The organism is Roseomonas haemaphysalidis (genome assembly GCF_017355405.1).
Taxonomy (GTDB): domain Bacteria; phylum Pseudomonadota; class Alphaproteobacteria; order Acetobacterales; family Acetobacteraceae; genus Pseudoroseomonas; species Pseudoroseomonas haemaphysalidis.
Window position 1 is genome coordinate 1 of record NZ_CP061177.1, and the last position, 56,658, is coordinate 56,658.

Consider the following 56,658-nt stretch of genomic DNA (forward strand, 5'->3'; position numbering starts at 1 on the left):
GAAGAATCGCGGATCGCGGAACTGTGCCCGGACGACGGATCACGCTCGGTGATTCGCATTTCATGTCGTGCCACCCGGTTTGTGCCCTTCACGGGGTCGGGCCGTGGAGGCCCCGTGCAATCTGCCCGGCGTGCCGGGCGGTGCCGGTTACGTGTCAAAGGATGGCAGGTGCTTCGCATGGAGAATGAGCTGGGCATGCCGTCCCACCCCGCGCAGCACGGCCTGGAAGCCCTGTCCGACCCGGCGGCCGAGGCCTGGGCCCGCATCCGCGCCCGGCTGCGCGAGGATGTCGGCGAGGTCGAGTACCGCTCCTGGTTGCGCCAGATGACCCTGTCCGCCATCGAGGGCGAGGAGGTCGTCATCCTCCTGCCCACGCGCTTTCTGCGCGACTGGGTGCGCACCCATTACGGCGACCGCCTGCGCACCCTGTGGCAGGCCGAGCACCCCGGCATCCGCCGCGTGGACGTGCGCGTGGCCGCCGAGCCGCGCCCCGACGCGCTGCCCGATGCCCCCGCCGCGCGCGCCGGCGGCCTGGCCGAGTCGTTGTCCGCCCCGCCCCTGGCCCCCGCCGCCCTGACCCCTGCCACCCTGGCCCCGCCACCCGCCGCCCTGCGCGCCGAGCCCGCCAAGGCCGCGGATGCCCGCAGCAACGACTGGTCGGCCAAGCTGGACGCCCGCTTCACCTTCGACAGCTTCGTGGTGGGCAAGCCCAACGAGTTCGCCCATGCCTGCGCCCGGCGCGTGGCCGAGAAGCCGGCCTCGCCCGGCTTCAACCCGCTGTTCCTGTATGGCGGCGTGGGCCTGGGCAAGACGCACCTGATGCACGCCATCGCCTGGGCCATCCAGAACGGCGAGGGCGGCGTGGAGCGGCACGTCACCTACATGTCGGCCGAGACCTTCATGTACCGCTTCATCAACGCGCTGCGGAACCAGTCCACCATGCAGTTCAAGGAGAGCCTGCGCTCCGTGGACGTGCTGATGATCGACGACCTGCAGTTCCTGATCGGCAAGGACAACACGCAGGAAGAATTCTTCCACACCTTCAATGCGCTGGTGGATGCCGGCAAGCAGATCGTGGTGTCCGCCGACAAGTCGCCCTCCGACCTGTCGGGGCTGGAGGACCGCCTGCGCACGCGCCTCGGCTGCGGCATGGTGGCCGACATCCACGCCACCACCTACGAATTGCGCATTTCTATTCTTCAGGCCAAGGCGCAAACGGCGGAGGTCGAGGTTCCGTCCAGGGTTCTGGAATTCCTCGCCCACAAGATTACGTCGAACATCCGCGAGCTGGAAGGCGCGCTGAACCGGCTGATCGCCCACGCCAACCTGTTTGGCCGCCCCGTGACGCTGGAGTCGGCGCAGGAGGTGCTACACGACATCCTGCGCGCCCACGACCGCCGCGTGACGATCGAGGAGATCCAGCGCAAGGTCGCCGAGCACTACAACATCCGCCTGACCGACATGAGCTCCGCCCGCCGCGCCCGCAACGTGGCGCGGCCGCGGCAGGTGGCCATGTACCTGGCCAAGCAGCTCACCTCCCGCTCCCTGCCCGAGATCGGCCGCCGCTTCGGCAACCGCGACCACACCACCGTGATGCACGCCGTGTCCCGCGTGGCGGAGCTGATGCAGGCGGACGTGTCCTTCGCGGAAGACGTCGAGCTGCTGCGGCGGATGCTGGAAACCTGACAGGCTAGGCCAGGGGGCGCCGCCCCCTGGACCCCCGCCGGGGTGGCTGAGCCACCCCGGACCCCGGCACCAGCCGCGATTGGAACGGCCGCCGCCCGAGCCTGACGGATCATCCCGCGTGGCTTGCCTCAAAGATCCTGCGCTCCCGCCCCGTCTGGCACTCGTTCCCCGGACCGCCCCGGACGCTTTCTGATGCCGGGGTCCGGGGTGGCTCAGCCACCCCCCCCGGCGGGTGTGTCCGGAAAGGGCGGAGCCCTCTTTGGCCCCCCTCCCCCCATGCTATAACGCCACAGTCCAGGCCCACCCCCGGGGGCCCGCCACGTCCAGCATCGGGCCGATCCATGCCGCCGTTCCGGGGTTTCCTTGCCATCCTCGCCCTCTTGTTGCTGGCCGCCTGCGGTGGCGGCGGGCGCGGCGTCAGCAGCGGCTTCATGTGGTGCGTGCCCTATGCGCGGGCGGAATCCGGCATCCAGCTCAGCGGCGACGCCTGGCAGTGGTGGGACGCCGCCGCCGGGCGCTACGAGCGCGGGCCAACGCCGCGCGATGGCGCCGTGCTGGTGTTGCGGCGTACGTCCCGGTTGAATGACGGGCACCTGTCCGTGGTCAGCCGCGTGGTGTCGGCGCGGGAAATCCGGGTGGACCACGCCAACTGGGCCAATGGCAGCGCCAAGGGGCGGGTGACGCTGGACCAGCCGGTGGTGGATGTGTCGCCGCGCAACGACTGGTCGCTGGTGCGGGTGTGGTATCCGCCGGCGAACGGGCTGGGCAACACCAGCTATCCGGCGGCGGGCTTCATCTACAACCGCCGCGCCCTGGCCGCCAACTAGCGGCGCTGGACGGGGCGGCGCGCTCATGCTCAATCGCCGGCAAAGCCAGCGCAACGAGCGTCGCAGGACGCCGCCACGGAGTTCCCCCATGCTGTCACGCCGCACCCTCCTGGCGCTCGGCGCCACCCTGCCGGCCGTGCCCGCCCTCGCGCAGCCGCATTGGCCGGACCGGCCGGTGCGGCTGGTGGTGCCGTTCCCGGCCGGCTCCACGCCCGACATCATTTCCCGCGTGGTGGCGCAGCACCTGGCCGGCGTGCTGGGGCAGCCGGTGGTGGCGGACAACCGCGTGGGCGCCGGCGGCAACCTCGGCACGGACATGGTGGCCAAGGCGACGGACGGCCACACCTTCGGCGTGTCCATCAACGGCCCGCTGACCACGGCCCCCGCGCTGTACCCCAACCTGCCCTACCAGCCGGAACGCGACCTCGTGCCCATCTCGCTGCTGGCCCGCGCCGGGCAGGTGCTGGTGGTGCACCCTTCCCTGCCCTGCCGCACGCTGGAGGAATTCGTGGCCTATGGCCGCGCCAACCCCACGGCGCTGACCTACGGCTCCGTCGGCGCCGGCTCCGGCGGCCACCTGGCGATGGAGGAGATCAAGGCGCGTGGCGGCTTCCAGGCCGAGCACGTGCCGTATCGCGGCTTTCCGCAGGCGGTGCTGGACCTGGTGGCCGGGCGCATCAACGCCATGGTGCTGACGGTGGCCGGCATCCTGCCGCAGCTGCGCGAGAACCAGGCCCGCGCCCTGGCCGTCACCTCCGACGCCCGGCTGCCGCAGTTGGCCGAGATCCCGACGCTGGCGGAATCCGGCATGGCGAATGCCACCTCCTATGGCTGGAACGGCTTTGTCGGCCCCGCCGCCACGCCGCCCGAGCGCGTGGCGCTGCTGGCGCGCGAGGCCCGGGCGGCGCTGCTGGCCCCGCAGGCGCGGCAAACCCTGACCACCCTGGGCTTCGAGGTGGTGGCCAGCTCGCCCGAGGAATTCGCCGCCTTCATGCGGCAGGAAACCAGCCGCTGGGGGGCGCTGATCCGGACGCTGGGCATCACGGCGGAATGACCCGGCGGCCCCGCCGCGCCGCCATCGGGTTTCCCCCGGACAAAAAAGAACCTTCCGCGAAGGTTGTTTCCGCCCCCCCGTCTCGCCATGTGCCTGTTTGCACGGGGGCCACCGGGACAGTAGTGTGGACCACGTAGAACGAATGCGCGGGCGGGACGCCGGGGGACAAGCCCCCCACCCCGCCTTGCCCAACAGGATCGAGGCTTGGCATGGGTTCCTTCAGCATCTGGCACTGGATGATCGTGCTGGTCGTCGTTCTTCTGCTGTTCGGCAGCGGCAAGATCAGCGGCCTGATGGGTGACTTCGCGAAGGGCATCAAGTCCTTCAAGAAGAACATGGCCGACGACGACACCGCGGACGCCTCGATGGCCGACCCGGTCGTGCCGCCGGCCGGCAACCTGCAGGGCCCCGCCACGGTGCAGCCGACCCAGGCCGCGCCGCAGCACACCACCAACCGCCCCGCCGCCTGATCCAGGTGGCGCCGGCCGCCCTCGGGCGGCCGTGCCGGCCAGCGATGGCCCTTCCGCCCACCGCCCCCTCGCCGGGGCGCGTGGGCGTTTGCTTGTGTTCCGCCCCTGGCCGCGGGAGCTTCGCGCATGACCACCCCCATCCCCGAACCCGCATCCGCCGCCATCGTCGCCGCCGGGCGGCGCCTGGACGAGCGTGGCTGGGTGCCCGCCACCGCCGGCAACCTGTCCGTGCGGCTGGATGGCGGCCGCGTCGCCATCACCCGCTCCGGCTTCCACAAGGCCCGGCTGGACGCGGCCGCGCTGATGGTGGTGGACGCGGACGGGCGGCCGGAGCGGCCGGAGCTGAAGCCCTCGGCCGAGACGCTGCTGCATTGCGGCATCTACCGCCGCTTTCCCGGGGCGGGGGCGGTGCTGCACGGGCATTCGGTCGCCAACACCGTGCTGTCCCGCGCCGCCGGGCAGCGCATCATCCTGGCGGGCTACGAGCTGCTGAAGGCCTTTCCCGGCCTCGCCACCCATGACGGCTCCGTGGAGGTGCCGGTGTTCGACAACGACCAGGACATCGCCCGGCTGCAGGGCGTGGTGGAAGCCCGCTGGGGCAACATGGATGTCATACCGCCCGGCTATGTGCTGCGCGGCCACGGCGCCTATGTATGGGGCCCCGACATGGACACGGCGCTGAACCGCATGGAAGCGCTGGAGTTCATGCTCGATTGTCATCTGCAGGAAAGCCAGGCCTGACGGCCTGAGGAGGATCCGATGAGCCTTCTGACCGTTCGCGACGCCGCCACCGGCGAGGAACTGCTGCGCGCCACCGAGGAGGCGGATATCGCCGCCGCCCTGGCACCCATCAACGTGCGCTTCGAGCGCTGGCCGGTGGCCGGACTGCCCGAGGGCGCGGAGGCCGAGGCGGTGCTGGCCGCCTACCGCCCGCAGCTTGACGCCTTCATGGGCGACACCGGCGCCGGCACCGCCGACGTCATCAAGCTGGACGGCACGCACCCGCAAAAGGACGCGCTGCGCGCCAAGTTCCTGTCCGAGCACATCCACACGGAAGACGAGGTCCGCTTCTTTCACGAAGGCAGCGGCAACTTCATCATGCATGTGGACGGCAGGGTGTATGACGCCCATTGCACGCAGGGCGACCTGATCTCCGTGCCCGCCAACACCCAGCACTGGTTCGACGCGGGCGTGGAGCCGCGCGTCACGGCGCTGCGCATCTTCACCGAGACCACCGGCTGGACGCCGCATTACAGCGGCTCCGACATCAGCGAGCGCTTTCCGGCGGTGGTGGGCTGATGGCGCCGGTCAGCGCCGTCCTGACCGATATCGAAGGCACCACCAGCGCCATCGCCTTCGTGAAGGACACGCTGTTCCCCTTCGCGCGCCGGGCGCTGGAGGGCTTTCTGGCCGACCACGGCGACACGCCCGAGGTGGCGGCCATCCTGGCCGACGCCCGCCGCCTCGCCGAGCCGGGCGAGGACGCCCCCGCCGCGCTGCGCCGCTGGATGGACGAGGACGCCAAGGTCACGCCGCTCAAGGCCCTGCAGGGGCTGATCTGGCGACAGGGCTACCTGGACGGCCGGCTGCGCGGCCACCTGTGGCCGGACGTGGCGCCCAGCCTGCGCGCCTGGTCGCGCGCCGGCATCGGGCTGCACGTGTATTCCTCCGGCTCCGTGGACGCGCAGAAGCTCCTGTTCGGCCATTCCGAGGCGGGCGACCTGTCGCCGCTGTTCGGCGGCTTCTTTGACACCCGCGTCGGCGGCAAGCGCGAGGCCGCCAGCTACAGCGCCATCGCGCGCGGCCTGCACCTGTCGCCGTCCGAGATCCTGTTCCTGTCCGACGTGGCGGAGGAGCTGGACGCCGCCGCGACCGCCGGCCTCGCCACCTGCCAGCTGGTGCGCGGGGCGGATGGCACCCGGCCCTGCGACCGCCACCGGCAGGCGGCGGACTTTCCCGGCGTCGCCACGCTGTTCGGCCTGCCGCAGCCGAGGCCGGCGGCCGCGTGAAGCCGGGCCGGGGGAACGGATTTCCCCCGGAACCCTGGCTTTTTCCGACCCGCTTTCAGCGCGGGCGGCGACGGGTCCCGCCGGCCACGCGGCTTTCACAACAGAAGCAAAAGAAGGGCCTCGGGGAATTCTTTCCCCGGCCTTCGGCTTCCGCCCCCCAAGGCCCGGCGTTACAACACCGCCCTCCGCGAACCTCCTGCCGGAACCCGCCACCCATGATGACCACCTACACCGTGGCCGATGGCCGGCTGGACCTCGGCGACGGCATCCAGCCCGCCTCCATCCTGCGTGCCGCCACCTGGATCGACCTGCTGAACGCCTCGCGCGAGGAGGTGCAGGCCGTGGAGCAGGCCCTGGCGCTGGAGCTGCCGACCCGCGAGGAGATGCAGGAGATCGAAAGCTCGTCCCGCCTGTACCGCGAGGGTGAGGCGCTGTTCCTCACCGCCAACTTCCTGTACGGCGCCGACCAGGGCGAATACGGCTCCACCCCCATCACCTTCGTGCTGGCCGGCCACACGCTGCTGACCGTGCGCCACGCGACGCCCAAGGCCTTCGCCGCCTTCGGCAACCGCGCGCGCCGCACGCCGTCCCTGCTCAGCTCGGCCGATGCCGTGATGCTGCACCTGTTCGAGCAGGTGGTGGACCGCCTGGCCGACATCCTGGAGCGCATCGGCGCCGACATGGACCGCGCCAGCCAGTCCGCCTTCCGCACCGCGCGCGGCACCACCCACAAAAAGGCCAATGCCCGCGACGCCGACCTGAAGTCCGTGCTGATCGCGCTGGGCGAGGTGGGCGAGGTCACGTCCCGCGCGCGGGAGACGCTGCTGGGCCTGACCCGCATCCTGACCTTCATCAATGCCGAGAAGGGCCAGGCGCTGCGCAAGGAGAACAAGGCCACCATCAAGGTGCTGGAACGCGACGTCCGCTCCCTGGTGGAGCACGCCTCGTTCCTGTCCAACAAGGCCAACTTCCTGCTGGACGCGGTGCTGGGCATCATCAACATCGACCAGAACGGCATCATCAAGACCTTCACCGTCGCCAGCGTGGCGCTGATGCCGCCGACGCTGGTGGCCAGCATCTACGGCATGAACTTCTCCTCCATGCCGGAGCTGAGCTGGCGGTTCGGCTACCCCGCCGCGCTGCTGCTGATGATCTGCAGCGCCGTGCTGCCGATCCTGTACTTCAAGCGCAAGGGCTGGCTGTGACGCCCGCCCCCTTCAGGCCACCGTTCCAGGATCGCCGCATGCCCGCTGAAACGCTGTCCCCCGCCCGCGTCGTCCGGCTGGCCGCGGAGATGGTCCGCCGCGACGCCGAGGTGTTCCTTCTGCTGGGGCTGCTGCTGGCCGGGCTGCCGAGCTGGATGGCCGGGCTGGTGGCCCCGGTGCCCGCCGACCCCGATGCGATGCTGACCGATGGCGAGCTGCTGCGCGTCATGCTGGCCAACCTGGTGGTGGTGGTGCTCAGCGGCGTGCTGCAAGTGATCCTGGTCCACCGGGCCTGGACCCAGGCGGAAGGCCAGCCGCTGCCGCTGCGCGCCGGCATCGACCGCGCCCTGCGCCTGTTGCCCGCGCTGGTGGGGCTGATGCTGCTGGAAGGGCTGGCGGTGGGGCTGGGGCTGGTGTTCCTGGTGGTGCCGGGCATCATCCTGCTGTGCTGCTGGGCGGTGTCGCTGCCCGTGCTGGCGCTGCAGCCCCCCGCCGGCCCGGTGGAGGCGCTGCGCCGCAGCACGGAGATGACGCGCGGCCACCGCTGGGCGGTGCTGACGCTGGGCGTGATATTCGTGGGCCTCAACGCGGCGGTGCTGATCGTGGCGTGGTTCGCCGCCGCGCTGCTGCTGATGGCCGGCCCGCTGTCGGTCTTCGCGGGGCTGGCGGGGGTGGTGGCCAACGCGGCCGTGTCGGTGGCCACCGCCGCCGGCATGGCGGCGCTGTACCGCGAGCTGCTGCGGATCGGCCCCGCCACCGCCTGAGCCCGATGCTATTCGCGTGAAGGTGGCTGGCGCGGCTTGACGCCGGGCCGCCAGGGGTTCCCCCTGGCCGCATGCCCTTGCCGTTCGAGACCCTCGTCGATCCCGTCGCCCCCGTCGGGCAGCCGGCCAGCCGCCGGCTGGGCGTTCCGGTGCCGGCGCAGCCGCCGCCCGCCAGCCTGCCCGGCTTCTACTGGTACTTCATCCGCCAGGCGCGGCTGCTGTTCCTGCTGCTCTTTGTCATCGGGCTGGTGGTGGCGCTGCTGGACGCGCTGATCCCGGTGTTCATCGGCCGCGTCGTCGGCCTGCTGCAGCAATACGCCCCCGGCACGCTGTTCACCGAGGCCGGCGGCGCGCTGGCCACCATGGCCTTCGTGCTGCTGGTGTGCCGCCCGCTGGCGATCCTGACGCAGAACGTGGTGGGCCAGCAGGCCATCAACGCCACCGTCACCAGCATGATCCGCTGGCAAAGCCACTACCATGTGGTGCGCCAGGGCTGGGCCTTCTTCCAGGAGGACTTCGCGGGGCGCATCGCCAACCGCGTCATGCAGGCAGGCCCTGCGCTGCGCGAAAGCGTGGTGCAGTCGGTCAACGCCGTCTGGTACATCCTGGTCTATGGCTCGGGCGCCGTGCTGTTCCTGGCCAGCGCCGACCTGTGGCTGGCCCTGCCCATCCTCGGCTGGTTCGCCGTCTACGGCCTGCTGCTGCGCTTCATCGTGCCCCGGCTGCGCGACCGGTCGCGCGCCGCGTCCGAGGCGCGCTCGCTGCTCACCGGCCGCATCGTCGACAGCTACACCAACATCCTCACCCTCAAGCTCTTTGCCCGCGCCGAGCAGGAAGACCAGTTCGTGCGGGAAGGCATCCTCGGCCTCACTGCCGCCTTTCAGCGCCAGATGCGGATGATCACGCTGAACGGCCTGCTGCTGTCCTGCCTGAACGCCATCATGCTCACCGGCATGGCGGCGCTGTCGCTCTCGCTGTGGAACCAGGGGCGCATCCCGCTGGCCACCGTCGCCGCGGCGCTGCCCATGGCCTGGCAGATCGCCAACATCTCCGGCTGGGTGGCCTTCAACGTCGCCGCCATCTTCGAGAACATCGGCGTGGTGCAGGAAGCCACCGGCTCCATCGCCGTGCCCCCCACCGCCCCGGACCCGGAGGGCGCGGCGGTGCTGGCCGTCCCGCGCGGAGAAATCCGCTTCGAGCATGTCCGCTTCGGCTACGGCTCCGCGCGCGGCGTGCTCAACGACTTCGACCTGCGCATCGCACCGGGCGAGCGCGTCGGCCTGGTCGGGCATTCCGGCGCCGGCAAGACCACGGCGGTCAACCTGCTGCTGCGCTTCTTCCACCCCGAGCAGGGGCGCATCCTGATCGATGGCCAGGATATCGCGGCCGTGACGCAGGAAAGCCTGCGCGCCGCCATCGGCATGGTGACGCAGGACACCGCCCTCTTGCACCGCTCCATCCGCGACAACATCCGCTACGGCCGCCAGGACGCCACCGCCGCGGAAATCGCGGACGCAGCGCGCGATGCCGAGGCCGAAAGCTTCATCCACGACCTGTCCGACTGGCGCGGCCGCACCGGCTACGACGCCCATGTGGGCGAGCGCGGCGTGAAGCTCTCCGGCGGCCAGCGCCAGCGCGTCGCCATCGCCCGCGTGCTGCTGAAGAACGCCCCCATCCTGGTGCTGGACGAAGCCACCTCCGCCCTCGACTCGGAAGTCGAAGCCGCCATCCAGCAATCGCTCGACCGGCTGATGGCGGGCAAGACCGTGATCGCCATCGCCCACCGGCTGTCGACCCTGGCCACCATGGACCGCGTTGTGGTGCTGGAACACGGGCGCATCGTGGAACAAGGGACCCACGCGGAACTGCTGGAACACGACGGGCCCTATGCGCGGCTTTGGGCGCGGCAGTCGGGCGGGTTTATCGGGGTTTAAGCAAGCAAGGCCGGGGAAAGAATTCCCCGGGCCCCTTCTTTTGTTTTTATCCGGAAGCAGGCCGTGCCTTCGGAACCCGCAGTCGCCGGAGGTCATAGACCTCCAGCGCACTCCGCCCGCCCCCCGTGCTGCAAACAGACAGAAAAAAGATGGGGGCCTGGGGGAATTCTTTCCCCCAGCCTTTACTTCCCGAACAGCGCGAGCAGCGGCACCAGTGCCGCGATCGCCACCGGGATCGACCAGTACTGCATCGGGATCCAGAACAGCTTGTGCCGCCGATAGAGCAGCACGCGCTCGTTGGTGCGCGGGTCCAGCAGTTCGCGCGGGGGTGCGCTGTTCAGGCGCCGGCCGATGAACCAATTGGCCGCCGCCGCCGCCATGCCGCCCGCGAAGAACGCCAGGAAGGCCAGGTCCGGCCGCCCGGCGGCGGTCAGCGCCGCCTGCAGCAGGCCGCCCACCACCACGGAGGTCACGAGCACGATGGGCACCACCAGGATGCCCCATCCCGACCAGATCAGAAACATGCCGCGGCAATCCTTGATGACCGGCGCAGTGTGGCCGGGCCGCCGCGGGCTGTCGATGCCCCGCCGGGTTGACCCGCGTGCCGCCACGCCCGAACCTTGCCGCCCCCGCTGAGGATCGCCCGCATGAGCCAGACCCACACGCTGCACGCCAGCCCAGAGACGGTGCGCTTCGGCGCCTTCGACGCCTCCTTCCCGCCGGTGCTGACGGTGCGGTCGGGCGACGTGGTGGAGATGCAGTGCGTGTCCGGCCCGGCGGAGATCATGCCCCCCGCCGGCTCCGGCATGGCGGTGCCGCCGGCGCTGGCCGCGATCCACGCCGCCGGCATCCCGCGCCTTGGCCCGCACCTGGTCACCGGCCCCGTGGCCATCAGCGGCGCCGAGCCGGGCGACGCGCTGGAAGTGGCGGTGGAAGCCATCGAGCTGGGCGCCGACTGGGGCTACAACCATTTCCGCCCGCTGGTCGGCACCTTGCCGGAAGACTTTCCGTATCGCCGGCTGCTGCACATCCCGGTGGACCGCGCCGCCAACACCTGCCGCCTGCCCTTCGGGCCGCGGGGGCATCTGGACCTGCCGCTGTCGCCGTTCTTCGGCGTGATGGGCGTGGCGCCGCCCATGGAATGGGGGCAGATCTCCACCAAGGAGCCGCGCGCGCATGGCGGCAACCTGGACAACAAGGAGCTGGTGGCCGGCACCACGCTGTTTCTGCCGGTGCACGCGCCGGGCGCGCTGTTCTCGGCCGGCGACGGCCACGGCGTGCAGGGCGACGGCGAGGTCTGCGTCACGGCGCTGGAGATGTGCCTGACCGGGCGCTTCCGCTTCACGCTGCACAAGGGCGGCGGCGCCAAGGCGCCGAAGCTGCGCTTTCCGCGTGCCGAAACGCCGACGCACTATATCTCCATGGGAATCCACGAGGATCTCGACCTCGCCATGAAGCAGGCGCTGCGCGAGATGATCGCCTTTATCGTCGAGCGCGCGGGCGTGTCCGCCGCGGATGCCTACCAGTTCTGCTCCATGGCCGTGGATTTCCGTGTGACGCAGACCGTGAACGGCGAGAAGGGCGTGCACGGCATGCTGCGCAAGGGCCTGATGTTCTGACCCGCCGCGCCGGGGTTATCCCCCGGCATGAGTGGTTTTCCACAGCTTTCAGCAATCGCGGGTTGCAGCGCATCTTGTGTTCGGCCCGCGGCTGCAACTACCGTATTTGGTAGAAGCGACAGCGGGAGCGGGCCATGGACTGGACACCGGAGGCGATCGAGGCCCTGCGGGGCTACTGGGCCGAGGGCCATTCCACGGCGGAGATCGGCCGCCGCATGGGCATCTCCAAGAACGCCGTGGTGGGCAAGGCCCACCGCCTGGTGCTGCCGCCCCGCCCCAGCCCGATCCGCCGCGAGCCCGCGTCCGGCACCGCGCCGGCCGCCGCCGCCGTGGCCCCGGTGGCGCAGCCCGCGCCGCAACCGGCATCGCCCGCCACCGCCACCCCGCCGGCCCCGCGCCCGCAGCCTGCCCCGGCGCCGCAGCCCGTGGCCGCGCAGCCGCCGCCCGCCCCGCGCCCGGCACCGGCCCCCGTGGCGCCCCGCCCGGCGCCGCCACCGGTGGCCGCCGCCCCCGCCCGCAAGCCCGCGCCGCCGCCGCCCGCGCGCGCCATGCCCGCCGTGGTGCGCCCGTTTCCGCGCAGCACCAGCCGGTCCTGCTGCTGGCCGATCGGCGAGCCGGGCACGCCGGGCTTTCGCTTCTGCACGGCGGAAGCCATGGGCACCAAGCCGTATTGCGCCGAGCACGCCGCCATCGCCTACGTGAAGGTGCGCGACCGGCGCGAGGACGCGGCCTGAACCTTTCAGGATTTTCCTGAAGGCTTCGGAACCGGGAAAGAAGGCATTCTTTCCCGCCCCCCCACGTTTCTGGTTTTTGCCTGGAAGCGTTCGCCCGCTGACAGTGGCCGCACGTCGAAAACAAACAGAAGAAAGATGAGGCCGGGGGGCGTTCATTCCCCCTGGCCTTCCCTCACCCCATCGGCGTTTCGCGAACCCCGATCAGCCGCCGCCGCACCCGCGCCGAGATGAAGTCGATCACGCCCACCGTCACCACCATCAGGATGATGATGAAGGCGACCTCATCCCAGTGGCGCACCTTGATGCGCTCGGCGATCTGCAGCCCGATGCCGCCGGCGCCGACCACGCCCAGGATGGCGGCGGAGCGCGTGTTGCTTTCAAAGAAATACAGTGCCTGCGCCAGCATGATCGGCAGCACCTGCGGCAGCACGCCGAAGCGCAGCGCCTGCAGCGTGTTGCCGCCGGCGGCGACCACGCCCTCGCTTTGCTTCTTCTCGGCGTTCTCGATGGCCTCGGCATACAACTTGGCCAGCACGGCGAGGTCGCTGGTGAAGATCGCCAGCACGCCGGCCAGCGGGCCGAGGCCCACCGCGCGCACATAGGCCAGCGCCCAGATCAGCTGGTCCACGCCGCGGATGCCATCGAAGAAGCGGCGCACGGAAAAGCGCAGCAGCGTCACGGTCACCACGTTGCGCGCGCCCAGAAAGCCCAGCGGCACCGCCACCACGGCCGCCATGACGGTGCCGAGAAAGGCCATCGCCACGCTTTCCGCCATGCCGCGCAGGATATCCATCCACAGCTCGCCGGGGCTCGGCGGCACCATCAGCTTCAGGATCACGAACAGGCCGGACAGGCCGTTCCACAGCCGCGCGGGGGTGATGTCGAACCACCACAGCAGCGTGGCCAGCCAGACCACGAAGGCCGCGCCACCCGCCCAGCGCAGCGCGCGGGTGGCGGGGGTGGCGCCGAAGGCGCGCGGCAGGCGCTGCTGCCACAGGGCGATGTCGGCGTCGGTCATCAATGGGCCTCCGCGCCGATGACGCGGTGGCGCAGCCGCTCCGACACCATGTCGATGACAAACACCGTCAGGATGATCAGCACGATGATGGCGCTGATCTCCTCGTAGTAGTTGGACGAGATCACCAGGTTCAGCTCCTGCCCGATGCCGCCGGCCCCCACGAAGCCGATGACGCTGGCGCCGCGCACGTTGATCTCGAAACGCAGCAGCGCGTAGCTGATGAGATTGGGCGCGACCTGCGGCAGGATGGCGTAGCGGCACGCCTGCACCCAGTTGGCGCCGGACGCGCGCAGCCCTTCCCAGGCGCGCAGCTCGGTGTTCTCGATCACCTCGGAAAACAGCTTCCCCAGCGCGCCCACGGTGTGAAAGAAGATCGCCAGGATGCCGGCCAGCGGGCCGATGCCGAAGGCCCACACGAAGATCAGCGCGTAGACGATCTCGGGCACTGTGCGCATCGCCTCCAGCCCGCGGCGCGTCAGCAGGTTCAGCCCGCGCGTGGGGGCGATGTTGCGCGCGGCGGGAAAGGCTAGCAGCAGCGCCACGACGGCGCCCCCCAGCGTCGCCAGCGCCGCCATCTGCGAGGTCTGCAACAGCAGCCAGGCCCAGTCGTCCAGCCGGTAGAACCAGAAGGCGATGCTGCCTTCCGTCCCCGGCCCGCTCAGCAGCGCGTCCCAGCGCAGCGCGGGCACCAGCTTGTGGAAATACTCGCCCACGCGCGGCAGCCCGGCCGCCAGCGTGGAAGGATAGAATTCGCTGACCCGGGCCGCGGCCCAAAGGCAGATGGCCAGCAGCGCCAGGCTGACCAGCGTGGCTAGCCGCCGTTGCCGGCGGGCGGCCCGGAAGGCGGCCTCGCCGCGCGCCAGCAGCGCGCTGTCGGCGGTGGTGGCGCTCATCGCAACACTCTCATGGGCTATTCACGGCGGCGTCGCGCCGCCGCCTCCTCGCGTCGCATCTCGATGAAGATCTCGAAGTCCTGTTGCCGGCCCTCGCGGTATCCGGTGCCCGGCCCGCGCGTGATCTGCTGGTAGATGTCGGCATGCGCCTTGGGCAGGCCGAGGTAGAACTGCTTCAGGTCCTCCTTGGCCGCCGCCGGCAGGTCCGCCCGCACCGTGATGGGCCCGGTGACGATCGGCTCGCTGGTCCAGACGATGCGGATGTCGCGCATGTCCAGCATGCCCTTCTGCACCATCGCGCGCAGGTTGCCGCGGGAAAAGCCTTCCGCCGGGTCGCCGAGCCCGGAGGCCCAGGTCATGCAGGCGTCGTACTGCTTCTGCAGCACCGCCACCACGCCCTGCTCGTGCCCGCCCGCGAAGCCGGTGCGGCTGAAATAGGTGGCGACATCCACCCCCTGCCGCCGCAGCGCCACGCGCGGCACCAGATAGCCGGACGAGGAATTGACGTCCGCCCAGGCGAGCGAGCGCCCCTTCATGCCCGCGAAGTCCATGATGCCGCTGTCGGCGCGCACCACCATCACGGCACGGTAGTCGATGGAGCCGTCGGCCTCCTCCGGGATCACCAGCGGCTCCACGCCACCATTGGTGTCCATCCAGGCCGCCGCATAAGCAGTGGAGCCGAGCGAGGCCACCTCCACCTGCCGCGCCCCGAAGGCCTGCACCGCGCCCGCGTAGTCGCTGGCCGGCATCACCCGCACCGGCACGCCAAAGGTCGCCTCCAGCAGGGCGCGATAGTTCTCGAACCGCACCAGCCGGTCCGCCTCGTTCTCGCCGCCCAGCAGCGCGATGCGGATCTGCGGCACCTCGGCCGCCCAGTCCCGGCGCCCCGCCTGCGGAAAGGCGACGTCGGCATCCGCCGTCCGCCGCACGCGCGGCGCCTGCGCGCGCGCAACGGCCGGGGCCAGCGCGGCAGCGGCGGCAAGGGACAGGAACGGACGGCGGGCGATCAGCGGCATGACACTCGGCACTTCCTCAGGCGCGCCCCATGCGCGCGAGGGATCAGGTTAGGCACGCCCCCGGGCCGCAACCAGCAGGGGCTGCGGGCGGCTGGGTTGCGCTGGTCGCGACAAGGGACAGGCCAGGGGGCGCCGCCCCCTGGACCCCCGCCGGGGTGGTTGAAGCACCCCGGACCCCGACAGCTGTTTTGTATCCTGCCCCGGGGGTCGGTGACCCCCGGGGACTGCCTGCTCGGCGCGGGTGGCCTTTATTCTTGAAAAAGTCAGCAAGCGCCGCTGTTCATCCTGAAAGCCCGAAACTGCTTCCAGAAGCCGAGGTCCGGGGTGGCTCGGCCACCCCGGCGGGGCTTCAGGGGCAGCGCCCCTGGCCCACCCCCCAGGCCTCAGGTCCGCCGGCGGCGCTCGGCGGCTTCCTCGCGGCGCAGCTGCACGATCGGCTCGAACTGCGCGTGGGTGACGCGGGCGTAGCCCAGCCCGCCGCCGCGCTCGATCGCCTCGTAGATCGCCGGGTGGGCGGAGGGCAGCGCCAGGTGGAAGTCGGTGAAGTCGGTCTTGAACGCCGCCGGCAGGTCGGTGCGCACCACCAGCGGGCCGTTCAGGATGGGGCGCGACGTCCAGATGATGCGCATGTCGTTCATGTTCAGCATGCCCTTCTCCACCATCGCGCGCAGGTTGCCGCGGGTGAAGCCCTGGGCCTCGTCGCCCTGGCCCGAGGCCCAGGTGACGGCGGCGTCGTACTGCTTCTGCTGCACCGCCACCACCGCCTGCTCGTGCCCGCCGGCGAAGCCGGTGCGGGAGAAGAAGCTGTTGATGTCGATGCCGTTGCCGCGCAGCTCGGAGCGCGGCACCAGGTAGCCGGAGGTGGAGTTGGGGTCGGCCCAGGCCAGGGAATGGCCCTTCATCTGGTCCAGGCTGGCGATGCCGCTGTCCTTGCGGGTGATCATCACCGAGACGTAGGAGATCGAGCCGTCCTTTTCGCGCGGCACCACCAGCGGCTCCACGCCGCCGTTGGTGTCGAGCCAGGTGCCGGCATAGCCCGAGGCGCCCATGGAGGAGGCCTCGATCTGCTTGGCCGCGAAGGCCTGCATCACGCCGGAATAATCGGCCGCCGGATACAGGCGGGTGGGCACCTGAAAGGTGTCCTCGATCAGCTTGCGGTAGGCGTCGAAGCGCCCCAGCCGGTCGCCCTCGTTCTCGCCGCCCAGCAGGCCGAGGCGGATCTGCGGCACCTGCTCGGCCCAGGCGCGCTTGCCGGCGGCGGGCATGGCGGTCGTGTTCTGGGGAGCGGCGCCCTGGGCGCGCAGGGCGGCGGGCAGCATCAGGGAGCCGGCCGCGAGCGCGGCCAGGGAACGGCGGGTGATCATGGGGTCTGTCTCCAGCGAAAGCGTGGGTTCAGGCGGGCAATGGCGCGGCGAGCGGTGCCGTCGGGGTGAGGCGCGCGCCCATCTCGGGCGAGGCTTCGAACTCGTCCTCGGACACGCCGTAGATGTCGCGCACCCGCGCCGCCGTCAGGCCGGCGGGCGGGCCGTCGAACATCACGCGCCCGGCCTGCATCGCGACAATGCGGTCGCAGTAATGCCGGGCGGTGTCCAGGTGGTGCAGGTTGCACAGCACGGTGATGCCGTCGCGCTGGTTCACGTCGCGCAGCGCCTCCATCACCACCTGCGCGTTGCGCGGGTCCAGGCTGGCGATCGGCTCGTCGGCCAGGATGATCTTGGGCTGCTGCAACAGCGCGCGGGCGATGGCCACGCGCTGCTGCTGGCCGCCGGACAGCGTGTCCGCCCGCTGCAGCGCCTGCCCGTCCAGGTCAAAGCGCGCCAGCGCGGACAGCGCCATGGCCCGCTCGGCGGCCGAGAAATGCTTGAACAGCGTGGCCAGCGTGCCGCCCCAGCCGCGCCGGTGGTTCAGCCGGCCCACCAGCACGTTGGTCAGCACGTCCAGCCGCTGCACCAGGTTGAACTGCTGGAAGATCATGGCGCAGTCGGTGCGCCAGTCGCGCAGCGCCTGCCCGCTCAGCGCCGAGACCTCGGTGCCGTCGTGCAGGATGCGGCCCTCGCTCGGCTCCGCCAGCCGGTTGACCATGCGCAGCAGGGTGGACTTGCCGGCACCCGAGCGACCGATGACACCGACCATCTGGCCGGCCGGAACGGACAGGCTGACCCCGTCCACCGCCACCTTGTCGCCGAACCGGCGCGTGAGACCCTCAAGCTGCAGCATCGACCGCCCTTCGTGTTGGCCCGGCATATAGAGGCCCCCCGTGACAGACGGATGACCGGCGCATGACATCCTGATGTGCGGCACCGGCCAGGGAAACCAAATCCCGCCACGCCCCGGCCCCAGCCTGCCGCGGCCGTGGCTCGCGGCGGCGGCCGGCGCCACAGGCCACCCGCCGGAATCCGGCGGCGCCGGAGCAGGCAGTGCCGGGCCGGGCCGCTAGCGCACCGTGCCCAGCAGCAGCAGCACCACACCGCCGACGATCGCCAGCGCGCCCGCCACCTCCTGCCGCTTCAGCGTTTCCTTCAGGTAGAAGCGGCTGAACAACAGCGTGAACACGATCTCCACCTGCCCCAGCGCGCGCACCATGGCGACCGGCGCCAGCGCGAAGCCGGAAAACCAACAGGCCGAGCCGCAGGCGGACAGCGCCCCCACCGGCAGGCTGCTGCGCCAGCTGCGGAACACGGCGCGGAACTGCTCGGGCTCGCGCCACGCCAGCCAGGCACCTTGCATCACGGTCTGCATGGCATTGGCCACGCACAGCGTCACCAGCGCCCGCAGCACCGGGTCGGGGTGGTCCAGCGCCAGGTTGGCGGACTTGATGAAGATGGAAGTGAGCGCGAAGCCCGTGCCGGCGCCGAAGCCGCACAGCGCCGCCGGCTGCACCGTGGCGCGCAGCAGCGCCATGCCGCTGAGGTTGCGCCCGGCGAGCGAGAGATACAGCACGCCCCCCACCCCCACCGCGATGCCGAGCGCCGACAGCCACGACACCCGCTCCCCCAGCAGGATCAGCGCCAGCACCGCGCCCTGCACCGCCTCCGTCTTGGAATAGGCGGTGCCGACCGCGAAGCCGCGCGGCCCGAAGGACATGATCAGCAGGTTGGTGCCGATGATCTGCCCCAGCCCGCCCAGCGCCGCCCAGCCCAGAAACGCCCCGCCGCCGATGGCCGGCAGCCCCTGCCCCGTGCCCAGCGCGTAGCCGCCCAGCAGCAGCAGCCCGAAGGGCACGCCGTAGAGATAGCGCACCACCCCCGCGCCATTGACCGACAGCGTGCCCCGCAGCCGCTGCTGCAAGGCGGTGCGCCAGCACTGGAACAGGGCGGCGGACAGGGTGGCGGCAATCCAAAGCGGCATGGGCGGGTCCGGGCAAACGCGTGCGCAGGCTGGCCGCTGCGCCGGCCGGTGTCGAGGGGGGTTCCCTTGGCACGCGGCGGCGTGCAGCCTGTGCGGGCTTCGCCCCGACAGGACCCCTTTCCATGCTGCTGCTCATTCCCGGCCCCGTGCAAACCCGCCCCGACGTGCGGGCCGCCATGGCCGTGGACATCGCCCCCTGGGACAACGACTTCAAAGCCCGCTACGCCGCCATCCGCGACACGGTGCGCGACATCGCCGGCGGCGTCGCGGGGGAGCACGCCTGCCTGCCGCTGCAGGGCGCCGGCCACTTCATCACGGAAGCCGCCATCCGCACCTTCGTGCCGGCGGGGCGCAAGCTGCTGGTGGTGATGAACGGCTCCTACGCCGAGCGCATGGCCCGCCTGGCGCGCGAGGCGGGGCGCGAGGTGGTGGCGCTCGCCGTGCCCGACTTCCGCAGCGTCACGCCGGGGGAAGTCGCCGACGCCCTGGCCGCCGACCCGGCCATCGGCCATGTGGGCGTGGTGTATTCGGAAACCGGCAGCGGCATCGTCAACGACGTGGTGGCGCTGGGTGCTGCGGTGCGCGCGGCCGGCCGGCGCATGATCGTGGACGCCGTTTCCGCCTTCGGCGCCCTGCCCTTCGACCTCAAGGCGCAGCCGGAGGTGGACGCGGTGGTCTTCACCTCCAACAAATGCATCGAGGGCCTGCCCGGCATCGCCTTCGCGGTGTCGCCCATCGCGCGCGTGCTGGAATGCGCCGGCAATGCCGGCTCCTGGTCCTTTGACCTGTCGGACGTCTATGCCACGGCCATGAAGGCGGGCTGGGGCTCCTTCCGCTTCACGCCGCCGGTGCAGGCGCTGCACGCCTTCGGCGTGGCGCTGGACATCTTTCAAAAGGAAGGCGGCCAGCCCGCGCGCCTGGCCCGCTACCGCGAAAACGCCCGGCTGCTGCATGAGGGCGTGCAGGCGCTGGGCATGCGCCCCTACCTCGACTGGGCGCACCAGGGGCCCATCATCGTCACGGTGCACCAGCCCGCCGACCCCGCCTTCACGCTGCTCGACTTCGTCGAGCGGCTGAAGAAGCATGGCGTGCTGATCAGCAACTTCCACAACACCCCCGTGCCCAGCCTGCGCATCGGCTGCATCGGCGACGTGCATGCCGACGACATCCGCTTCGCGCTCTGCGCCATCGGCACGGTGCTGGACGAGATGGGCGTGGCGCGGCGGCAAGCGGCGTAAGGCAGGGCCGGGGCGCGAATTCCCCGGCCCCCCCCCCGACCTTCTCCTCCGCCCACACGACACCGTGAACGGTCCCGGTCCCGCGCTGCCACGTTAGGGTTTCTGGACGCCGCCGTGCCTGCCCCCGCGCCGCGTCCCAGAGCCGAGGAACGACGCAGCATGGCTGACCAGCGCCCCCCCATCCGCTACAGCGACAGCATCGAAACCCGGCCGGAAGGCGAGGACAGGGCGATCGAGGGCATCATCGCCTCCATGACGCAGGAAACGCGCACGGTGGCGGAGCGCGAAAAGCACGCCGTGCGCGCCTCGCACGCCAAGGCCAGCGCCGTGCTGAAGGGGACGCTGACCGTGCTGGACGGCCTGCCGCCGGAGCTGCGCCAGGGCCTGTTCGCCAACCCCGGCCGCCACGACGTCGCGGTGCGGCTGGCGCAGGGGCCGGGCGAGGACCTGGACGACAGCGTTTCCACCCACCGCGGCATGGCCATCAAGGTCTTCGGCGTCGAGGGCGAGAAGCTGCCCGGCCATGAGAACGGCCAAACGCAGGACTTCGTGCTGGCCACCGGCCCGGTGTTCCCCAATGCCGACGCCGCCGGCTTTCTGACCGCCATCAAGGGGCTGGAAAAGGGCGCCGGCATGCCGCAGGGCGTCAAGGCCGCCGTTTCCACGGTGGCTGGCGCCGTCAACAAGGTCGTCAAGGCGGTGACGGGCGGCGACAGCCCGCTGCTGGACTTCTTCGGCCATTCGCCGCGCCACCCGCTGGTGGACAGCTACTACAGCCAGGCGGCGCTGCGCTACGGCGACCACGTCGCCAAGATCGCCGCCGTGCCGGTGTCCGCCGGGCAAGCGGCGCTGGGCGACGATCCGCTCGACACCTCCAAGAATCCCAACACCTTCCGCGACGCGACGGTCGACTACTTCACGCGCGAGGATGCGGAATTCGAGATCCGCGTGCAGCTCTGCACCGACCTGGACAGCATGCCGGTGGAGGACGCCTCGGTGGAATGGCCCGAGGAGCAGAGCCCCTACCGCGCCGTCGCGCGGCTACGGCTGCCGCGCCAGCCGGCGATGAGCCCGGCCCGGCACGCCTACATGAACGAGCGCATGTCCTTCCGCCCCGCGCACAGCCTGGCCGCGCACCGGCCGCTCGGCTCGCTGATGCGGGCCCGGCTGCGCACCTATGCCGCGCTGGCCGCGACGCGCCAGCGGATGAACGGCACGCAGCCGGCCGAGCCGCGCGACATCAGCCAGATCCCGGACTAAGGGCCCCAGGGCAGCGGCGCGCGGTCGGGCGCCACCCAGGCCCGCCGCGCCGCCACGCTCCACAACAGCGCGTCCGACCAATGCGCCGCCATCCAGCCGCGCCGCCCCACCGCCGAAGCCAGCAGCGCGTTGCAGGCCTCGGGCAGCGGCACCGCCGGCCGCGCCGCCAGAAACCACGCGGTGGCGCGCAGGGCGGCCAGGGTGATGGTGGCGTGGTAGCCACCCGAGTCGCTGTTCGCCACGCCGGTCGCGGTGTTGAAGGCGCGGATGAAGCCGGGCATGTCGCGTTCCGGCACCACGCCCGGGCAGCGGGCGGTGATCCAGACGGCGGCGGCGACATGCGCCGCGTGCGTCCAGGCCGGCTTCGGCAGCGTGCGGCGCATCAGCCCCTCGGCCACCAGGCGCAACTCATCCTCGGTCGCGAACATCATGTCTCGGGCTCCTGAACGTGGCAGGCGGGAGGCCGGGACTTGCGCAGCACTTCCGCCGGGAAAGGGCGGGCTGCGAAACGCGCGGCGGCGGGGCTAGCGGTGCCCCATCCCCCACGCGCGCGCCGTCGCGCCCGCGGTGCGGGGGCGTTGCTGCGGGCTGCGATGGCGGGCGGCTGCGGTCATGACGGCCCCATCAATCCCGGCCGCGCGCCCCGCGTCAAGCGCCGTCTGGACAGGCCGCGCCACCGGGCGCGACACTGCCCGCCAAACGGAGGACCCGCCGCATGGCCCGCAGCATCGACTACTATTTCTCCATGGCCTCGCCCTGGGCCTATCTCGGCCACGCGCGCTTCATGGAGATGGCCGCCGCGCACGGCGCGACCGTGGACCCGCGGCCCGTGCCGCTGCGCGAGCTGTTTCCGCAAACCGGCGGGCTGATGCTGCCGCAGCGCCACCCGGTGCGCCAGCGCTACCGTTTGGTGGAACTGCAGCGCTGGAGCGCGCGGCGCGGCCTGCCGCTGGTGCCGCAGCCCCGCCCCACGCGCTTCGACCCGACGCTGCTGGACCACGCCGTCACCCGCCTGATCCTGGATGGCCAGGACCCCGACGCGTTCATGCGCCGCGCCTTTCACGCCATCTGGGCCGACTGCCTGGACCTCGCCGACCCGGCGGCAATCGACCGCCTGGCCGATGCGCCGGGCCTGTCCGAACGCGCCTCGGCGCCCGAGGTCGCCGCGCGCTACGACGCCATGCTGCCCCTTGCCCTGGAAGCCGACGTCTTCGGCTCGCCCTCCTACGTGCTGGATGGCGAGGTGTTCTGGGGCCAGGACCGGCTCGACCTGCTGGAGGAGGCGCTGGCCAGCGGCCGCGCGCCCTACCGGCCCTGATCCGGCCTCAGTTCGGCAGCAGCACCGTGTCGATCACCTGGATGACGCCGTTGGACTGCATGACGTCGTAGGTGGTGATGCGCGCGGTGTGGCCGCTGGCGTCCGACACCAGCAGGTTGCGCGCGCCGTTCATCGTCACGGTCAGCGGCTGGCCGTTCACGGTGGTCAGCGTGGCGCGGCCGCCACCCTGCATTACCATGCGGTGCAGCGCGTCGAAGTCCAGCCGGCCGGGCACCACGTGGTAGGTCAGCACCGCGGTCAGCTGCGTCTTGTTGGCCGGGCGCAGCAGGGTCTGCACCGTGCCGCGCGGCAGCGCGTCGAAGGCCGCGTTGGTGGGCGCGAAGACGGTGAACGGCCCCGGGCCCTTCAGCGTTTCCACCAGCCCCGCCGCCTTCACCGCCGCCACCAGCGTGGTGTGGTCGGCCGAGTTCACCGCGTTGTCGACGATGTCGCGCGACGGCAGCATCGCCTGGCCGCCCACGGTCACCGGCATCATCATCATCGGCGTGGCCGCCGGCATCGCGCCCGGGTTGGTCATGCCGCCCGAGCCGATGCCGCCCATCATCGCGGGCTGCTGGCCCATCGTGTCGCAGGCGCCGAGGGCGAGCAGGACGGCAGCCGCGCCGATCCCGCGCAGTCGATTGGTCATCATGGTCGTGGTCCTTGAGGTTCCGGTCGGCCGACGCCGGCGTCCCATGATGGCGTTACCGCCCGGCCGGGCCGCCGGACGCGACCCCGACATGACAATCGCTCCATGCGCCGCCACGCCTGTCCTTCCTGCCGATGCCGGGCCGGCGCGCATGGCATCGCCCGGCCACGCATCCGCGCAGCATCAAGCCCCGCCGCGCCCCTTCCACGGCAGCGTCGTTCTTTCAAAAGCGGGCCGGCCAGCAACCGTCCCGCCGCAGCGACGGCTCGCGAACGTCCAGCATATGGCCTGGAAACACCGGCAGCCGCCACGCGCGGAAACAGGCGGAAAAAGATGGCGGCCCGGGGGAATTCCTTCCCCCGGCCTCGCCTCACCGCGGCGCCGCCGCGCGCGCCAGCCGGTCGTTGATCGCCACCCCCAGCCCCGCCGCCGGCACCGGCATGGCGGCGATGCCGCGCAGGCCCAGCCGCGCGCCTTCCGCATCCAGCCAGCGCAGACCTGCGAACAGGCGGGACGCGGCTTCCACCACGTCGCCGCCCTCGCTGAGCTGCCACACCGCGCCGGCGCCCGGCAGCGGCGCGCCGAAGGCCAGCAGCGCCTCGTCCGCCGCCACGGCGGCGGCGTCCAGCCGCAGCGGCAGCCCGGGCGCGTAGTGCGACAGCAGCATGCCGGGCGAGGGCCGCGCCGCCTCGCCCGCATGGGCGCCGGCCACCGCCACGGGGCCGAGCAGCGCCTCGACCGCTTCCCGCGGCACGCCGCCGGGGCGCAGCAGCGTGGCCACCGGGCCGGACAGGTCCAGCACCGTGCTTTCCAGCCCCACCGCGCAGGGGCCGCCGTCCAGCACCGCCGCCAGCCGCCCGTCCAGCCCCGCCAGCACATGCGCCGCCGTGGTGGGGGACACCCCGCCCGAGCGGTTGGCCGAGGGCGCCGCCACCGGCACGCCCGCCTGCCGCAACAGGGCCTGTGCCAGCGGGTGGGCGGGCACGCGCACCGCCAGCGTGTCCAGCCCCGCCGCCACCAGGGGGTCGATGCGGCTGCCGGCCGCGCGCGGCAGCACCAGGGTCAGCGGCCCGGGCCAGAAGCGCGCGGCCAGCGCGCGCGCCCGGTCGTCGGCCCGCGCCTCGGCGAAGGCCGCCACGGCATCGGGAAAATGGCTGATCAGCGGGTTGAAGGAGGGCCGCCCCTTGGCGGCGAAGACCGCGGCCACCGCGCCCGCGTCGCGCGCGTCGGCGCCCAGGCCGTAGACCGTCTCGGTCGGAAAGGCGACCAGCCCGCCGCCGCGCAGCAGCGCCGCCGCGCGGCCGATGTCGGCCGGCGCCAGCCGTTCCGTCACGCGCGGCCCCGGCACAGGAAGGGTGGGTTTTCCCAGCCCGGCTTGCCGTATTGCAGCGGCGTTTCGCCGTCCATCTGCGTCACCCGGCCGCCGGCGCCGCGCAGCACGGCCTCGGGCGCCACCGTGTCCCATTCCATGGTGCGGCCGAAGCGCGGGTAGATGTCGCCCAGCCCCTCGGCCAGCCGCACGAACTTCACGGCCGAGCCGATCTCGTGCTTGGCCGCCACGCGGCGCCCGGCCAGCAGCCGGTCCAGCCGCTCGTCGCCCGCGTAGTGGCGGCTGGCGAAGACCGTCAGCCCTTCCTCCGGCTCCCGCCGCGCGCCGATCGGCCGCTCGCCCGCCGCGTCGCGCTTCCAGGCGCCGAGGCCGACGATGCCGGTGAACACCTCCGCGAAGGCCGGCAGCGCCACGGCGCCGAGATAAGCGCGGCCGTCCACCACCAGCCCGATGTTGACGGTGTAGTGGTCGCGCCCGGCGGCGAATTCCCGCGTGCCGTCCAGCGGGTCCACGGACCAGAAGCGGCGGCCCACGGCGGTGACCACGCCTTCCGAGCATTCCTCCTCCGCCACCACGGGAATGTCCGGCGTGGCGGCGCGCAGGCCCTCCAGGATGATGCCCTCGGCCAGCCGGTCGGCGGCGGTGACGGGGCTCTGGTCGTCCTTGCGCTCCACCGCGAAGCCGGCGTCGCGCACGGTCAGGATGGCGTCGGCGGCGGTTTGCGCCAGGCGGGCAGCGAGGGCGAGCAGGTCTTGGTCTGTCATGATGCCTGCAGCTTTACGCCAGATGCGGCGGGGGCAGAAGCAGCCCCGGGGGAATCAATCGCGCCCGCTGCGGCGCCCGGCACCGCGGCCCGGGCGCGGGCGGCGTGCACATGAGGTTGCCCCGCCCCGGCGCGGGTCTATGCTCCCGCGACCACCGAGGGGGAACACCACATCATGCGCGCACGCACCACATCCAGGCTGAAGGCCTGTCTCGGAGCCGCCCTGATGACCGCCTGCGCCCAGGCGGGCCTGAGCCCGCCCGCCAACGCCCAGCCCGCCAATGCCGAGCCGGCGCCCGCCGCGGCACCCCGCCCGGCCCAGGCGCAGCCGCCCCGGCGCGACGACTTCTTCTGGCTGGGCGAGATCAACAAGGCCACCGCCGTGATCAACACGGAGCAGGGGCTGCTGGACCGCGCCCTGGCGCCCCGCATCGCGGCCGGGCTCGACCGCATGCTCAAGGCGGCCGAGCAGCCCGGCGCCCGCCGCCCCACCCTGGTGATCACCTTCGAGCCCATCCTGATCGAGGCCGCCGGCGTGGAAGCCACGCTGCTGCACGCCGGCCGCTCCAGCCAGGACATGCTGTCCACCGTGCGCGCCGCCATGCTGCGCGACGAGCTGCTGAACACCGCCGCCCAGCTCAACCGCACCACCGCCACCCTGGTGAAGCTGGCCACCGAGCATGCGGCGACGCCGGTGCCCAACTACACCAACGGCGTCGCGGCCCAGCCCAACAGCTACGGCCATTACCTGCTCGGCCACGTCGCCGGGCTGCTGCGGGATGCCGAGCGGCTGCGCCAGGCCTATGCGCGGCTGGACCGCTCGCCCATGGGCACCACGGTGCTGAACGGCACCAGCTGGCCGCTGAACCGCGACCGCATGGCATCCTACCTCGGCTTCGCGGCCACGGTGGACAACGCCTACGACGCCGCGCAGATCTCGGCGGTGGAAATGCCGGTGGAGATCGGCGGCATCGCCACCGGCATCGCGCTGCACACCGGGGCGTTCATCGAGGACGTGATGCAGCAATACAGCCAGTCCCGCCCCTGGATCCTGCTGCGCGAAGGCGACGGCAACACCTACGTCTCCTCCGCCATGCCGCAGAAGCGCAACCCGGGGCTGCTGAACAGCACCCGCGCGCAGGCCTCCATGGTCATCACGCTGGGCATGGGCCGCACCATCCAGGCGCACAACCTGCCGCCCGGCATGTCCGACGCCAAGGGCGTGGCAGACAACGCCGCCGTGCTCTCCGGCACCACCCGCATCCTGCGCGACTGGGACCGCATCCTGGGCGCCCTGGTGATCGACCCGGCCCGCGCGATGGAGGAGCTGAACAGCGACTGGACCGCGTCGCAGGAGCTGGCGGACGTGCTGATGCGCCAATACGCCCTGCCCTTCCGCGTCGGCCACCACTTCGCCTCCGAGGTGGTGGACTTCGCCAAGCTGCACGACATCCGCCCCAGCGACTTCCCCTACGCCGAGGCGCAGCGCATCTACGCCCAGACCCTGGCCGAGATGAAGGTGGACGGCGGCGCCCTGCCGATGAGCGAGGCGGAGTTCCGCGCGACGCTCGATCCCGTCGCCATCATCCGCGACCGCGCCACCGCCGGCGGCCCGCAGCCGGCCGAGATGACGCGGATGCTGGAGGAAGCCCGCACCGCCGTGGCGGGGCAGGAGAGCTGGGTGAAGGAACGTCGCGACACCATCAATACCGCACTGGCCCGGCTGGACACCGATTTCAACAGGATGCTGCCGGCGGAGCAGCCCCCCGCCGCCCGCTGACAGCGGGGCGGCACCCGGCTAAGCTTGCGCTTCACCGCCGGATGACCGCCATGCCCCGCCGCGCCCCCTTCCCGATGCTTCTTGGCTTGGTGGCTCTGCTCGGGGCCTGCGCGGCGCCCGGGGAGGCGCCGGCGCCGCGCCAGGCGGTCCAGGACTGCGTGTTCGGCGACGAAGGGCTGCTGCCGCTGCAGGACGAGACCGGGGCGATCCTGGCGGCGGCGCTGAACGGCCAGCCGCTGCTGATGGAACTCGACACCGGTCTCGGCCTGTCCAGCCTGCAACCGGAGGTGGCGCAGCGCCTGAAGCTGCCGGAGGACCCGCGCGCCCAGTCCGGCTACGCGGCCGCCGGCGGCGTCTCGATCACCCGCCCGAACGTGCTGGTCGAGAGCCTGCGGACCGGCAACCAGGACTGGCCGCTGCGCAGCATCGCGGTGCGGCCCTTCTACGGGCGGGGCGGCAGCCGCCCGCCGTTCGACGGCGTGATCGGCGCGCAGCTGCTGCGCGACGCGGAGCTGGATCTCGACCTGGGCCGCCGCCGCATCGCGCTCCACCGCGCGCGCGGCTGCCGCGCCGCCATGCCGCCCTGGCCCGGCGCCGTGGCGGTGCCGCTCGAAGCCGACCCCAGCGGCGTGCCCTACGTGCAGGCGCGGGTGAACGGCCAGATGGTCCGGGCGCGCATCCACACCGGCAACAACGTCACCACCCTGACCACCCGGCTGGCCGCCCGGCTGAACCTGAACACGCCCACCGGCCGCCGCGGCACCAGCTACGGCTCCAACGCCACCGCCCGGGCGGGCCAGGAATACCGCCTGGCGGAACTCGCCGTGGGCGGCGAGGTGCTGCGCGACCAGAACATCGTGGTCAGCGCCAACGAGCCGGGCGAGCCCGACGAGCTGACGCTGGGCCGCGACTGGCTGGAACAGCGCCGGGTGTGGCTGTCCTTTCCCACCCGCCGCCTTTACCTGGGCCGCTGAGCAGCGCTTTTCCCCGGATCCCCCAGGCGACAGCCGTGTCACTTGCTGTAAGCTCCTCTCACCGCGCCACCGCCGCCGTGAGAGGCCCCGCCCCATGAACGTCATCGCCAAGCCCAACGACATCGCCGGCCTGATCGAGGCCGATCGCGCGCATGTCTGGCACCACCTCTCGCAGCACAAGCCCTACGAGACCATCGACCCGCGCATCATGATCGAGGGCCGCGGCATGCGGCTGTGGGACGCGACGGGCAAGGAATACCTGGACGCGGTTTCCGGTGGCGTCTGGACCGTGAATGTCGGCTACGGGCGGGAAAGCATCGCCAACGCGGTGCGCGACCAGCTGGTCAAGCTGAACTACTTCGCGGGCTCCGCCGGCAGCGAGCCGGGCGCGCGCTTCGCCCAGAAGCTGATCGAGAAGATGCCGGGCCTGACCCGCGTCTATTATTCGAACTCCGGCTCGGAAGCGAACGAGAAGGTCTTCAAGATGGTGCGCCAGCTTTCGGCGCAGGTGCATGGCGGCAAGAAGAGCAAGATCCTGTACCGCGAGCGCGACTACCACGGCACCACGCTGGGCGTGCTCGCCGCCTGCGGCCAGCCGCAGCGCGCCAGCCACTACGGCCCCTTCCCCGAAGGCTTCGTGGAAGTCCCGCACTGCCTGGAATATCGCAACCAGTACCCCGACGCGCCGCACTACGGCATTGCCGCCGCCAACGCGATCGAGGAGGTGATCCTGCGCGAAGGCCCGGACACCATCGGCCTCTTGTGCCTGGAGCCGGTGACCGCCGGCGGCGGCGTGATCGCCCCGCCCGAGGGCTACTGGCCCCGCGTGCAGGAGATCTGCGCCAAGTACGACATCCTGCTGCACATCGACGAGGTGGTCTGCGGCCTGGGCCGCACCGGCACCTGGTTCGGCTACCAGCAGTACGGCGTGAAGCCCGACTTCGTGACCATGGCCAAGGGCCTGGCCTCCGGCTACGCCGCCATCTCCTGCACCGTCACGACCGAGGCGGTGTTCGAGATGTTCAAGAACGACCCGTCGGACCCGCTGAACTACTTCCGCGACATCTCCACCTTCGGCGGCTGCCTGGCCGGCCCCGCGGCGGCGCTGGAAAACATGCGGATCATCGAGGACGAGGACCTGCTGGGCAACACCACCCGCATGGGCGAGCGCCTGCGCGCCAACCTGCTGGCGCTGCAGGAGAAGCACGCGGCCATCGGCGACGTGCGCGGCGTCGGCCTGTTCCAGGGCGCCGAGCTGGTGGCGGACCGCACCACCAAGGAACCCCTGGCCGAGGCCAAGGTGCAGGCGGTCGTCGCGCATTGCATGAAGAACGGCGTGATCATCGGCGCCACCAACCGCTCGCTGCCCGGGCTGAACAACACCCTCTGCCTCAGCCCCGCGCTGATCGCGACGGCAGACGACATCGACGCCATCACCAACGCCATCGACGCGGCGCTGACCGAAGTTATGGGCTAAGCAAGACCTTCTTTTTCTGAAGAAAAAGAAGCAAAAAGACTTTACCTGTTTGGCGCCGCGCGGGACCCCTTCGCGCAGCGCCAAATGGAGAAAAGTTTTTTAGTTCTTTTTTCCAAAAAAGAACGTCTTCTTGCTGGCGCGGCGGCCAACATGCTGCACCGCAACCTAACGCGCTTCCGGTGGTTCCGCAGGGGACACTGGAAGTGAGACTCGATGGTCCTGCCTGAATCCGCGCGGCTGCACCGCATGCTGCGCTACATCGGCTGGCCGCTGGTGTTCCTGTTCCTGTGGGATGTCGCGGTCACCCTGGCCTATACCTACATCCCCCACCCGGAGTTCGAGCTGCCCACCCTGCCGCTGCCCCTGCTGGGCTCGGCGCTGGCGCTGTTTCTCGGCTTCCGCAACAACAGCGCCTACCAGCGGTGGTGGGAAGCGCGCACGCTCTGGGGCGCCATGGTCAATGCTTCCCGGTCCTTCGGGCGCGAGGCGATGCACCTGATCGACCGCCGCCCGGACAGCGAGGCGCTGCGCCACGCCCTGGTCCGCCGGCAGATCGGCTATGTGCATGCCCTGCGCTGCCACCTGCGCCGGCAGGACTGCCTGGCCGAGATCGGCGACTTCCTGCCGGCCGGGGAGATTGCCGAGCTGCGCGAGGTGGCCAACGTCCCCAACGCCATCCTGAACGGCACCGCCGCCCTGCTCGCCACCGCCGCCGAGCGCGGCTGGGTGGATTCGATCCGCCGCGTGCAGGCCGAGCGCCTGCTGGTGGACATGAGCAACGCCCAGGGCGGCATGGAGCGCATCAAGAACACCCCCCTGCCGCGCGGCTACGATTACTTCCCCACCCTGTTCGTGCAGCTGTTCTGCGTGCTGCTGCCGATCGGGCTGGTGGACAGCCTGACCATCTACACGCCGCTGGCCTCGACCATCGTCGGCTTCATGCTGCTGGCCATGGACCGCGTCGGCGCCGACCTGCAGAACCCCTTCGAGAACACCGCCCACGACGTGCCGCTGACCTCCATCACCCGCACCATCCAGATCGACCTGGAACACCTGCGCGGCGAAAGCGCGGCGCCTGCTCCGGTGAAGCCGGTGGAGAACGTGCTGTGGTGAGCGCGCGAAGATCTTAGGAGACAGGCCGGGGAAGGAATTCTCCGGGCCCCTGCTTCGGTTTTCCGCTGTCGCGGGCGCAGCCGTTCTGGCGCTGCGTTTCCGCAGGGGGACTTCATTCCCCCGGCCTGTTCCTTCGCGTCAGGCCGCCTTCTCCTCGATCCTGTCGCGCAGCGTCTGTTCCGGCAGCCCCAGCACCAGCAGGAACGCCGCGGTCATCACCACGGCGCTGAGCAGAAAGCAGCCCACCAGCGCGGTGCGGTAGGCATCGCCCACCGCCGCCTGCTGCGCGGCGGACAGGTGCGACAGCGCCTGCACGCCGTGCTCCGTGATCGCCGCCATGTCCACCGCGCCGCCGCTGTCGCGCGTCGCGGCCAGCAGGCGCTGCGTCATGATGGTGCCCGACGCCGCCACGCCCACCGCGCCGCCGAGCGAGCGGGCAAAGGTCATGGCGCCCGTCGCGGCGCCGAGCTCCTTGTGCGCCACGGCGTTCTGCACGGCGGTGGTCAGGTTGGGCATGCCCATGCCCATGCCCATGCCCAGCAGCCCCATGGAAATCAGGAACAGCGCCGCCGGCGCGCCCTGCCAGGCGAACAGCGCCAGGCTCGCCAGCGCCACCGCTTCCAGCCCCAGCCCCGCCAGCAGGAACGGCTTGTTGCGCCCGAGGCGGGAAACGATGCGCCCGCCGATGATGGAGGTCGTGACCATGCCCACCACCTGCGGCAAGAGCATCGCCCCCGCGCGGGCCGGCGCCATGCCGAGCGCCAGCTGGAAGTACAGCGGCAGGAACACGGTGGAGCCCAGCATCGCGAAGACCATCATGCCGCCCACCGCCACCCCGCGCGCGAAGACCGGGTTGCGGAACAGCGTCAGGCGGATCAGCGGCTCGGCCGCCCGCGTTTCGCGCCACAGGAACAGCGCGAACAGCCCCACGGTGGCCGCCGCCATGGCGGCGGTGGCGCCGGACACCCAGGGGAATTCCACCCCGCCCCAGGCCAGCAACAGCAGCAGGCTTGCGGTGGCGCCGGCCAACAGCACGGTGCCGGCATAGTCGATCGGCCGCGCCGGGCCGGTGGGCCGGGCCTTCAGCCCCATGGCCACCAGCGCCAGCGCCAGCGCGCCCACCGGCAGGTTGACGTAGAACACCCAGCGCCAGGACAGCGCTTCCGTGATGAAGCCGCCCAAAAGCGGCCCGGCCACGCTGGCCAGCGCGAAGGTGCCGGTGAACAGCCCCTGGTACTTGGGCCGCTGGCGGGGCGGCACCACGTCGCCCACCGCCGCCTGGGCCAGCACCAGCAGCCCGCCCGCCCCCAGCCCCTGCAACGCGCGAAAGGCGATCAACTGCCCCATGCTCTGCGCCGCGCCGCTGGCGAAGGAGCCCGCCAGGAACAGCAGGATCGCCACGAAGAACAGCCGCCGCCGGCCGTACAGGTCGCTCAGCTTGCCATACAGCGGCGTGGTGACGGTGGAGGACAGCATGAAGGCGGTGACCACCCAGGACAGGTGCGCCATGCCGCCCAGCTCGCCCACCATGCGCGGCAGCGCGGTGTTGACGATGTTCTGGTCCAGCGCAGCCAAGCACATGGTCAGCAACGCGCCGGCCATCACAATTCGGAGCGAGCCACCGGTCAGCGGCGCGGGCGCCGGGCGGGCGGCGGCGGGCGCGGGCGGCGCGGCCTCGGCCGGGGCCACGCCCGCCTGCAGCGCGGCGCCTTCCCGCTGCCCGGCGGTCAGCCGGCCGTCGCCGCCGGTGCCGGCCGCCGTGGCCGCGAACGATGCTTGCTGGTCCGGCACTGGCCGTACTCCCGTTGCTGCGCGCGGCCCTACAACGCGGCGGCGTGGCCCCCGGTTCGGCGGCGGCATCCTCCGCTCTACACCCGGGGCGCCGTCCGGCCCAGGGCCGTTGCCCCCGCCCATGGCGCCCCCGCGCCGGCGTGGCTATCCTTTCCCCACTGGCCCCACCGACGACGGAACCCCCGATGACCGATATCCTCTTCGTCAAGCCCGTGCTGCCCCGCGCCGGCGCCCTGGTGCTGCCGCTGGCCGAGGGCTTCCGGCTGGACGGGCTGGCCCGGCAGGCGGACGAGGCCACGGGCGGCGCCATCGCCCGCGGGCTGGAAGCGGCAGGCTTCAAGGGCAAAAAGGGCCAGGCCACCACACTGTGGGCGCCGGGCGGGCACCTGTCCCGCGTGGTGGCGGTGGGGCTCGGCCCGGCCGGCGGCGGCACGGCGGCGGCCGAGGCCGCGGGCGGCGCCGCCCTGCCCGCCATCGCCTCCGAGGTCGAGGCCACGGTCGCGGCCGAGGCGCTGGACGCCGCCGGCGCCGCCAGCTTCGCGCTCGCGCTGCGGCTGCGCGCCTACCGCTTCGACCGCTACCGCACCAAGGAGTCGGCCGAGGACAAGCCCAAGCTGCTGCGCGTCACCATCGCCACGCCCGACGTGGCCGCCGCCCAGGCCGCGCACGCGCCGCTGGCCGCCATCGCCCACGGCGTGGCGCTGACCCGCGACCTGGTGAGCGAGCCGCCCAACGTGCTTTTCCCCGAAAGCTTCGCCGAGCGCTGCCGCCCGCTGGAAAAGCTCGGCGTCACCGTCGAGATCATGGGTCCGGACGAGATGCAGAAGCTCGGCTTCGGCGCGCTCCTGGGCGTGGCCATGGGCTCGGCGCGGGAAGCGCGCATGGTGGTGATGCAGTGGAACGGCGGCACGCCCGGCGAGGCCCCCGTCGCCTTTATCGGCAAGGGCGTGACCTTTGATACCGGCGGCATCTCCATCAAGCCCGCCGGCGGCATGGAGGACATGAAGTTTGACATGGGCGGCGGCGGCGCCGTGATCGGCGCCATGGCCGCCATCGCCGGCCGCAAGGCGCGCGCCAACGTCGTCGGCCTCGTCGGCATGGTGGAGAACATGCCCTCCCACACCGCGCAGCGCCCGGGCGACGTGGTGACCACCGCGTCGGGCCAGACGGTGGAGATCATCAACACCGACGCCGAAGGGCGCCTCGTGCTGGCGGACGTCATCTGGTACGCGCAGCACCGCTTCCGCCCGAAGCTGATGGTGGACCTCGCCACGCTGACGGGCGCCATCATCGTGGCCCTGGGGCACGAGCACGCGGGGCTGTACAGCAACGACGACACGCTGGCCGCCCAGCTCACGGAAGCCGGCAAGGCGGTGGGCGAGACGCTGTGGCGCATGCCGCTGGGCGATGCCTACGACAAGGGCCTGAAGTCCGACATCGCGGACATGAAGAACGTCGCCGGCCGCCCCGGCGGCTCCTCCGCCGCCGCCTGCTTCATCCAGCGCTTCGTGGACATCAAGGACGGCCACGTGCCCTGGGCGCATCTCGACATCGCCGGCACCGCCTGGGCCACCAAGGACAGCGCCACCGTGCCCAAGGGCGCCAGCGGCTACGGCGTGCGGCTGCTCGACCGGCTGGTGGCCGCGCACTACGAAGAATGACCGAGATCGGCTTCTACCACCTCACCCGCACGCCGCTGGACGCGGCGCTGCCCAAGCTGCTGGGCCGCGTGCTGGCGCAGGGCGGGCGCGCCGTGGTGCGCGTCGGCAGCGCGCCGCGCCTCGCGGCGCTGGATGCCGCGTTGTGGCTGTCGGCCGATCCCGACTGGCTGCCCCATGGCACCGAGGCCAGCGGCAGCCCGGAGTTGCAGCCCATCTGGCTGACGGAAGCCGACGAGGCCCCCAACGCCGCCCGCTTTCTGTTTCTGGTGGAAGGCGCGGACAGCGCGCGCCTGGCGGACTACGACCGCGTGCTGGACCTGTTCGACGGCGAGGACCCCGCCGCCGTGGCCGCCGCCCGCAAGCGCTGGGCGGCGGCGAAAAGCGCCGGCCACGCGCTGGCCTACTGGCAGCAGGGCGAGCGGGGCTGGGAAAAGAAGGCCTGAGGCGGCACCATCCCCGCCCCCGCCGCCTTTGCCAGGAGTCCAGGCCCCATGCAGCAGCCCACCGCCCCCGCCCATCCGGAGGAGATGCGCGCCCGCATCGCCCTGACCCTCCGGCATGGCCGCGGCCTGGAGGTCACGGCCCGCACCACCCCCGCCGGGCTGGTGGCGGTGGGGGTGCTGGTATCGGCCATCCTGCTGTCCACCGCCGTGCTGGTGGGGGAAGCCAAGCGGCGCCGCTGACGGCGCCGCCCGGTCAGATCACCAGCCCGCCGTTCACGTGCAGCACCTGCCCCGTGACATAGGACGCGCCGGGCGAGGCCAGAAACGCCACCGCCGCCGCCACCTCCTCCGGCAGCCCGATGCGCCCCAGCGGGATGCGCGCGGCCATGGCGGCGCGCGCGCCCTCATCCACCGCCGAATGCCCCTGCGCGTCCTTGCGGATGTAGCCCGGCGCCACGGCGTTGACGGTCACAGCCGGCGCCCATTCCACCGCCAGGGTCCTGACCAGCGCCTCCACCCCCGCCTTGGCCACCGCCGTGGCGGGAAACAGCGTGGCATCCGGCCGGAAGCTGTGCGCCACAAAAGACGACACGGCCACCAGGCGCGGCGCCCGGCCCGAGGCCGCCAGCCACGGCGCCGCCGCCCGCGCCAGCCGCAGCATGGCCCACAGCACCGTGTCCTGGCTGCGGGCGAAGCCTTCTTCCGTCAACTCGGCCACGGAGGTCCGGTCGGCGAAGCCGGCGTTGCACACCACCACGTCCAGCCCGCCCAGCGCGGCCGTCGCTTCCGCCACCAGCGCTTCCGGCTCGCCGGCCACGGACAGGTCGCGCAACAGCACATGCGCGGTGCCGCCGGCGTCCCGCACCGCCGCCGCCACGCGTTCGGCGCCGTCCCGGTTGCGGCGGGCATGCACCGCCACCGACACCCCCGGCCCGGCCAGGGCGCGCGCCGTGGCGGCGCCGATGCCGCTGGAAGCGCCCGTGACCAGCACCCGTCGTTCCGTCATGCCCGCGTCGTCCTGCCGTGATGGGGCGAGGATAAGACAGCAAGGCCGGGGAAAGAATTCCCCGGGCCCCTTCTTTTTTTCTGTCCGGTTTCACGCTGCCGCGGCTCTGGCCGGAGCGCCCCCACCGCCACGGCCACCCCCGGAAAACAGAGAAGGAAACGATGGGGGACCGGGGGAATTCCTTCCCCCGGCCTTCCTCCACGCCCGCCACCTTGCGCCCCCCCGCCCCCGAAAGCATGCTTCCCCGCACCCGGCGCGATGACCGGATGCAGGAGGATACGAGCCGATGCTGACCGTGCTGGAGCCCGAGCGGCTCTACCCCGATACCGCCGAGGAGCAGCGCATCCTGGGCCCCGGCGTGCGGCTGCTGCATGGCGGCGGCGAGGAATCGCTGGCCGGCGTGCCGGATGCCGTGGCGGCCGAGGTGGAAGGCCTGTTCGTGTTCCGCAACTGGCTGCCGGCCGAGCAGATCGCCCGCTTTCCCAGGCTGCGCGCCGTGGTGCGCATGGGCGTGGGCTACGACCGGCTGGACCGGGCGGAGCTGGGGCGGCGCGGCGTGCTGGTGTGCAACGTGCCCGACTACGGCACCACCGAGGTGGCGGACCACGCCGTGACCCTGGCGCTGGCGCTGCGGCGCGGCATCACGCTGCACCACGACCTGCAGCGCGCGGCGCCGCCGGCGCCCTTCGTTTACGTGCGCCACCCGGCCCTGCAGCGGCTGGGGCGGCAAACGGTGGGCATCCTGGGGCTGGGGCGGATCGGCACGGCGGCGGCGCTGCGCTTCAAGGCCTTCGGTTGCCGCGTGGTGTTCCACGACCCCTATGTGGACAACGGCTGGGACCGGGCGCTGGGCATCGAGCGCGTGCGCACGCAGGAGGAGCTGCTGGAGCAGGCCGACATCCTGTCCCTGCACGCGCCGCTGACGCGCCACACCCGCGGCTTCGTGGGCGCGGCGCAGCTGGCGCGGCTGCCGGCGGGCGCCGTGGTGGTCAACACCGCGCGCGGCCCGATGATCGACATCGAGGCGCTCTACGATGCCCTGAAGTCCGGCCATGTCGGCGCCGCCGGCCTGGACGTCATCCCGGACGAGCCGCCGGCCGACCCGCCGCCCCGCCTGCTGGCGGCCTACCGCGCGCGAGAACCCTGGCTGGACGGGCGGCTGATCATTACGCCGCACAGTGCTTTCTACACGCCAGACGCGTATGACGACATCCGCACCAAGAGCGCCGAAACCATGCGCGACGTGTTGCTGGACGGCCATTCGGCCAATGTGATCACGCCCGAAATGGATTGAACGGCGCCATCGCCGCCGCCGCACTCGCGGCGGCGGCGACGGCCCGGCTTTCCGGCAAGTGATCACGCGGCGACAATCTTGAACGCCGCATGCAATTCCTCATTCACGCCATAGTGATTCCAGGCAATAATACTGCATTGCGGCCAAGTGGGCCGCGATGGCGGCCTCCTGCGGTCCCGCTCCGGTCACGATCTCCGGTCCGGCCTGCCGGAACCGGCGACAGGGGCGCGCTGGGCTCTGAAACGGGCTTCGCGCGGCCAGGGCCATGACGATCAGCGGTTGTGTTATTCGCAGTTGCAACATAACCAGAATGACAGACGACCGGCACCTGGGCCGTTGCCGCCCACGGACCGCCGGCGCCGCCGGGATGCAGGCTGGAGGGCGATGATGCAGGTGATCCTCGACGTGTCCCGCCTGCTGGCCTGCAGCCGGCGCCCCACGCCATCCGGCATCGACCGCGTGGAGCTGGCCTATACCCGCCGCTGGATCGAGGCCCCCGCCAACAGCTGCGCCTTTGTGGCGCAGGACCTGCGCGGCGGCTTCGCCCTCCTGCCGCGCGACCTGGTGGCCGAGCTGGCGCAGGCGCTGACGGCCGCCTGGACCGGCGGCGCCGATGCCGCCGCGGCCGCGCGCCACGCCGGCGCCGTGGCGCTCGGCGCGCGCGGCCGGCTGCTGCTGGGGCGCGGGCGCGGCGCGCTGGGGCGGCTGCTGGACAACGGCCGCCGCACCGCCTTTCTCCTGGTGTCCCACCGCGCGCTGGAGCGCCAGGCGCCGATCGAGGCGATGCGCCGGGCCGGCGCCGCCTTTGTGCCGCTGATCCACGACATCATCCCCGTCACCCACCCGGAATACGCCCGCCCCGGGCAGGCCGAGAAGCACCGCCGCCGCATGGCCAGCACCGGGGCCATGGCCGATGGCGTGATCGTCAATTCCGAGGCGACGGCGCAGGCGCTGCGGCCCTGGCTGCGGCAGCAGGCGGTGCCGGTGCTGGTGGCGCCGCTCGGCATCGACGTCGCGCCGGAGCCGCCGCCGGCCGGGCCGGGCGGGGAAGGGCACCCCTACTTCGTGATGCTCGGCACCATCGAGCCGCGCAAGAACCACCTGCTGCTGCTGCACCTGTGGCGCAACATGGCGGCGGCGCGCTCCGCCGGCCAGCCCGCGCCGCGGCTGGTGATCGTCGGCAAGCGCGGCTGGGAAAACGAGAACGTCGTCGACATCCTGGAACGCTGCGTGGCGCTGGACGGCATCGTGCGCGAAGCCGGGCAGCTGCCCGACCGCGAGGTGACGGCGCTGCTGCGCGGCGCTCGCGCCCTGCTGTTCCCTTCCTTCGCCGAGGGCTACGGCCTGCCGCTGGCGGAAGCGCTGGCGCTGGGCGTGCCCGCCGTGTGTTCCGACCTGCCGGCGCTGCGCGAGGTCGGCGGCGCCGTGCCCGACTACCTGGACCCGCTGGACGGCGCCGCGTGGCGCGACGCGGTGCAGGACTACGCCGCGCCGCGCGGGCCGCGCCGCGCCGCCCAGCTGGACCGCCTGCGGCATTGGCGCGCCCCCGGCTGGCAGGAGCATTTCGCGCTGGTGGACGGGCTGCTGGCGCGCGTCACCACCCCGGCCGCGCAACTGGCCCCCTATGCCGCCCCACGCCGCGCCGCCCATGTTGCGGTGCGGGATGCGGCCGTGTCATGACGGCCGAGGTCATGCTTTCCCCTGCCTGCCCGCCCCGCCGGGCCGCCGAATAACAGGATGCCGGACATCGCTTCCCGGAACGCCCGCCCCGCCGCGCCCCGCACCAAGCCCGCCGCCGCCGTGACCGCCGTGCCCCAGCCTGTCGCCATCGTCGGCGCCGCCTGCCGCCTGCCGGGCGCGCCGGACCTGGAAGCCTTCTGGTCGCTACTGGCGGCGGGCGTGGACGCCGTGGGCACGCTGCCCGCCGGCCGCTTCGCGCAGGATGCCTTTCTGCACCCGCGCAAAAGCGAACCCGGGCGCGCCTACAGCTTCGCCGCCGGGCACCTGGGCGACATCTCGGGCTTCGACGCGCCGGCCTTCGGCCTGTCCCCGCGCGAGGCGATGGAGATGGACCCGCAGCAGCGCCTGCTGCTGGAAGTGGCGGCCGAGGCGGTGGAGGATGCGGGCATCCCCGCCGCCGCGCTGGCCGGGCGCGCCATCGGCGTCTACGTCGGCGGCTCTTCCACCGACTATGCCGAGCTGCGGCTGGCCGACCACGCGGGCGCCGACCGCTACTTCATGACCGGCAACACGCTGTCCATCCTGTCCAACCGCCTGACCAACCTGTTTGACCTGCGCGGCGGCGGCCAGACGGTGGACACCGCCTGCTCCTCCTCGCTGGTGGCGCTGCACCTCGCCGCCCAGGCGATCCGCGCCGGGGAGATCGAGGCGGCGCTGGTGGGCGGCGTGCAGCTGCTCCTGTCGCCCTACGCCTTCACCGGCTTTTCCCGCGCCGGCATGCTGTCCGCGCGCGGCCGCTGCTCCGCCTTTTCCGCCGACGCCGACGGCTATGTGCGCGGCGAGGGCGCGGGCGTGGTGCTGCTCAAGCCCCTGGCCCAGGCCCTGGCGGATGGCGACCGGGTGCGCGGCGTGATCCTCGGCACCGGCAGCAACGCCGCCGGCCGCACCATCGGCCTGTCGCTGCCGAGCCGCGAGGCCCAGGCCGCCCTGCTGGCCCGCGTGTTGCGCCTTTCCGGCCGCGACGCCGCCGACCTCGCCTTCTTCGAGGCGCACGGCACCGGCACCCAGGTGGGCGACCCGGCGGAAAGCTGGGCCATCGGCACCACCTTCGCGCAGGGGCGCGCGGCGCCGCTGCCGGTGGGCTCGGTGAAAACCAACATCGGCCACCTGGAGCCCGCCTCCGGCATGGCCGGGCTGCTCAAGGCCATGCTGGTGCTGGAACGCGGCCTGCTGCCGGCCAGCCTGCACCTCGGCACGCCCAACCCCAACATCGACTTCGCCGCGCTGAACATCCGCGTGCCCACGGCGGCCGAGCCGCTGGCGCTAGACCCGCGGTCGCTGGCCGGCGTCAACAGCTTCGGCTTCGGCGGCACCAACGCCACGGTGCTGCTGGCGCCGCCCCCCGCGCCGCCGCCCGTTGCCGCGCAAGACAACGGCCCGCCGCCGCCGCTGCTGCTGTCCGCCCCCTCCGCCGCCGCGCTGCGCGGGCTGGCCGGCCGCTGGCAGGCGCTGCTCGCCGCGCGGATGCGCCGCCGCCGGCGCCGCTGCTGCGCGGCGCCCTGCGGGCGCGCGACCTGCACGCCCACCGCCTGGCGCTGCGCGCGCCGGACGCGGCCGGGCTGGCCCGGCAGCTCGGCGCCTGGCTGGGCCAGGGGGAAAGCGCGGTGCTGTCCGGCACCAGCCGCGCCGCGGCGGAAGGCCCGATCGCCTTTGTGTTTTCCGGCAACGGCGCGCAGCTGGCCGGCATGGCGCAGCACGCCATGGCGCACAACGCCGCCTTTCGCGCCGCGGTGGAAGCGGCGGATGCCGTGCTCGCCCCGATGACCGGCTGGTCCGGCGCCGCGCTGCTGGCCGAAGACGTTTCGGCGGACACGCTGCAAGGCACCGACTTCGCCCAGCCGCTGCTGTTCCTGGCGCAGCTCGGCATCGTGGCGGCGCTGGATGCCGAGGGGCTGCGCCCCGGCCTGTGCCTCGGCCATTCGGTGGGCGAGGTCGCGGCCGCCTGCGTGGCGGGCATCCTGTCGCTGGAACAGGCGGCGCGGCTGGTGGTGGCGCGCTCCTCGGCGCAGCACGCCACGCGCGGCCACGGCCGCATGGGCGCGGTGGGCGCTTCCGCCGCCGACTGCGCGCCGCTGCTGCGCGAGGCCGGCACCGATGCCAGCGGCTGGGCGGCCGAGATCGCCGCCTTCAACGCGCCGGACGCCGTGTCGGTCGCGGGGCCGGCGGAATGCGTGGCCCGGGTGGTGGCGCTCGCCAAGGCGCGGCGCTGGCCCGCCGTGCTGCTCGGGCTGGACTACGCCTTTCATTCGGCGGCCATGGACCCGGTGCGCGACCGGCTGCAAAGCGCGCTGGCCGGCATCGCCCCCGGCCCCGGCCGACTGCCGTTCCTGTCCTCCGTGTCCGGCGCGCCGGTCGGGGGCGAGGCGATGGACGCCGAATACTGGTGGCGCAACCTGCGCGCGCCCGTGCAGTTCGAGGGCGCGGCGCGCGCGGCGGCGGCGGCCGGCGCCCGGCTGTTCATCGAGATCGGCCCCAACCCCGTGCTGCAATCCTACCTGCGCGACAGCCTGCGCGCGGCGGGCAGCGAGGCGCCGGTGCTGGCCAGCCTGACCAAGCGCGACGCGCTGGACGCCGACCCCTTCCCCGGCATCGCCGACCGCGCCTTTGTGGCGGGCGCCGACCCGCGCGATGCCGCGCACTGGCAGGGCCCGGCCACGCGCCACGGCCTGCCGTTGACGCCGTTCGACCGCCAGCCCCACTGGTTCGCTGGCACCGCCGAGGCCGCGCGGCTGCACGACCCGCTGCGCGACGGCGCCCTGCTCGGCTTCCGCCAGGGCGCCGCGCCCGGCTGCTGGACGCGCCCGCTGGACAGCCAGCAGGAACCCTGGCTGGCCGACCACGCCCTGCTGGGCGAGGCGGTGCTGCCCGCCGCCGGCATGGCCGAGATGGCGCTGGCCGCCGCCGCGCGCTTCTGGCCCGACGCCCCGGCGCTGGAGCTGCGCGACCTGCAGCTGCTGCGCACCCTGCCCGTGGCGCGCGACACGGCGCGCGAGCTGCGGCTGAGCATGGATGGCGACACCGGCCTGTTCCGCCTGGAAAGCCGCCCGCGCCTGTCGGCCGAGAACTGGACGCTGCACGCGCGCGGCCAGGCCGGCCCCGCCACCCTCGCCGCCTTGCCACCCCTTTCCCCGGACAACGACCCGCCGGACGAGCCGGTGGGCGCCGAGCAGCTCCTGGCCACCGCGCAGCGCTTCGGCCTGGACTACGGCCCCGCCTTCCGCCCGGTGCGGGAGCTGCGGCTCGCCCCGCGCGGCGCCGGCGCCACGCTGCGCCTGTTCCTGCCCGATGCGGCGCCGCCCGATGCCGGCTTTCTCTTGCACCCGGTGCGGCTGGACGGCGCGTTGCAGGGGCTGCTGCCGCTGCTGAACACGGCGGGGGCCGAGGACGGCCGCGCCATGGTGCCGGTGCGCTTCGGCCGGCTGGTGGTGCGGCGCGGCGCAGCGCTGGCGGTGCGCGCCGTGCTGCGGGTCACGCATCGCGGCACCCGCTCGGGCCGCGCCGGCATCGTGCTGCTGGACGGCACGGGCGCGGTGGTGGCGCGGCTGGACGAGGCCTGGATGCAGGCCATCCGCCTGCCCACGCGCGGCACCGCCGCCGAAGCGGCCTTTCGCGTGGCCGAGCGCCCGTCGCTGGATCTCGCCGCCCCCGCCGCCCCGCCGCTGGACGCGGCGCTGGACGCCGCCCTGGCGCGCGACGCCCTTCTGGACCTGTCCGAGCCCGCGCTGCTGCTGGAAGGCCACGTGCTGAGCAGCGCCCACGCCGCGCTGCTGCGCTGGCCCGCCACGGCCCTGCGCCACCCCGCCCCCTACGCCGCCGCCCTGCTGCGCGCCCTGGCCGAGGACGGGCTGGCCGAGCAGGCCGCCGATGGCTGGCGCCTGTTGCCGGCCGGCGAGCTGCCGCCCGCCGCCAGCATCTGGCAGGCCGTGCTGGCCGAGCGCCCGATGCTGGCGCATGAGCTGGCCTGGCTCGCCCTGGCCGCCGAGCGGCTGCCGGCGGCGCTGGACGGCATGGCGCAGCCCGAGGCGCCCCCCTCGCCCGACGCCGCCTTTCGCGCCCGCCTGGCCGAACCGCTGGCCGCCGCCGTGGCCGCCCTGGCCGCCGCCTGGCCGGCCGGGCGCGTGCTGCGCGTGGCCGAGATCGGCGCCCAGGGCGGCGCGCTGAGCTTGGCGCTGCTGGCCGCCCTGGCCGCCAGCGGCCGGCAGGTGCGCTTTGCCGCCCTGTCCGCCGACCCGCGCGCCGCCGCCCTGCCGCCGCAGAACGAGCGGCTGGAGGTGGCCTTTCATTCCTGGCAGCCCGGCACGCCGCTGCCGGTGGAAGCCGACATCGTGGTGGGGCTGGCCGCCGCCGCGGGGCCGCGCCTCGGCACCCGGCTCTTGCCATCCCTGATGCAGGCCCTGGCCCCCGGCGGCACCCTGCTGCTGGCCGAGCCGCTGCCCGGCCGCGCCTGGCACTTCGCGCATGGCCAGGAAGCCGGCTTCTGGGAAGGCGAGGGCCCCGACGGCAGCAGCCTGCCCGACCAGCCCGGCTGGCTGGCCGCGCTGGAGGGCTGGGACGCGCCGCGCGCCGAGCCGCTCCGGGCCGCTCCCCTGCCCGCGCTGCTGCTGGCCGCCCGCCGCCCGGCCGATGCCGCCGCCATTCCCGCGCCCGCCGCCACCGCCCGCTTTGTTCTGTTCGCCGATGCCGCCGCGCTGCCGCTGGCCGGGGAGTTGGCCGGGGCCCTGCGCGCCGCCGGCGCCACCGTGGCCTCGGCCGCACCGCTGCACCCCACGCCGCCGCCCCGGCTGCTGCGCGGCGCCCGCGTGGTGGCCGTGTCGGCCCCGGGCGGCGCGCTGGCCGGGTCGCTCGCCGCCGTCACGGCCCTGGCCGAGGCCGCGCGCGGCAGCAGCGCCGCCTTCACCCTGGTCGCCCCCGGCGGCGCCGCCGACCCCGCCGCCGCCGCGCTGCTGGGCCTCGGCCGCGTGCTGGCCAACGAGATGCCGGAGCTGGCGCCGCGCCGCATCGCGCTGGACCCCGGCGAGCCCGCCGCCCGCCTGCTGCCCGAACTGCTGGACACGGCGCCGGAGCCGGAGCCGGAACTGCGCCTGGCCCCCGGCGCCCGTCTGGTGCCGCGCGTGGTGCCCGGCCCCGCCGCCGCCGCGCCGCCCGCCGGCCCCGCCATGCTGGCCATCCGCCAGCCCGGCCAGCTCGGCACGCTGGAATGGCGCCCGCAGCCGCCCTTGCCCGTGGCGCCGGAAGACGTGGTGGTGCGCGTGCACGCCGCCGGGCTGAACTTCCGCGACCTGATGTGGGCCCAGGGCCTGCTGCCGGAAGAAGCGCTGATGGACGGCTTCGCCGGCCCGTCGCTCGGCATGGAAATGGCGGGCGTGGTGGAAGCCGCCCCCGCCGGCAGCGGCTTCTCGCCCGGGGACCGGGTGTTCGGCTTCGCCCCCGCCGCCTTTGCCAGCCGCGTGCGCACCCGCCCGGAGGCCATCGCCCCCCTGCCGCCCGGGCTGGACTTCGCCGCCGCCGCCACCGTGCCGGTGGCCTTTCTCACCGCCGTCTACGCGCTGGAGGACTGCGCCCGCATCCAGCCGGGCGAGACGGTGCTGATCCATGGCGGCGCCGGGGCCGTGGGCCTCGCCGCCTTGCAGGTGGCGCTGGCCGCGGGCGCGCGCGTCGCCAGCACCGCCGGCACCCCCGCCAAGCGCGCATTCCTGCGCGCCGCCGGCGCCGAGCTGGTGCTGGATTCCCGCGACCCCGGCTTCGCCGACGCCCTGCGCGCCTGCTGGCCGGATGGCGTGGACGTGGTGCTGAATTCCCTGGCCGGCACGGCGATGGAACGCAGCCTGGAGCTGTGCAAGCCCTTCGGCCGCTTTGTGGAACTCGGCAAGCGCGACTTCTTTGAGAACACCCGCGTCGGCCTGCGCCCGTGGCGGCGCAACCTCACCTATTTCGGCGTGGACGTGGACCAGCTGCCCAAGGCGCGGCCGGCGCTGGCGCGGGCGCTGCTGGCGCGCATCGGCCAGCGGCTGGACAGCGGCGCGCTGCAGCCGCTGCCGCATGCCGTGCGCCCGGCCGGCGAGGTGGAAGCCGCCTTCCGCACGCTGCAGGCCAGCGCGCAGATCGGCAAGCTGGTGCTGCAGCCGCCCGCCGAGGCCCCCGCCCCCGCACCGGCCTGGACCCCGCCCGAAGGCGCCATCCTGGTGGTCGGCGGCACCAGCGGCTTCGGATTCGAAACCGCCAAGTGGCTGGCCGCGCGCGGCGCCACGCGGCTCGCGTTGTTGTCGCGGCGCGGCGGCACCGCGCCGGGGGCGGAAGCCGCCGTGCGCGCGCTGGCGGCGCTCGGCGCCAGCGCCACGGTGCACGCGGCCGATGCCGCCGACCCCGCCGCGCTGGAAGCCGCCTTGGCCGAGATCCGCGCGGAAGGGCCGCCGCTGGTCGGCGTGGTGCATGCCGCAGCGGTGTTCGACGACGGCGCCGCCAGCGGCATGACCGCCGCGCGCTTCGCCGCCGTGCTACGCCCCAAGCTGGACGCCGCCCTGAACCTGGACCGCCTGACGCGCCGGGACCCCTTGAAGCTGTTTCTGCTGTTTTCCTCGGCCACCACCGCCATGGGCAACCCGGGGCAGGCCAACTACGTGGCCGCCAACGCGGCGCTGGAAGCCCTGGCCCGCCGCCGCGTGGCCGGGGGCCTGCCGGCGCTGGCCGTGGGCTGGGGCCCGGTGGCCGATGCCGGCGTGCTGGCCGACAACGCCGCCACCGCCGAAACCCTGGCCCGCCGCCTGGGCGTGGAAGCCATGACGGCGGCCGAATCGCTGGACGCCCTGCCCGCGCTGCTGGCCGCCGGCGAGCCCGTGCTGTCGCTGGCGCGCATCGGCTGGCGGCAGGCGGCCATGGCCCTGCCGATCCTGGAGGAGCCGTTGTTCGATGCCGTGCGCGGCCAGCGCGACAGCGGCGCCGAGAACGGCGACCTGCGCGCCCGCCTCCTGGCCCTGCCGCCCGACGAGGCGCGCGCCCTGCTGCGCGACGTGGTGCGCGAGGAAGCCGGGCGCATCCTGCGCCTGCCGCCCGAGGCCATCCCCACCGACGCGCCGGTGGCGGGCATGGGGCTGGACAGCCTGGGCGGGCTGGAGCTGCGCGGCGCGCTGGAACAGCGCCTGGGCATGTCCGTGCCGCTGGCGTCCGTGTCCGAGGACCTGACGGTCGACCTGTTGTCCCGCCGCCTGGCGGAAGGCCTGGCCGGCGGCCGGGTGGAGGAGGCCGTGGCCGACTTGGTGGAGCAGTTCGAGCCGGCGGACGCGCCGCCGCCCGGCCCCGCCCCCCGGCAGGAGCCCAGCGCGTGAGCGGCGGCCTGTCCGCCACCGCGCGCATGGCGCTGCTGGCCCGACTGAGCAAGCGCCGCGTGGCCGAGGACGCGGCGCCGCGCGCCGATGCCGGCTCGGCCCGCGACTTCTCCACCCTGCCCGGCATGCGCGACTACGCGCTGCTGCGCACCGCCATGCAGTCGCTGGACCTGCCGAGCCCCCTGTTCCAGGTGCATGACGGGCTGGCCGGGGCGCACAGCCACGTGGGCGGCCGGGCGGTGGTGAACTTCGCTTCCTACAACTACCTCGGCCTCAACAACGACCCGCGCGTGCAGCAGGCGGCGCGAAACGCCATCGACCGCTACGGCGTCAGCGTGTCCGGCGCCCGCATCACCGCCGGCGAGCGGGTGCTGCACCAGGAGCTGGAAGCGGCGCTCGCCGAATGGCACGGCGCCGAGGCGGCGCTGACCTTCGTGTCCGGCCACGCCACCAACGTCACCACCATCGGCCACCTGATGGGACCCCGGGACGTGGTGGTGCACGACGCCGCCATCCACAATTCCTGCACCGAGGGGGTGCGGCTGTCCGGCGCCCGCCGCCTGCCCTTCGCGCATAACGACCTGGACGCCGCCGAGCGCGAGCTGGCGGCCGCCCGGCGCGGCGCGCAGCGCGCCCTGCTGCTGCTGGAAGGCCACTACTCCATGGACGGGGACTGCCCCGACCTGGCCCGCGCCGTCAGCATCGCCCGCCGCCACGACGCCTGGCTGATGGTGGACGAGGCGCACAGCCTGGGCGTGCTGGGCCCCACCGGGCGCGGCGTCGCGGAAGCCCAGGGCGTGGACCCCGCGGGGGTGGACCTGTGGATGGGCACGCTGAGCAAGACGCTGTCGGCCTCGGGCGGCTACATCGCGGCGCCGCGCGACGTGATCGACTGGCTGCGCCACACCGCGCCGGGCAGCGTGTATTCCGTGGGCCTCGCCCCGCCGCTGGCCGCCGCCGCGCTGGAATCGCTGCGCATCCTGCGGGCGGAGCCGGAGCGCGTGCTGCGGCTGCAGGCCAACGCGCTGCTGCTGCGCGACCTCTTGCGGGCGCGCGGCTTCAGCACGGCGGGCAGCATCGGCGCCGCCATCGTGCCGGTGATGATCGGCTCCTCCGTCCGCACCGCGCGGCTGGCGCATGCCATGCTGGACCGCGGCGTGGCGCTGCAAACCGTGCTGTTCCCGGCGGTTCCGGAACACTCCGCCCGCCTGCGCTTCTTTGTCTGCGCCGAGCATTCCGAGGCCGACATCCGCTTCGCCGCCGACAGCATGGCCGAGGCCGCCGGGGCGGTGGGGGCGGTCGAGGCCCTGCCCGGGCTGGGGTGAGCGGCATGACCGGCGTTGCAGCAAGGTCGGGGGAATGAATTCCCCCGGGCCCCCTCCCTTTGTTCGCCTGTCTTCCGGTCCCGCCCGTGGCGAGGCCGCGCCGCCCGCGCACCCAAGCCGAAAAGAAGGTGGGGGCCTGGGGAAATTCATTTCCCCGGCCTTGATCACCCCTGTCTCCACGCCGCGGGACGCGGAACTCTTTGTCCGCCTTCCCGCCCTGCTGGGCGGCGAGGCCGCCGGCTGGTCCGTGCCGCTGTTCGCCGACACCCGCCGCGTGTTCTCGCCCCGCTTCAACACGGCGCTGGCGGAATGGCGGGTGCCGCGCTGGCTGGCGTGGCGCGACGGCCGGCCGGTCGGGCGCATCGCCGCCGCACGGCCCGTGGCGGGCGGCGCGCTGGGCCATTTCGGCTTTCTGGCGCTGGAACAGGACCCCGCCACCCTGCGCGCGCTGCTGGGCGCCGCCGGCGGCTGGCTGGCGGCACAGGGGGCGACGCGGCTGCGCGGCCCGTTGTCGTTTTCCATCAACCACGAGGCCGGCGCGCAGGTGGCGGGCTTCGGCGGGCTGCCCATGCCGCGCATGCCGCGCAACCCCGCCTGGCTGCCGCCGATGCTGGAGGCCGCCGGCCTCGACCCCGAGATGGACCTGCTGGCCTGCACGCTGGAGCTGGCGGGCGAAACCCACCGCGCCCGCTTCGCCCCCCTTTTGCGCCGCTGGCCCGGGCGCGGCGACCTCCGCATCCGCCGGCTGGACCCGAAGCGGCTGGGCGCGGAGGTTGCGCTGATCCGCGACATCTTCAACGACGCCTGGGCGGAGAACTGGGGCGCCACCCCGGTATCCGCCGCCGAGGCCGAGACCATGGCCCGGCTGCTGCGCCCGCTGCTGCTACGCGGCACCGTGCTGTTCGCGGAATGGCGGGGCGAGCCGGTCGGGCTGCTGTCGCTGATCCCCAACGTGGAGCAGGCGGCGGCGCGGCTGGACGGGCGGCTGCTGCCGCTGGGCTGGGCCGCCATGCTGCGCGCCCTGCTCGGCGGCGCCACCAGCGCCCGCGTGCCCATGCTGGGCATCCGCCGCCGCTGGCGCGGCACCCCCGTCTCGGCCATGGCGCTGGGCGCGCTGCTGGCGGAGGGCATCGGCTTCGCGGAGCATCGCTGCTGGCGGCGGCTGGAAATCTCCTGGATCCTGGACCACAACCACGCCATGCGGCAGGCCATGGCCCGCCTCGGCGCGCCGGAAACGGGGCGCTGGCGGCTGTGGGGCGCGGCGCTGCCGCAGCCCGGCGCCTGACCGGCCGCCGATGCACCCCGATGCCCGCCCGGTCCCCCGGCGCTTTCTGTTTCTGCAAGGCCCGATCAGCCCCTTCTTTCCGGAGGTCGCCGCCGGGCTGCGCGCGCTGGGCCATGCCGTGCACCGCATCAACCTGCATCTCGGCGACCGGCTGTTCTGGCGCGGCCCGGGGGCGGTGGACTTCCGCGGCCGCACGGAGGACTGGCCCGCCTTCGTGGCGCGCTTTCTGGACACCCACCGCATCACGCATATCCTGCTGCTGGGCGAGCAGCGGCCCTACCACAAGGCCGCCATCGCCGCCGCCGCCGCGCGCGGGGTGGAGGTGGTGGCCATCGACCTCGGCTACATCCGCCCGGACTGGATCGTCATGGAACGCGACGGGCTGAATGCCTCCAGCCGCTTCACGCGCGACCCGCAGGCCATCATCCGCCTGGGTGCCGCCCTGCCGCCGCCGGACCTGATCCAGCGCCACCGCAACCACTTCGGCCTGGAAGCCTGCTGGGACGTTCTCTACAACCTCGCCGCCTGTCTGCCCTGGCCGTTCCGGCATTACCGGCGCCACCACCTGTACCACCCGCTGGTGTTCTACGGCTGCATGCTGCCCCGCCTGCTGCGGCGCGGCCGGGAAAACCGCCGCGCCGACCGCATCATGGCCGGCCTCGACGGCCAGGGCCCGCTGTACCTGATGGCCATGCAGATCGAGGGCGACTTCTCGGTCCGCGCCTATTCCCGCTACCCGGACATGGACACGCCGCTGCGCGAGGTGGCGCAAAGCTTCGCCCGCCACGCGTCGCCCGGCACCCGGCTGCTGGTCAAGGCCCACCCGCTGGACCCCGGCCGCAAGAACTGGAGCCGCCGCGTGCGCCGCCTGGCGCGGGAGCTGGGCATCGAGGACCGGCTGCACTACCTGGGCGGCGGCAACCTGGGCGCCATCGCGGAGCGGGTGCAGGGCGTGGTCACGGTGAACAGCACGGTGGGGCTGCGCGCCATCATGGGCGGCACCCCCACCTTCGTGCTGGGCGAGGCGCTGTACCGCCTGCCAGGCCTTGTGTTCAGCGGCACGCTGGACGAGTTCTGGACCCACGCCACCCCACCCGACCCGGCGCTGCGCGAAGGCTTCGTGCGCTCCATCGCGCATTCGCTGCACATCCGCGGCGTGTTCCACGCGCCCGCCGGGCGGGCGGTGGCCGTGCAGGGCATGGTGCGCCGCCTGCACGAGGGCATCCTGAACCGCCCGGTGCCGGAAGCGCTGGATCCGCACACGGAAGGCGCCACGGCCGGGGTGTGGCCGGTGCCGGGGTAGCAAGGTCGGGGAAAGGAATTCCCCCGAGCCCCCATCTTCCTTTTGTCAGTTTCCCACGACCACTGAGCGGTCCCGCCCCACCGGCCGCGACCGCGCGAATTGCCAGAAAAAAGAAGGGGGCCCGGGGGAATTCATTCCCCCGGCCTTTCCCCACCCCGGGGAAAATGGCACCGCACCCCCCACCCCGCCGCCACCTGCCGCAATGCCGGCGCCTCCACCCCGCAAAGCGCCGCCCCGCGCGGGCAGCGGCCGTGCAGGCGGCAGCTCCGGGGGTCGGGGTCCACGGGGCTGCGCGGCTCGGCGTCCAGCAGCGGCGGCGCGTCCGGGGCCGGCGTGCCGGGCAGGCGCGGCAGGGCGGCCAGCAGCGCCGCCGTGTAGGGGTGGCGGGGCCGGGCGAAGACCTGGGCCACCGGTCCCTCCTCCACCACCTGCCCCGCCTGCATCACCAGCACGCGGTCGCACAGCAGCCGCACGGCGTGCAGGTCGTGGCTGACCAGGAGCACGGCCACGCCGCTGTCGTCCCGCAGGCGGCCTAGCCGCCGCAGGATGGCGGCCCGGCGGCTGGCGTCCAGCGCCGCCGTCGGCTCGTCCAGCACCAGCAGCCGGGGGCGGGGCGCCAGGGCGCGGGCCAAGCCGGCACGCGCCGCCTCGCCGCCGGAAAGCCGGTGCGGCAGGCGCGCCAGCAGGCTGGGCGGGAACCCGGCTTCCGCCGCCGCCTGTGTCACGCGGTCGCGCAGCGCGGCGCCGCGCAGGCCGCGCAGCCGGCGCAGGGGCGTGGCGATGGCGTCAAAGGCACTGCGGCGCGGGTCCAGGCTGCCGGCGGGGTCCTGAAACGCCATCTGCACCTCGGCCCGCAATGGCGAGGCCGCCAGCCGCCCGGCGGACAGCCGCCCGATGGACTGGCCTCGCAGCAGCACGTCGCCCCCGTCGGGCCGCAGCAGCCCGGCGGCCAGCCGCGCCAGGGTGGACTTGCCGCAGCCGGATTCCCCCACCAGCCCCACCGCCTCGCCCGGGCGCACGGCCAGCGACACGCCGTCCACCGCCGGCAGCCGCGCCCGGCGGCGGAACAAGCGCCAGCGCCCGGCGGCGAAGTGCCTGCGCGCGCCCCGCAGCTCCAGCACGGGCGGCGCGGCGGCAACCGGGCGGGGCGCGGGGGCGGGCATGGCCGCCGGCAGCCCGCGCAGCAGCTGCGCCGTGAAGGGGTGGCGGGGCGTGGCGAACAGCGTGGCGGCGGGCGCCTCCTCCACCACCGCGCCGTCGCGCATCACCAGGATGCGGTCGCAATGCGCGGCGGCCAACGCCAGGTCGTGCGTCACCAGCACGACGCCGGCGCCGTTCTGCGCCGCTTCGCGCAAGAGCGCCATCACGGCGGCTTCCGTGACCGGGTCCAGCCCGGTGGTCGGCTCGTCGGCCAGCAGCAGGGCGGGCGCGGCGGCCAGCGCCAGCGCGATGCCGACGCGCTGGCACATGCCGCCCGACAGCGCCCCCGGCAGCGCCGCCGCCCGCCGCGCCGGGTCCGCGATGCGCACCGCCCGCAGCGCCGCCAGCACGCGCGCGCGCAGCAGGGCGGGCGGCGCCGGGTCGTGCCGCGCCAGCACGTCGGCCAGTTGCAGGCCCACCGGGCGCAGGGGGTTCAGCGCGGCGCGCGCGTCCTGGAACACCATGCCCATGCCGCCGGGGCCGGGCGGGCGCGGCGCGCCCAACAGGTTCCGTCCGCGAAACAGCGCCCGCTCCGCCGCCACCACGGCCCCCGCCCCCGGCAGGCCCATCAGCGCCAGCAGCGTGGCCGACTTGCCGGAGCCGCTTTCGCCCACCACCCCCAGCATCTCCCCCGCCCGCAGCGACAGCGCGGCGCCGCGCACCGCCGGAACCGGCCCGGCCGGGGCGTGGAAGGTGACGCAAAGCCCGCGCACCTCCAGCAACGGCGCGCTCACCGCCGCCCCCGGGGGTCCAGCCGGTCGCGCAGGGCATCGCCCAGCAGGGTGAAGCACAGCACCGCCAGCACCAGCGCCAGCGCCGGAAAGCCCGCCACCCACCAGCCGCCGGACAACAGCAACGGCGCGCCCTCGGCCACCATCAGCCCCCATTCCGGCGCCGGCGGCCGCACGCCCAGCCCCAGAAACGACAGCCCCGCCGCGTTCAGTACCGCCCAGCCCAGATTGCCCGCCGCCTGCACCACCAGCACCGGCAGGATGTTGGGCAGCAGCACCCCCAGCAGCACCCGCCATGGCCCGGCCCCGCCCATGCGCGCCGCTTCCACGAAGCCCGCGTGGCGGCGCACCGCCGCCTCGGCCCGCGCCAGGCGCAGGTAAAGCGGCAGGTTCACCAGCGCCGTGGCGCCCACCAGCACCCCGACGGAAGGCCCCAGCGCCGCCACCAGCGCCAGCGCCAGCACGAACAGGGGAAAGGCCATCAGCACCTCGGCCAGCCGGCCGCCCAGCGCATCCGCCCAGCCGCCCGCCTGCCCCATGGCCGCCCCCGCCACGCCCCCCGCGGCCAGCGACAGCAGCACCGCCGCGCCGGCGATGCCGAGGTCCAGCCGCGTGGCCGCCACGCAGCGCGACAGCACGTCCCGCCCCAGCTGGTCCGTGCCGAACCAGTGGGCGGCGGAAGGCGGCTGCAGGGCGCGCGGCGTGTCGGTGGCCAGCGGGTCGAAAGGCACCAGCCAGGGGCCCGCCACGGCGCACAGCGCCAGCACCGCCGCCAGCAGACAGCCCAGCCGGAGGGCCGGGTCACGCATCCGGCAGCAGCCCGGCGCGCGGGTCCACCCAGGCGCACACCAGGTCCACCACCAGGTTCACCAAAAGGAACAGCCCGGCCATCAGCAGCACGAAGCCCTGCACGGCCGCGAAGTCGAGCTGCAACAGCGCGTCCATCGCGAAGGAGCCCAGCCCCGGCCAGGCGAACACCCGCTCCACCAGCACGTTGGCCCCCAGCAGGCCGCTGAACACCATGCCCATGGTGGTGAGCACCGGCAACGCCGCGTTGCGCAGCGCGTAGGACAGCACCACCCGGCGCGCCGAAAGCCGGTGCGCCCGGGCGGCGCGGATGAAGTCGCGGCCCAGCACCTCCAGCATGGCGCCGCGCGTGGCCCGCGCCAGCGGCGCGAAGCTGAACAGCGCCACCGTGGCCGCCGGCAGCGCGAGGTGCGCCACGCTGTCCCGCCAGCCCGCCACGTCGCCCGCCAGCAGCGTGTCCAGCGTCATGAAGCCGGACACCACCGGCGGCGGCAGCGCGAAGGGGTCCAGCCGCCCCACCGGCTCCGGCGCCCAGCCGAGATGCAGGTAGAACACCCCGGCCAGCAGCAGCCCGCTCACAAAGGCCGGCAAGGCCAGCCCCAGCGTGCCCACCACCCGGCACAGCCCGTCCGCCAGGCCGCCCGGCCGCAGCGCCGCCAGCACGCCCAGCGGCACGGCCGCCGCCACCGCCAGCGCGAACCCCGCCAGCACCAGCTCGGCCGAGGCCGGCAACCGCGCCAGCAGCTCCTCCAGCACCGGCCGGCCGGTGGACAGCGACACGCCGAGGTCCCCCCGCGCGAGCTGCCCCAGGTAATCCAGGAACTGCCGCCACAAGGGCAGTTCCAGCCCCAGCCGGGCGCGCAGCGCCGCCACGGTCGCGGCATCCGCCGCCGGGTTGTCGGCCAGAAACACCGCCGGGTCGCCGGGCAGCAGGCGGGTCAGCAGAAAGGCCAGCCCCACCACGCCCGGCAGCACCGGCACCAGCGCCAGCAGGCGGCGCATGCGCCTCAGCCCCGCCCCAGGGTCCGCAGCTCCGGCATGCGGTGGAACCGCTCCACATGGCCGGAAATGCCGGGCTGCAGCCCGTTGTCGGATGCCGGCTGCCACAAGGGGATGATCGGCAGGTCCGCCCTGGCCAGCGCGATCATGCGCGCCACCGCCGCGTCATACCCGTCGCCCGCCGGCGCGAAGCGCGTTTGCTCCACCAGCGCCGCGAATTCCGGGTTGCCGTAGGCGCCGAAGTTCCAGCGCGTGCTGCCATGGTAGAACACCCGGAAGAAGTAGTCCGGCGCCGCCAGAAAGGCCGCCGAGCCTTCAAAGAAGAACGGCACCTGCCGCCGCTCCAGCAACGTGCCGAGCTGCCCGCCCGGCACCGTCTCGATCGTCACGCGGATGCCGACGCGCCCCAGCGCCTCCTGCACCAGCAGCGCCACCGGCCCGCCCACGGTGGCGCGCGTCTGGTCAAAGGAGAAGGTGGTGCTGAACCCCTCGGCCAGCCCGGCCTCGGCCAGCAAGGCGCGCGCCTGCTCCGGGTCGGTGGCCGTGCCCATGGGCTGCGGAAAGCGGAGGCCGTCCGCCGCGTCCGGCGGGCCGAACAGCGGCCGCCCCCGGCCGAACAGCGCCGCCTGGAACATCGCCTGGTAGGGCAGCGCGCAGGCCACCGCCCGCCGCACCCGCACGTCGTCGAAGGGCGGCCGCAGCCCGTTCATGCCGATGAAGTGGAAGGCCCCCGGCGCGGCGCCCGCCGGCACCAGTAGCCGCCCGGACTCCGCCAGCGCCGCGGCGTCGCGCGGCAGCAGGTCCTGCGCCCAGTCGGCATCCCCCCGCTCCAGCGCCGCGCGGCGGGCCGCCGGGGTGGGCGAGGCCTGCCACAAGACCCGGCGGAAGCCCGGGGCCGCGCCGTTGTGCCAGTCGTCGTTGCGCGACAGCAGCAGCCGCTGCCCGGGCTGGTGCTGTTCCAGCCGAAAGGCCCCGCCCCCCGCCACGTTGCCGCGCAGCCAGTCCGTGGCCCAGGGGTCGGCCGCCGTGGCCTGGGCCCGCGCCAGGCGGCTGTTGATGATGATCGGAAAGGTCAGCGCCAGGTTGGGCAGCGTGAAGCGGTCCGCCCGCGGCGTGGCGATGCGCAGCGTGCGCGCGTCCAGCACCCGGAACTGCGACGGGTCGAGCATGGAGCCGGTGGCGAACTGCGCGCGGCCCACCGGCAGGCTCACCACCCGGTCCAGCGACCACTTCACGTCCTCCGCCCCCACGGGCGTGCCGTCGTGGAACAAGGCGCCCTGGCGCAGCCGCAGCGTGATCTCGCGCCCGTCGGCGGAAACCTCCCAGCCTTCCGCCAGCTCGCCTTCCAGCCTCGTGGGGTCCTCGGCCAGCGTGCCGTCGGCCTTTCGCACCGTGGCGAAGCGCAGCAGCCGGTCGTAGCTGTTCCAATGCAGCCCGATGGCATAGCGGTTGGCGCCCAGGCCGATGGGGTCGAAGGTGTTGGGCCAGCCTTCCGTCAGCAGCCGCAGGCTGTCCCCGCGCGCCGCCGGCCCCGCCCCGGCCAGGGCCGGCACCGCCGCCGCCAGCTTCAGCACATCCCGCCGCCGCATCGCTCCGCTCCCTGTTCCGCCGCGCGGGGGGCTGTCCCATACCGGGGCGGCGGCCGCCAGTCCCGCTGGCGGGGGAAGACAGGGAGGTCAGAGAAAGAATTCCCCGAGCCCCTGCTTTTCCCGCCGGTCCGGCAGGGTGGTTGGAACCGGGGGGAAGCCGGATGGCGCGGCGGCCGCGGCCGGGGGCCCTACCCGCCCTTGGCCGCGCCATCCGTCAGCAGCGCGCTGCGGATCGCCTGCAGCCCGTCCGTGTCGGCCTTGGGGTATTGCGGGTCGGCCTTTTCCAGCGCCGCCAGCAGGGTTTCGGCCACGATCAGCCGCGCCAGCCACTTGCGGTCCGCCGGCACCACGATCCAGGGCGCCTGCTTGGTGGCGGTGGCGCCGATCGCCGCCTCGTAGGCCTCCTGGTAGTCGGGCCAGCGGCGGCGCTCCGCGATGTCGCCGGCATCGAACTTCCAGGTCTTTTCCGGCTCGTCGATGCGCGACAGAAAGCGGTCGCGCTGCTCGTCGAAGCTGAGGTTCAGAAAGAACTTCAGGACGATCACGCCCTGGTTGGCCAGGTACTGCTCGAAATTCGCGATGTCGCGCAGCCGGGTCTTCCAGAAGTCGCCATCGGCCGCGGCGGCGGGGATGTTGCGGCGCTCCAGGATCTCGGGGTGCACCCGCACCACCAGCGCTTCCTCGTACCAGGAGCGGTTGTGGACCGCGATGTTGCCGCGCGCCGGCAGCGCGTGCATGTGCCGCCACAGGAAGTCGTGCTCCAGCTCGGCCGGGCCTGGCGCCTTGAAGGCCGCCACCTGGCAGCCCTGCGGGTTGATGCCGGAAAACACGGCGCGGATGGTGCTGTCCTTGCCGGCGCCGTCCATGGCCTGGAAGATCGCCAGCACGCTTTGCCGGTCCTCGGCGTAAAGCCGCTGCTGCAGCCCGTCCAGCTTGGCCACCGCCGCCGACAGCGCGACCTCGGCCGCCGCCTTGTCCAGCGGCGGGTCCGGCACGCGGGGCGCGTGGTCCTTGAGCCGGAAGCCCTTGCCGTCCTCGATGCGGCAATCGGCGATCAGGCGGGCCAGGTCGGTCTTGGGCATCGGGGGGGGCATCCTCTGGTGGCCCCGCAGTCTGGCGCGCGCGGCGGTTCGCGGCAAACCTGGGCGGCCGGGCGCGTTGCGCCCTGAACCGCCAAGGACCCCGCCATGTTGAGAAGCGAGAAAACCAAGATGCTGGCCGGCGAGCTGTATGACGCCGGCGATGCCGAGCTGCAGGCCGACCTGGCCGCCACGCGGGCGTGGATGGTGCGCTACAACGCGGCACTCGCCATGCCCACCGCCGAGCGCCGCGCCCTGCTGGCCGAGCGGCTGCGCGCGGTGGGCGCCAGCAGCACCATCCGCCCGCCGTTCCATTGCGACTACGGCTTCAACATCTCCATCGGCGAGGGGGTGTTCCTGAACTTCAACTGCGTGATCCTGGACGTGGTGGAAGTGACCATCGGCGACCGCACGCAGATCGGCCCCGGCGTGCAGATCCTGGCCGCCGACCACCCGCGCGACCCGGAAACCCGCGCCACCGGCCTGGAATTCGGCCGCCCCGTGCGGATCGGCCGCAACTGCTGGATCGGCGCGGGCGCCATCATCCTGCCGGGCGTTTCCATCGGCGACGACGCGCTGATCGGCGCGGGCAGCGTCGTGACGC

At 73.3% G+C, this 56,658-nt stretch carries 48 protein-coding genes (1 of these 48 only partly in view); 30 read left to right on the forward strand and 18 right to left on the reverse strand.

The features are described from left to right. Positions 1–177: 177 nt before the first annotated feature. From dnaA to IAI59_RS00050, 10 genes are all read left to right on the forward strand, one after another. Positions 178–1,686, forward strand: coding sequence for a chromosomal replication initiator protein DnaA (dnaA, locus tag IAI59_RS00005; RefSeq protein ID WP_207417504.1), 1,509 nt, complete (start codon positions 178–180; stop codon positions 1,684–1,686). Positions 1,687–2,027: 341 nt separating this feature from the next. Then, positions 2,028–2,513: a CHAP domain-containing protein gene (locus IAI59_RS00010; protein ID WP_207417505.1), complete on the forward strand. Its 486-nt coding sequence runs from the start codon at positions 2,028–2,030 to the stop codon at positions 2,511–2,513. Between the two features lie 88 nt (positions 2,514–2,601). After that, the gene (locus IAI59_RS00015) at positions 2,602–3,567 is read left to right on the forward strand and encodes a Bug family tripartite tricarboxylate transporter substrate binding protein (RefSeq protein ID WP_207417507.1); all 966 of its coding nucleotides are present in this window, start codon (positions 2,602–2,604) and stop codon (positions 3,565–3,567) included. A gap of 209 nt (positions 3,568–3,776) precedes the next feature. Beyond that, a complete protein-coding gene (locus IAI59_RS00020) occupies positions 3,777–4,037 on the forward strand; it encodes a twin-arginine translocase TatA/TatE family subunit (protein ID WP_207417508.1) in 261 nt (86 codons plus the stop codon). Between the two features lie 126 nt (positions 4,038–4,163). After that, a complete protein-coding gene (locus IAI59_RS00025; RefSeq protein WP_207417510.1) occupies positions 4,164–4,778 on the forward strand; it encodes a methylthioribulose 1-phosphate dehydratase in 615 nt (204 codons plus the stop codon). An 18-nt stretch (positions 4,779–4,796) separates the two neighbouring features. Further along, positions 4,797–5,336: a 1,2-dihydroxy-3-keto-5-methylthiopentene dioxygenase gene (locus tag IAI59_RS00030; RefSeq protein WP_207417512.1), complete on the forward strand. Its 540-nt coding sequence runs from the start codon at positions 4,797–4,799 to the stop codon at positions 5,334–5,336. After that, positions 5,336–6,046, forward strand: a complete 711-nt coding sequence (gene mtnC, locus IAI59_RS00035) for an acireductone synthase (protein WP_207417514.1) — start codon at positions 5,336–5,338, stop codon at positions 6,044–6,046. Before IAI59_RS00030 ends, mtnC begins: the two co-directional genes overlap by 1 nt. Positions 6,047–6,261: 215 nt before the next feature. Beyond that, on the forward strand, positions 6,262–7,251 hold the full coding sequence (gene corA, locus IAI59_RS00040) for a magnesium/cobalt transporter CorA (protein WP_207417517.1): 990 nt from the start codon (positions 6,262–6,264) through the stop codon (positions 7,249–7,251). Between the two features lie 38 nt (positions 7,252–7,289). Beyond that, positions 7,290–8,015 carry a YciC family protein gene (locus tag IAI59_RS00045; protein WP_207417519.1) on the forward strand — a complete coding sequence of 242 codons (726 nt, stop codon included), beginning with the start codon at positions 7,290–7,292 and terminating at the stop codon, positions 8,013–8,015. A gap of 71 nt (positions 8,016–8,086) precedes the next feature. Further along, positions 8,087–9,949, forward strand: coding sequence for an ABC transporter ATP-binding protein (locus IAI59_RS00050; protein WP_207417521.1), 1,863 nt, complete (start codon positions 8,087–8,089; stop codon positions 9,947–9,949). 182 nt (positions 9,950–10,131) lie between these two features. Here IAI59_RS00050 and IAI59_RS00055 read toward each other — a convergent pair whose 3' ends face one another. Continuing rightward, positions 10,132–10,473 carry a hypothetical protein gene (locus IAI59_RS00055; RefSeq protein ID WP_207417524.1) on the reverse strand — a complete coding sequence of 114 codons (342 nt, stop codon included), beginning with the start codon at positions 10,471–10,473 and terminating at the stop codon, positions 10,132–10,134. 123 nt (positions 10,474–10,596) lie between these two features. Between IAI59_RS00055 and IAI59_RS00060 the strand changes: the two genes are divergently transcribed. Both IAI59_RS00060 and IAI59_RS00065 read left to right on the forward strand, forming a co-directional pair. After that, positions 10,597–11,568: an acetamidase/formamidase family protein gene (locus tag IAI59_RS00060; RefSeq protein WP_207417526.1), complete on the forward strand. Its 972-nt coding sequence runs from the start codon at positions 10,597–10,599 to the stop codon at positions 11,566–11,568. Between the two features lie 134 nt (positions 11,569–11,702). Beyond that, positions 11,703–12,302, forward strand: coding sequence for a GcrA family cell cycle regulator (locus IAI59_RS00065; protein ID WP_207417528.1), 600 nt, complete (start codon positions 11,703–11,705; stop codon positions 12,300–12,302). A 172-nt stretch (positions 12,303–12,474) separates the two neighbouring features. Here IAI59_RS00065 and phnE (IAI59_RS00070) read toward each other — a convergent pair whose 3' ends face one another. The 6 genes from phnE (IAI59_RS00070) to IAI59_RS00095 all read right to left on the reverse strand — a co-directional run bounded on the left by phnE (IAI59_RS00070) (position 12,475) and on the right by IAI59_RS00095 (position 18,577). Continuing rightward, positions 12,475–13,320 (reverse strand): phosphonate ABC transporter, permease protein PhnE, encoded by an 846-nt coding sequence (gene phnE, locus IAI59_RS00070; protein WP_207417529.1) that lies wholly within the window; start codon positions 13,318–13,320, stop codon positions 12,475–12,477. After that, a complete protein-coding gene (gene phnE, locus IAI59_RS00075) occupies positions 13,320–14,213 on the reverse strand; it encodes a phosphonate ABC transporter, permease protein PhnE (protein ID WP_207417530.1) in 894 nt (297 codons plus the stop codon). The genes phnE (IAI59_RS00070) and phnE (IAI59_RS00075) overlap by 1 nt, the downstream gene beginning before the upstream one ends. Before the next feature lie 17 nt (positions 14,214–14,230). Next, positions 14,231–15,229 (reverse strand): phosphate/phosphite/phosphonate ABC transporter substrate-binding protein, encoded by a 999-nt coding sequence (gene phnD, locus IAI59_RS00080; protein WP_207417531.1) that lies wholly within the window; start codon positions 15,227–15,229, stop codon positions 14,231–14,233. Between the two features lie 383 nt (positions 15,230–15,612). Next, positions 15,613–16,593: a phosphate/phosphite/phosphonate ABC transporter substrate-binding protein gene (gene phnD, locus IAI59_RS00085; RefSeq protein ID WP_207417532.1), complete on the reverse strand. Its 981-nt coding sequence runs from the start codon at positions 16,591–16,593 to the stop codon at positions 15,613–15,615. A gap of 28 nt (positions 16,594–16,621) precedes the next feature. Further along, a complete protein-coding gene (gene phnC / locus IAI59_RS00090) occupies positions 16,622–17,446 on the reverse strand; it encodes a phosphonate ABC transporter ATP-binding protein (protein WP_207417533.1) in 825 nt (274 codons plus the stop codon). A gap of 216 nt (positions 17,447–17,662) precedes the next feature. Further along, on the reverse strand, positions 17,663–18,577 hold the full coding sequence (locus tag IAI59_RS00095; protein ID WP_207417535.1) for an EamA family transporter: 915 nt from the start codon (positions 18,575–18,577) through the stop codon (positions 17,663–17,665). Positions 18,578–18,699: 122 nt separating this feature from the next. Here IAI59_RS00095 and IAI59_RS00100 point away from each other — a divergent pair, with 122 nt between their 5' ends. After that, the gene (locus tag IAI59_RS00100) at positions 18,700–19,815 is read left to right on the forward strand and encodes a 2-aminoethylphosphonate--pyruvate transaminase (protein ID WP_207417538.1); all 1,116 of its coding nucleotides are present in this window, start codon (positions 18,700–18,702) and stop codon (positions 19,813–19,815) included. Between the two features lie 159 nt (positions 19,816–19,974). Next, positions 19,975–21,075, forward strand: a complete 1,101-nt coding sequence (locus IAI59_RS00105) for a catalase family protein (protein ID WP_207417540.1) — start codon at positions 19,975–19,977, stop codon at positions 21,073–21,075. Here the strand turns inward: IAI59_RS00105 and IAI59_RS00110 are convergent. After that, the gene (locus IAI59_RS00110; protein ID WP_207417542.1) at positions 21,072–21,506 is read right to left on the reverse strand and encodes a hypothetical protein; all 435 of its coding nucleotides are present in this window, start codon (positions 21,504–21,506) and stop codon (positions 21,072–21,074) included. The genes IAI59_RS00105 and IAI59_RS00110 overlap by 4 nt on opposite strands. Positions 21,507–21,790: 284 nt before the next feature. Between IAI59_RS00110 and IAI59_RS00115 the strand changes: the two genes are divergently transcribed. Continuing rightward, on the forward strand, positions 21,791–22,393 hold the full coding sequence (locus IAI59_RS00115; RefSeq protein WP_207417544.1) for a 2-hydroxychromene-2-carboxylate isomerase: 603 nt from the start codon (positions 21,791–21,793) through the stop codon (positions 22,391–22,393). 7 nt (positions 22,394–22,400) lie between these two features. On the opposite strand, the gene IAI59_RS00120 is transcribed toward IAI59_RS00115, so the two are convergent. The 3 genes from IAI59_RS00120 to IAI59_RS22885 form a co-directional block, all read right to left on the reverse strand. Then, positions 22,401–23,045, reverse strand: coding sequence for a fasciclin domain-containing protein (locus tag IAI59_RS00120; protein WP_408887614.1), 645 nt, complete (start codon positions 23,043–23,045; stop codon positions 22,401–22,403). 367 nt (positions 23,046–23,412) lie between these two features. Then, positions 23,413–24,375 carry an L-threonylcarbamoyladenylate synthase gene (locus IAI59_RS00125; protein ID WP_237181160.1) on the reverse strand — a complete coding sequence of 321 codons (963 nt, stop codon included), beginning with the start codon at positions 24,373–24,375 and terminating at the stop codon, positions 23,413–23,415. Further along, a complete protein-coding gene (locus IAI59_RS22885) occupies positions 24,372–25,136 on the reverse strand; it encodes a 3'(2'),5'-bisphosphate nucleotidase CysQ family protein (protein ID WP_237180733.1) in 765 nt (254 codons plus the stop codon). The genes IAI59_RS00125 and IAI59_RS22885 overlap by 4 nt, the downstream gene beginning before the upstream one ends. A 225-nt stretch (positions 25,137–25,361) precedes the next feature. On the opposite strand from IAI59_RS22885, the gene IAI59_RS00130 reads away from it, so the two are divergent. The 4 genes from IAI59_RS00130 (at position 25,362) to IAI59_RS00145 (ending at position 30,479) form a co-directional block, all read left to right on the forward strand. Beyond that, positions 25,362–26,915, forward strand: coding sequence for a lyase family protein (locus tag IAI59_RS00130; RefSeq protein ID WP_207417548.1), 1,554 nt, complete (start codon positions 25,362–25,364; stop codon positions 26,913–26,915). 50 nt (positions 26,916–26,965) lie between these two features. After that, positions 26,966–27,889, forward strand: a complete 924-nt coding sequence (locus IAI59_RS00135; RefSeq protein WP_207417549.1) for an aspartyl protease family protein — start codon at positions 26,966–26,968, stop codon at positions 27,887–27,889. A 94-nt stretch (positions 27,890–27,983) separates the two neighbouring features. Beyond that, on the forward strand, positions 27,984–29,366 hold the full coding sequence (locus IAI59_RS00140; RefSeq protein ID WP_207417550.1) for an aminotransferase family protein: 1,383 nt from the start codon (positions 27,984–27,986) through the stop codon (positions 29,364–29,366). 213 nt (positions 29,367–29,579) lie between these two features. Beyond that, entirely contained in the window at positions 29,580–30,479 is a 900-nt protein-coding gene (locus IAI59_RS00145) for a bestrophin family protein (RefSeq protein ID WP_207417551.1), read from the forward strand. A 138-nt stretch (positions 30,480–30,617) separates the two neighbouring features. Here the strand turns inward: IAI59_RS00145 and IAI59_RS00150 are convergent, their stop codons facing one another. Beyond that, positions 30,618–32,270 (reverse strand): MDR family MFS transporter, encoded by a 1,653-nt coding sequence (locus IAI59_RS00150; RefSeq protein WP_237181161.1) that lies wholly within the window; start codon positions 32,268–32,270, stop codon positions 30,618–30,620. 185 nt (positions 32,271–32,455) lie between these two features. Here IAI59_RS00150 and IAI59_RS00155 point away from each other — a divergent pair, with 185 nt between their 5' ends. Genes IAI59_RS00155 through IAI59_RS00165 form a run of 3 tightly spaced genes read left to right on the forward strand, consistent with a single transcriptional unit; the run spans position 32,456 to position 34,614 of the window. Then, complete coding sequence (locus tag IAI59_RS00155) at positions 32,456–33,931, forward strand: leucyl aminopeptidase (protein ID WP_207417554.1); 1,476 nt, start codon at positions 32,456–32,458, stop codon at positions 33,929–33,931. Then, complete coding sequence (locus tag IAI59_RS00160; protein ID WP_207417555.1) at positions 33,928–34,374, forward strand: DNA polymerase III subunit chi; 447 nt, start codon at positions 33,928–33,930, stop codon at positions 34,372–34,374. Before IAI59_RS00155 ends, IAI59_RS00160 begins: the two co-directional genes overlap by 4 nt. A gap of 48 nt (positions 34,375–34,422) precedes the next feature. Further along, positions 34,423–34,614 (forward strand): hypothetical protein, encoded by a 192-nt coding sequence (locus IAI59_RS00165; RefSeq protein WP_207417556.1) that lies wholly within the window; start codon positions 34,423–34,425, stop codon positions 34,612–34,614. Between the two features lie 13 nt (positions 34,615–34,627). Here IAI59_RS00165 and IAI59_RS00170 read toward each other — a convergent pair whose 3' ends face one another. Continuing rightward, positions 34,628–35,380 (reverse strand): SDR family NAD(P)-dependent oxidoreductase, encoded by a 753-nt coding sequence (locus IAI59_RS00170; RefSeq protein WP_207417557.1) that lies wholly within the window; start codon positions 35,378–35,380, stop codon positions 34,628–34,630. A gap of 286 nt (positions 35,381–35,666) precedes the next feature. Here IAI59_RS00170 and IAI59_RS00175 point away from each other — a divergent pair, with 286 nt between their 5' ends. The 7 genes from IAI59_RS00175 (at position 35,667) to IAI59_RS00215 (ending at position 49,649) form a co-directional block, all read left to right on the forward strand. After that, positions 35,667–36,674: a C-terminal binding protein gene (locus tag IAI59_RS00175; protein ID WP_207417558.1), complete on the forward strand. Its 1,008-nt coding sequence runs from the start codon at positions 35,667–35,669 to the stop codon at positions 36,672–36,674. A gap of 384 nt (positions 36,675–37,058) precedes the next feature. Continuing rightward, the gene (locus tag IAI59_RS00180; protein WP_237180734.1) at positions 37,059–38,354 is read left to right on the forward strand and encodes a glycosyltransferase family 4 protein; all 1,296 of its coding nucleotides are present in this window, start codon (positions 37,059–37,061) and stop codon (positions 38,352–38,354) included. Between the two features lie 57 nt (positions 38,355–38,411). Beyond that, positions 38,412–40,178: a beta-ketoacyl [acyl carrier protein] synthase domain-containing protein gene (locus IAI59_RS00185; protein ID WP_207443823.1), complete on the forward strand. Its 1,767-nt coding sequence runs from the start codon at positions 38,412–38,414 to the stop codon at positions 40,176–40,178. Beyond that, positions 40,115–45,736 (forward strand): SDR family NAD(P)-dependent oxidoreductase, encoded by a 5,622-nt coding sequence (locus IAI59_RS22890; protein WP_237181228.1) that lies wholly within the window; start codon positions 40,115–40,117, stop codon positions 45,734–45,736. Before IAI59_RS00185 ends, IAI59_RS22890 begins: the two co-directional genes overlap by 64 nt. Beyond that, on the forward strand, positions 45,733–47,061 hold the full coding sequence (locus tag IAI59_RS00205) for an aminotransferase class I/II-fold pyridoxal phosphate-dependent enzyme (protein ID WP_207417560.1): 1,329 nt from the start codon (positions 45,733–45,735) through the stop codon (positions 47,059–47,061). Before IAI59_RS22890 ends, IAI59_RS00205 begins: the two co-directional genes overlap by 4 nt. 160 nt (positions 47,062–47,221) lie before the next feature. Beyond that, positions 47,222–48,346, forward strand: coding sequence for a GNAT family N-acetyltransferase (locus IAI59_RS00210; RefSeq protein WP_207417562.1), 1,125 nt, complete (start codon positions 47,222–47,224; stop codon positions 48,344–48,346). Between the two features lie 10 nt (positions 48,347–48,356). Beyond that, positions 48,357–49,649 (forward strand): capsule biosynthesis protein, encoded by a 1,293-nt coding sequence (locus tag IAI59_RS00215; protein ID WP_207417564.1) that lies wholly within the window; start codon positions 48,357–48,359, stop codon positions 49,647–49,649. Positions 49,650–49,780: 131 nt separating this feature from the next. Here the strand turns inward: IAI59_RS00215 and IAI59_RS00220 are convergent, their stop codons facing one another. The 5 genes from IAI59_RS00220 to IAI59_RS00235 form a co-directional block, all read right to left on the reverse strand. Beyond that, the gene (locus IAI59_RS00220) at positions 49,781–51,583 is read right to left on the reverse strand and encodes an ABC transporter ATP-binding protein (RefSeq protein ID WP_237181162.1); all 1,803 of its coding nucleotides are present in this window, start codon (positions 51,581–51,583) and stop codon (positions 49,781–49,783) included. Then, on the reverse strand, positions 51,580–52,389 hold the full coding sequence (locus IAI59_RS22895; RefSeq protein ID WP_237180735.1) for an ABC transporter permease: 810 nt from the start codon (positions 52,387–52,389) through the stop codon (positions 51,580–51,582). The genes IAI59_RS00220 and IAI59_RS22895 overlap by 4 nt, the downstream gene beginning before the upstream one ends. Continuing rightward, the gene (locus tag IAI59_RS00225) at positions 52,382–53,389 is read right to left on the reverse strand and encodes an ABC transporter permease (protein ID WP_207417568.1); all 1,008 of its coding nucleotides are present in this window, start codon (positions 53,387–53,389) and stop codon (positions 52,382–52,384) included. Before IAI59_RS00225 ends, IAI59_RS22895 begins: the two co-directional genes overlap by 8 nt. A gap of 5 nt (positions 53,390–53,394) precedes the next feature. After that, positions 53,395–54,975, reverse strand: a complete 1,581-nt coding sequence (locus tag IAI59_RS00230; RefSeq protein ID WP_207417570.1) for an ABC transporter substrate-binding protein — start codon at positions 54,973–54,975, stop codon at positions 53,395–53,397. Positions 54,976–55,163: 188 nt separating this feature from the next. Further along, positions 55,164–56,057, reverse strand: a complete 894-nt coding sequence (locus IAI59_RS00235; RefSeq protein WP_207417572.1) for a PPK2 family polyphosphate kinase — start codon at positions 56,055–56,057, stop codon at positions 55,164–55,166. Positions 56,058–56,162: 105 nt separating this feature from the next. Here IAI59_RS00235 and IAI59_RS00240 point away from each other — a divergent pair, with 105 nt between their 5' ends. Beyond that, positions 56,163–56,658, forward strand: the 5' portion of a protein-coding gene (locus IAI59_RS00240) for a sugar O-acetyltransferase (RefSeq protein ID WP_207417574.1). Its footprint extends 62 nt past the window's final position; only the first 496 of its 558 coding nucleotides appear in the window; the start codon lies at positions 56,163–56,165; the stop codon falls past the right edge of the window.

Bases quoted from the DNA above. Each gene is read 5' to 3' on its own strand.
- dnaA (WP_207417504.1), top strand. From the start codon at position 178: ATGGAGAATGAGCTGGGCATGCCGTCCCACCCCGCGCAGCACGGCCTG.
- IAI59_RS00010 (WP_207417505.1), top strand. From the start codon at position 2,028: ATGCCGCCGTTCCGGGGTTTCCTTGCCATCCTCGCCCTCTTGTTGCTG.
- IAI59_RS00015 (WP_207417507.1), top strand. From the start codon at position 2,602: ATGCTGTCACGCCGCACCCTCCTGGCGCTCGGCGCCACCCTGCCGGCC.
- IAI59_RS00020 (WP_207417508.1), top strand. From the start codon at position 3,777: ATGGGTTCCTTCAGCATCTGGCACTGGATGATCGTGCTGGTCGTCGTT.
- IAI59_RS00025 (WP_207417510.1), top strand. From the start codon at position 4,164: ATGACCACCCCCATCCCCGAACCCGCATCCGCCGCCATCGTCGCCGCC.
- IAI59_RS00030 (WP_207417512.1), top strand. From the start codon at position 4,797: ATGAGCCTTCTGACCGTTCGCGACGCCGCCACCGGCGAGGAACTGCTG.
- mtnC (WP_207417514.1), top strand. From the start codon at position 5,336: ATGGCGCCGGTCAGCGCCGTCCTGACCGATATCGAAGGCACCACCAGC.
- corA (WP_207417517.1), top strand. From the start codon at position 6,262: ATGATGACCACCTACACCGTGGCCGATGGCCGGCTGGACCTCGGCGAC.
- IAI59_RS00045 (WP_207417519.1), top strand. From the start codon at position 7,290: ATGCCCGCTGAAACGCTGTCCCCCGCCCGCGTCGTCCGGCTGGCCGCG.
- IAI59_RS00050 (WP_207417521.1), top strand. From the start codon at position 8,087: ATGCCCTTGCCGTTCGAGACCCTCGTCGATCCCGTCGCCCCCGTCGGG.
- IAI59_RS00055 (WP_207417524.1), bottom strand. From the start codon at position 10,473: ATGTTTCTGATCTGGTCGGGATGGGGCATCCTGGTGGTGCCCATCGTG.
- IAI59_RS00060 (WP_207417526.1), top strand. From the start codon at position 10,597: ATGAGCCAGACCCACACGCTGCACGCCAGCCCAGAGACGGTGCGCTTC.
- IAI59_RS00065 (WP_207417528.1), top strand. From the start codon at position 11,703: ATGGACTGGACACCGGAGGCGATCGAGGCCCTGCGGGGCTACTGGGCC.
- phnE (WP_207417529.1), bottom strand. From the start codon at position 13,320: ATGACCGACGCCGACATCGCCCTGTGGCAGCAGCGCCTGCCGCGCGCC.
- phnE (WP_207417530.1), bottom strand. From the start codon at position 14,213: ATGAGCGCCACCACCGCCGACAGCGCGCTGCTGGCGCGCGGCGAGGCC.
- phnD (WP_207417531.1), bottom strand. From the start codon at position 15,229: ATGCCGCTGATCGCCCGCCGTCCGTTCCTGTCCCTTGCCGCCGCTGCC.
- phnD (WP_207417532.1), bottom strand. From the start codon at position 16,593: ATGATCACCCGCCGTTCCCTGGCCGCGCTCGCGGCCGGCTCCCTGATG.
- phnC (WP_207417533.1), bottom strand. From the start codon at position 17,446: ATGCTGCAGCTTGAGGGTCTCACGCGCCGGTTCGGCGACAAGGTGGCG.
- IAI59_RS00095 (WP_207417535.1), bottom strand. From the start codon at position 18,577: ATGCCGCTTTGGATTGCCGCCACCCTGTCCGCCGCCCTGTTCCAGTGC.
- IAI59_RS00100 (WP_207417538.1), top strand. From the start codon at position 18,700: ATGCTGCTGCTCATTCCCGGCCCCGTGCAAACCCGCCCCGACGTGCGG.
- IAI59_RS00105 (WP_207417540.1), top strand. From the start codon at position 19,975: ATGGCTGACCAGCGCCCCCCCATCCGCTACAGCGACAGCATCGAAACC.
- IAI59_RS00110 (WP_207417542.1), bottom strand. From the start codon at position 21,506: ATGATGTTCGCGACCGAGGATGAGTTGCGCCTGGTGGCCGAGGGGCTG.
- IAI59_RS00115 (WP_207417544.1), top strand. From the start codon at position 21,791: ATGGCCCGCAGCATCGACTACTATTTCTCCATGGCCTCGCCCTGGGCC.
- IAI59_RS00120 (WP_408887614.1), bottom strand. From the start codon at position 23,045: ATGATGACCAATCGACTGCGCGGGATCGGCGCGGCTGCCGTCCTGCTC.
- IAI59_RS22885 (WP_237180733.1), bottom strand. From the start codon at position 25,136: ATGACAGACCAAGACCTGCTCGCCCTCGCTGCCCGCCTGGCGCAAACC.
- IAI59_RS00130 (WP_207417548.1), top strand. From the start codon at position 25,362: ATGACCGCCTGCGCCCAGGCGGGCCTGAGCCCGCCCGCCAACGCCCAG.
- IAI59_RS00135 (WP_207417549.1), top strand. From the start codon at position 26,966: ATGCCCCGCCGCGCCCCCTTCCCGATGCTTCTTGGCTTGGTGGCTCTG.
- IAI59_RS00140 (WP_207417550.1), top strand. From the start codon at position 27,984: ATGAACGTCATCGCCAAGCCCAACGACATCGCCGGCCTGATCGAGGCC.
- IAI59_RS00145 (WP_207417551.1), top strand. From the start codon at position 29,580: ATGGTCCTGCCTGAATCCGCGCGGCTGCACCGCATGCTGCGCTACATC.
- IAI59_RS00155 (WP_207417554.1), top strand. From the start codon at position 32,456: ATGACCGATATCCTCTTCGTCAAGCCCGTGCTGCCCCGCGCCGGCGCC.
- IAI59_RS00160 (WP_207417555.1), top strand. From the start codon at position 33,928: ATGACCGAGATCGGCTTCTACCACCTCACCCGCACGCCGCTGGACGCG.
- IAI59_RS00165 (WP_207417556.1), top strand. From the start codon at position 34,423: ATGCAGCAGCCCACCGCCCCCGCCCATCCGGAGGAGATGCGCGCCCGC.
- IAI59_RS00170 (WP_207417557.1), bottom strand. From the start codon at position 35,380: ATGACGGAACGACGGGTGCTGGTCACGGGCGCTTCCAGCGGCATCGGC.
- IAI59_RS00175 (WP_207417558.1), top strand. From the start codon at position 35,667: ATGCTGACCGTGCTGGAGCCCGAGCGGCTCTACCCCGATACCGCCGAG.
- IAI59_RS00180 (WP_237180734.1), top strand. From the start codon at position 37,059: ATGATGCAGGTGATCCTCGACGTGTCCCGCCTGCTGGCCTGCAGCCGG.
- IAI59_RS00185 (WP_207443823.1), top strand. From the start codon at position 38,412: ATGCCGGACATCGCTTCCCGGAACGCCCGCCCCGCCGCGCCCCGCACC.
- IAI59_RS22890 (WP_237181228.1), top strand. From the start codon at position 40,115: ATGGCGCACAACGCCGCCTTTCGCGCCGCGGTGGAAGCGGCGGATGCC.
- IAI59_RS00215 (WP_207417564.1), top strand. From the start codon at position 48,357: ATGCACCCCGATGCCCGCCCGGTCCCCCGGCGCTTTCTGTTTCTGCAA.
- IAI59_RS22895 (WP_237180735.1), bottom strand. From the start codon at position 52,389: ATGCGTGACCCGGCCCTCCGGCTGGGCTGTCTGCTGGCGGCGGTGCTG.
- IAI59_RS00225 (WP_207417568.1), bottom strand. From the start codon at position 53,389: ATGCGCCGCCTGCTGGCGCTGGTGCCGGTGCTGCCGGGCGTGGTGGGG.
- IAI59_RS00230 (WP_207417570.1), bottom strand. From the start codon at position 54,975: ATGCGGCGGCGGGATGTGCTGAAGCTGGCGGCGGCGGTGCCGGCCCTG.
- IAI59_RS00235 (WP_207417572.1), bottom strand. From the start codon at position 56,057: ATGCCCAAGACCGACCTGGCCCGCCTGATCGCCGATTGCCGCATCGAG.